Origin of the sequence: Pelomonas sp. Root1444, from assembly GCF_001426885.1 — a bacterium.
Taxonomy (GTDB): Bacteria; Pseudomonadota; Gammaproteobacteria; order Burkholderiales; family Burkholderiaceae_C; genus Pelomonas.
In genome coordinates, this window is the sequence record NZ_LMFP01000003.1 from 55992 (window position 1) to 112291 (window position 56300).

A 56300-nucleotide genomic window follows, 5' to 3' on the forward strand; every position below is an offset into this window, starting at 1 on the left:
ACCGCGCTGGCGCACTCGCCCGCAGCACCAGCCAGACCGCGCTGAGACGCGCCCTCTCCTGCTACTACAGCGGCAACTTTGCAACCGGCTTCGAGCACGGCTACGTGGGCAAGGTCGTCGCCGCAACAAGCCTTCCCAAGCGTTCCGGATCCCCTGCCCGCCACCCGCTTCCGCTGCCTCCAAGGAGCTCTCATGAAACGCAGTGATCAGTTCAATCGACTGGCCACCGCCGCCGCCGCACAGGCGATGGCCATCATGCCGCCCTCCGCTCTCGCGGAAGGGTTCGAGAAGGTAAACAGCAACGTCGATGCCGTGGTTGTCCTCTTGGTATCGATCGCGATTGCAGTCGTGACGATCGCCATCATGTGGGCCGGATTCAAGATCATCTTTCAGGGCGCACGTCTTGCCGACGTGGCCAACATCTTGATCGGCAGCACCCTCATCGGCGGCGCAAGCGCTATCGCTGCGCTGATCGCCGGCTCCTGATCCGCAGAGGCCGCGATGCAAAGCGAAGCGATCTACAAGGGTGCCACTCGCCCGGCCATGAAGATGGGCATCCCCCTTGTCCCGTTGGTGGTGCTGATCGGCGCAGGCATGCTGGTGATGATGTGGGGCGGCGCCCTGCTGAGCTGGTGGGTGGCGCTCGGCGTGGTCCTGGCTATCGTCCCGGCGCTGATCTGGATGCGCTGCGTCACCGCGAAGGACGACCAGCGCTTTCGGCAGATGTTCATCGCCCTGAAGCTGCGGCAGCATGACCGAAACCGCCGGTTCTGGCATGCGCGCAGCTACGCACCTACCCTCTTCCGGGGAGCCCGCGATGCTTGGCACGTCTGACAACAGCGCCTCTGGCAGCGCGTCGAACGCTTCCCGCACCACCCGCCCGCGTGTCGCGCGCCCGCACTTCTGGGCTCAGGCACGCAAGGAGAACCCCCTCGGCGCCTTCATCCCGTTCTCGTCGCTGGTCAGCGCCCATGACGTGATCACGAGGGGCGGTGACTACCTGCGGGTCTGGCGCCTCAATGGTGTGACCTTTGAGAGCGTCGACGAGCACCGCATCGCGGAACGCCATGAGGCGCTATGCAGCCTGCTGCGCAACCTCGCTGGCGGCCAGTGGTCGGTGTGGACACACCGCCTGCACCGCTTCGTCACCGACCGCCTACAGGATCCAGAGCAGCCGGGGTTCGCGCGTGACCTGTCGTGCGCCTACCAAGCCAAGCTTGGGGAGCGGCAAATGATGAGCAACGAGCTCTACCTGACGCTCGTCTACCGACCAAATGCCTCCGGCGTCGCTCGCGCCTTGCAACCTCGCCAGCGCACCCGTACGACCATCGCCGAGGGGCAAGAGGATGCGCTCCGCGTCCTGGATGAGCGTTCCGCGCTCGTATCCCGGGTGTTGCGGGGCTTTGGCCCGCGGCTTCTGGGCACGCGCAAATACAAGGGTCGCACCTACTCCGAAGTGGCCGAGTTCCTGGGCTACCTGGTCAACGGCACCTGGCGGCCCATCCCCTGCACGGCCGGACCGCTCTATCGGATCTTGCCTAACGCCCGTCTGTCCTTTGGCGGGGACAAGCTGGAGCTGCGCCAAGGCGACCGGCGCCGCAGCGCGGCCCTCGTTGACATCAAGGAGTACGCGGACGCTGTGGAGCCCGGCGTGTTGAACGCCCTGCTCTACGAGGACAGCGAGTTCATCGAGACGCAGAGCTTCTCGATCCTGCCAAGGCGCCAAGCCGTGCGAGCCCTTGAACTCCAGCGTGATCAGCTCATTGCGAGTGACGACGTTGTGATCACCCAGATCGCGGACATGGACACGGCACTCAACGAGCTGGGCGACGGTCAGTTCTGCATGGGCGAGTACCACTACACCCTCATGGTGTTTGGCAGCGACGCGACCGATGCCGGTCGTCGTGCCGCCCGGGTGATTGGAGCCGTCGGAGAGTCGTCGAGCCTGCAGATGGCGCCGGTCGACCTGGTCGCCGACGCAGCCTGGTTCGCCCAGATGCCAGGCAATTGGAAATGGCGACCACGGGACGCCAGACTCTCGTCGCGGGCCTTCGCTGCGCTGGCCAGCGCTCACAACTTCGCCAGTGGCAAACGCGATGGCAATCCGTGGGGCGAGGCCCTGGCACTCCTGCGCACGCCGTCGGGCCAGCCGTTTTACCTGAACCTGCACAGCAGTCCTGAAGACCGGGACTCTGAGGACGAGAAGCTCCCGGGCAACACGCTGCTGATCGGCTCCACCGGCGTGGGCAAGACCACACTGGAAATGTTCCTGCTGACGCTCACCCGCAAATGGCAGCCGGCGCCGCGCCTGGTGCTCTTCGACCTGGACCGAGGCTGCGAGATCGCCCTGCGTGCCCTTGGCGGCAGCTACTTCACCCTGGAAGCGGGCAAACCCACCGGTTGCAACCCGCTGCAATGGGAGCCGACACCGTCGCGTGTCCAGTTCTGGGACCGGTTGGTCAGAACCTTGGTCACCACGCCAGCCATGCCCCTCATGCCGGTCGACGAGCGCGCCATCGCCCACGCCGTACAGGCTGTCGCGATGATGCCCAAAGCGCTCAGGCGGCTGTCGGCCGTCCGCCAAAACCTACCGAAGGCCGGCGAGAACAGCCTGTTCGAGCGGCTCGGCCGCTGGTGCGACGGCGGTCCGCTGGGTTGGGTGTTCGACCAAGCGCACGACCGGCTGCAACACCTGAGCGCAGCGCAGGTGATCGGATTCGATACGACCGAGTTTCTGGACCTGCCCGAGGTGCGCACACCGGTCATGATGTACCTCCTGCAAGTCATGCAGGAACTGGTCGACGGCCAGCGCCTGATCTACGTGATCTCCGAGTTCTGGAAGGCGCTCGACCACGAGGTCTTCAGCGAGTTTGCCAAGAAGACGCAGAAAACGATCCGCAAGCAGAACGGCCTGGGCGTTTTTGACACCCAGAGCCCGTCGGATGTGCTGAACCACCCCATCGGCCGCACGATGGTCGAGCAAAGCGTCACCAAGATCTTCCTGGCAAACCCGGAAGCAGTTCGCGAGGAATACATGGACGGCTTCGGGCTGACCGGTGCTGAGTTTGAGATCGTGCGCGGCCTCAGCGCCCAGGGCGGGCGGCGCTTTCTGGTCAAGCAGGGCCACGCCAGCGCCATCTGCGAACTGGACCTGGCCGGCCTGGAAGACTTCATCACCGTTCTGTCGGCCACCACCGACAACGTCGCGCTGCTCGACTCCCTGCGTGAACGGCACGGCAACGATCCGTTTCAATGGCTTCCCGAGCTTCAGAGGCAAGTGAAAGATCACGGCTCCCGTAACCCAAAGAGAGCAGCATGAACCGCCTGACCTACCTGATCAACTCAGTGACGCTTGTGCTGATCGCCGGCGCCGCAGACGCCCAGTTCGTCAAGGGCAACGAGGCCGTCAGGTTCCTGCCGGACGGCACCAAAACGATTGAGACGCCGCCGCTTCCGTCCGCCACGCTTGGAACGCCATGCCCCGCGAAAAACCCAGCTTGCACCGCCAGCGGCTGGCGGATGGTTGAAACGGCCGAAGGCCTTCTGGAGTGCACGGAAATCTATGCGCGTCCGGGAACATGCCGACCTTCAACTTACGGCACCGAGAAACGGCCTCGCCTTTGGATAGTGAAGCTCAAGGGCGCCTGGATGCAATGCGAGCTCCCAGATGTCTTGAGCAAATGCGTCAGCACCAAAGCCCTCCCTAACGCCACCATTCAGTAGATGAGGTGCAGCGATGTTCACATGGGTTGGATCCCAATTTGAGAACGTTCTGGACACCTACTGTCTCGGGGTGGTCTCGAGATTAATGGGAGCGCTGGCGCCGATTGCATTGGCGACCCTAACCCTCTGGGTTGCGCTTTACGGATGGGCAGTTCTTCGGAACGAGGTGTCGGACACCGTGCCGACCTTCATGTGGAAGGCTTTCAAGATTGGGCTTGTACTCGCGCTCTCTTTGGAGTCCGGTCTCTACATCACCAATATCGCTGACACGGCGAACGCGCTTGCAACGGGCGTCGCCACGACATTCCTTCCGTCAACTGCGGGCACAACGATGATCACCAGCCCGTACGCGATTCTTGACGCCTTCAACGACAAGGCTAGTCAGCTGGTCGTCGATCTGCTGAAGGAAGCTGGCATCACGCGCCTGGATCTACTGTTCGCAGCGGTCGTGACCGCCTTTGCAAACGTCGTATTCCTTTGCATCGCACTTTTCGTTGTCACGCTCTCCAAGGTCTTTCTCACCTTCGTGATTGCGATCGGTCCGGTTTTTGTTCTCGCGTTGGCATGGAGGCCCACAGCCCGCTTCTTCGACAGCTGGCTCTCGGTGCTGTTGAACGCGGTCGTACTCACTTGGTTCGCCTTCTTTGCGCTCGGCCTCAGTGCCTATATGGGTGGCACCCTTGTCCAGACGATTCAGGATCAAGGCGGTTTTGTCGGCCCGACGTTCAACCCGGTGGCCGAGTCATTGAAGTACTGCATCGTCATGATTTTGATGTCCATCATCTGCTTCCAGGCCCCCAGCCTTGCTTCCGCGCTCACCGGCGGCGCCGCTATTCAGCAGGGAATTCAGATGATCCAGAACGTCATGATGGTCTCGGGTCTGCGTTCGCGGTCGGGCCCCAGTTCCAGCGGAGCAACCGCTGGCGGCACGGTTCGAGCCGGCACCGGCGTGTCGTACGCCGCCGGCCGAGCGGCGGGAGCGGCGGGAGCGGCTGTGTCCGCCGCGCGCGGCGTCGCGTCCGGTGCGCGGGCCCCTGCACGCGACGGAACCGAGGCCAGTCGAGTTCCTTCCTACAACCTCGCCGCCATGCGCGATCAGTCGTGACCGGCTGATTAATCAGGAGTGAAATCATGAATCTACGTCTCAAACTCACTGCGGCCGCATTGATTGCGTGCGGCTCCAACGGCGCCCAAGCCAGCGGCATCCCGGTGATTGACGTTGCCAACCTGGTACAGACCATCCAGCAGGTGCTCAACGACATCACGGAGATCAACAACCAAGTTCAACTAATCAGCCAGCTTCAGGCGCAATTGAACAGCGTCAACGGCGTGCGCAATCTTGGCAACGTATTCAACAGCCCTGCGTTGATGAACTACGTGCCATCGGAAGCTTTCATACAGCTGAATGCGGTCGCCGCCGCCGGTTATGCAGGCCTCGGCTCCACGGGCAAGTCGTTGCGCGACGCCGCGATGATCTACAACTGCATGGACCTAACGGGCGTCGCGCGCACACGCTGCCAGGCCACGCTTGCTCAGCCTTACGAACACAAGGGCCTGCTCCAGGACGCCATGACAGCGGCGTCCGGACGACTCGCCCAGATCCAGGCGTTGATGGGACAGATCAACGCCACCACCGACCAAAAGTCGGTGCAGGAGATTCAAGCCCGTATCGGCGCGGAGAACGCGCTGCTGGCGCACGAGATGTCGCAACTGCAGATGCTGCAAAGCATGGCTGAGAACGAAGACCGCATCGCCCGCTCGCGAGACAGGGAGCGTCAGTACGAAGGACTGACCCGCGCAGGCAAGGTTGCTTCCTACCTGCACTGACGCGCAAGCCCAAGCGCTTCCATCGACGAGGTACCTCATGAACGCTGACCTGATGCCAGGTAAAGCCACTGCATTGCCTGATCGCTCCCAGGACGATCCCGTCGCCGATCAGCCCATCGCAACATGGTGCGCCAGCAAGGAATGGGAGGTGGACCGGGCGGAGATGCTCGAACGCTCCGAACGGCGAGCCTGGATGGTGGCTGCGGCAGGCATGGCGACCGGACTGATCGGGATCGCTGCGGTCTTTGTCCAAGGGCCGCTACGCCGCATCGTCGAGATTCCCATCGTGGTTGACAAGGTCACGGGAGAAGCGACCGTCCAGCAGCGGCTCAGCGTCGAAACCGTCCCACCCATGGAGGCGCTGGACAAGCACAACCTCGCCGCCTTTGTTCGCGCACGCGAAGGCTACAACTGGATGTTCCTGCAAAGGGACTTCGACCAGGTCGCGCGCATGGCCGTGCCTGCGGTGTTCGGCGACTACGACCGCCAGTTCGAAGGCCCGGATGCCCTGCATAAGAAGCTCGCAGGCGCGGAAGACTGGCGCATCAACATCGTCGGCGTCCGCCTCGCCGCCACAGCACGACGGGGAAACGGAGGCGAGGCTACTGTGACGTACGACAAGGTTGTGCGACATACGGACCGAAGCCTTCCGGAGGTCAAGGCAAGGCACGTCGCCACCGTCGTCTACCAGTACCAACCCAAGGTCCTCGCCAAGGAGAAGGATCGGCTGGAGAACCCCTTCGGGTTTGTCGTCACGGCCTACCGGTCGGATCCGGAGATCAACACGGCGGTCCAGGAGAGCAAACCATGAGGTTCCTGGTCAGCCTCACCGCGGCGCTTGCATTGACGATGGCGGCAAGAACGGGAGCCTCCTCTGTCCCCGGCGATCCGCGCTTGCGTGAGGTCGTCTACGACCCGAAGGCCGTCGTCAGCGTTCCGGTCAAACGCGGGGTCGTGACCTTGGTGGTTCTGGGCGACGACGAAGCTATCACCGAGGTGGCCTCGGGCATGGGTGCGGACTGCGCCAGGGCGGATGCCGTGTGGTGCGTGGCCGCGCAGCCGGGGGGCCGGACCGTCTTCGTCAAGCCCAAGACTTCGGCCGGTGCACCGAACAACCTTGCCGTCGTCACCGACCAGCGGATCCACAACCTGCGCTTCGTCGTCTTGGCCGACGGCGACGCCAAGTCGCCGGTGTACCGCCTCACCGTCAAGCCGCCACAGGCGCCCGATCCGCAGCGTGTCGCCCTGCGGCGTCCCGTCTTGCCAGACCTGCCGCCTCTGCCGGTTGAGCCTGCCCCGGAGCAAGTTGTCGCAGAGCGCCTCCTGGCCAAGCCGAAGGTCAAGAACACACAGTACTCGCTGTCGGAAGGACGCGACTCCCAGGACATCTCGCCGACGCTGGTCTTCGACGACGGTCGGTTCACCTACCTTCGCTTTCCAGGCAACCGCGAGGTACCGGCCGTCTTCCACGTTCTCGGGGACGGCACGGAAACGCTGGTGAACACCCGCATGGAGGACGACCTCCTGGTGGTGGACCGCGTCACCCGACGGCTGATCCTGCGCGCTGGCTCGGCTGTGGTGGGCCTTTGGAATGAGGCGTTTGACCTGGAAGGGCTACCGCCCGCCAACGGCACGACCGTGCCGGGCGTCCAGCGGGTGCTCAAGCCTCGGGGCGCCGCCGCCCAGTCCTCTACGGGAGCAGCGCCATGAGCAAGAACTCGGAGAACCAGCCATTTGATGGTGCAGACGACAACGGCGGGGATCCGCCGGACGACACGCTGAGCCCGCTGCCCGGCGAGTTCGGCATTCCCAACGTCGCTGCGCAACGCCGCATCGAGGTTTCCAAGAAGGGGCTCGTGGCTGTTGCCCTGCTCGCGGGAAGCATTGTCGCCGTCTCGGCGTTCGGCATCCAGCGCTTCGCCGCCAGCGGCAAGAGGGTCGAGAACGAAGACAGCAAGCCGGCGCGCGACAAACCCATTTCTGCTGGCGCCGAACCACGGAGTCTGGAGGTGTCCGCCACACCTGCATCGGCCTCGGAGAATGCTGCGAGGGTCAGAATCCCTGCCATCACCGCCACAGCCGAAGAGATCGGGGAGCCCATCGGCATTCGACGCAGCCGGTCCAGCACGGCTCCCGGCCAGGACAGCAGGGACGACAAGCGCATCTCGCCGGAAGACGCGCCGGTTCTCCTGCTCAGCACCCGCGCGGCAGGTCTGTCAGCCCACGGACGGCCCATCCGAACGCCGGCGACGCCCTCGGTGTCGGGGACGACGGATGACGCCGACTCGGACACAGCGGACGTCTCGAATCCAGCTGATCCCATGGCAGCAACCTCGCGCAATCTGAAGGGGTATCAACGCCAGCTGCAGGGCCTGCTCGACAATCTGACCAAGACGACCGCGATGGCGTCCGGTGGCGCCGCTCCTGCCGCTTCGCCGTTGGTCCCGCCCGCACCGCCGACGTCGCTCGGCGCCGCGGGCTCTTCCGGCCTGTTTGGGGGCCAGTTGCAGAGCTCCGTAACTCCCAAAGCCACAGCCAGGATGCTCGGCAACCGCAGCCTGACCTTGGTCAAAGGCACGGCGTTCTCCTGTGCACTGAAGACACGGGTCATCAGCGCCACCTCGGGGCTGGTGGGATGCCAGGTTCAACGCAACGTCTTCGGCGACGACGGGCGCGTCCTTTTGATCGAGCGGGGCTCTGATCTAGACGGCGAGTACCGAGTCGCCACAGTGCGGTCGGGCATGGTGCGCATCCCCGTGCTCTGGACGCGGTTGCGAACACCCCTGGGCGTCACTATCGACATCGAATCACCGGCTACCGGCAAGCTCGGTGAGTCGGGCATCGACGGTCACGTAGACAACCGCTGGACCGAACGGATCGGTGCGGCAATGCTGCTGTCGCTCATCGACGATTCCGTCAAGCTGGCCATCCAAAGCCAGGCCAATGATCGCCAGGCCGACACCGTCGTGCTGCCGTCCACGACGACGAACACCAGCAAGTTGGCCGAGAAGGTCCTCGACAGCACGATCAACATCCCGCCGCTGATCTATCAGAACCAGGGCGGCATCGTCGGCATCTACGTGGCCCGTGACCTGGACTTCTCCAGCGTCTACGACCTGGTGCCGACGGCCAATCCGAACCGGCACTGAGGCCATGGATGCTCTTGCCTTCGACCTCGACGCCACTGACCAAGGGTGGCGTGGAGACGCCACTTCGGTTGTCGAGTTCTTGCGGCCATTGCGTCAGCACCTAGACGCGCCTGGCGTGCTCGAGGTCTGTGTGAACCAGCCCGGTCAGCTGCACATCGAGACCAACGATGGATGGCAGGTCGCCGCATCACCGGAGATGACGCTGGAGCGCTGCATGTCGCTAGCGACCGCCGTCGCTACCTACTGCGACCAACAGATCAACCAGGAGCGCCCTCTCCTCTCGGCAACGCTGCCGAGCGAGGAGCGGGTTCAGTTCGCTATCCCGCCGGCGGTGTCACGCGGCACCGTCTCAATCACCGTGCGCAAGCCGGCGTCGCTCATCAAGCGGCTGGACGACTTCGAGCGCGAGGGGTTGTTCGGACGAACCTCGGCGGCCGCGACGGGCCAGTCTGCTATCCAGGCAGTCGAGCAAGAACTTCTTACATTGAAGTCGCAGCGGCGTTACGCCGACTTTCTGAGATTGGCTGTGCATCATCGCCAAACCATCGTGGTGAGTGGCAGGACCGGCTCCGGAAAGACGACATTCATGAAGAGCCTGATTGAGGAGGTTTCGAGACAGGAACGCCTCATCACCATCCAGGACACCGCCGAGCTGACGCTGCCCAACCACCCCAACGCCGTCCACCTGTTCTACAGCAAAGATCGCCAAGGCACGGCACGGGTGACGGCGAAATCGTTACTGGAGGCCAGCCTGCGCATGAAACCCGACCGGATCATTCTTGCGGAGGTGCGTGGCGACGAATGCTTCCACTTCGTCCGTCTGGCAGCGTCCGGCCACCCAGGGAGCATCACCAGCGTGCACGCAGGCAGCTGCGCCCTGGCGTATGAGCAGATGTCACTGATGATCCGCGAGACGGGGGCCGGCGGCGGGTTGACGATGGAAGAGATCAAGCGGCTGCTCAACTTGGTGGTTGACGTGGTCATCCAGTTCGACCGTGACGACCGCGGAAGGTTCATCTCCGAGGTCCACTACGCGCCGCGCACTCAGCGCCTGGCTCGCGCGCCCAGCGATCCCGTGAGCACGCCATGAGCACTACGGCAACCTTGTCCGGGTTATCCAACACGATCTGGTCGCCGAGCCGCAAGCTCGCTGCAGCCGTCTTCGCGTTGGTCGCCTGCGCCGCGCTGGTCTGCGCCTCTGTCTACCTCTCGGCCGTGCTCTTCCTGCTGTTCAACAAGGCCAACCCGGCGCAGGCCAAGCTCACCAGCATCGTCCACTACTGGCATCTGTACGCCGACCACCCGTCGCTTCGCAAGAAGCTGCTGATCGCCATGGGCGCTGCCGGTGGCGGACTTCTGATCGTGTTGCCCATCGCGATGGTCGCCGCTACAAGCCAGCGCCGCCCCCTGCATGGTGATGCACGCTTTGCCACGGCGGCCGAAGTCGTGCGCGCCGGGCTGATCGGCGGAGCACGGCCCGGCATCCTGGTCGGCCGGTACGGGGGCCGGTACTTGTCGCTGGCCGGTCAGTTGTCCGTGATGCTGTCGGCCCCGACGCGCAGCGGCAAAGGCGTGGGCGTCGTCATTCCTAACCTGCTGAATTGGCCCGACTCGGTGGTCGTGCTCGACATCAAGGGCGAGAACTTTGACGTCACAGCCGGCTACCGGACGGCGCACGGCCAGGCGGTCTACGCTTTCTCGCCGTTCGACGACAACGCCCGCAGCCACCGCTGGAATCCGCTGACCACCGTGCGATCGAGCCCGCTGCACCGAGTCGGCGATCTCCTGAGCATCGGGCAGGTGTTCTTCCCGAACGATGGCAGCGGCACCTCGTCTGAAGCGTTCTTCAACGACCAGGCGCGCAACCTCTTCCTGGGGCTGGGTTTGCTGATGCTGGAATCGCCAGAACTCCCTCTCACGATTGGCGAGATGCTGAGGCAGTCCTCCGGGAAAGGTCGCTCGCTGCGTGAGCACCTTGTGGACTTGATCGCTGCCCGCATCAAAGAGGAGAGAGCCCTCACCGAGGAATGCACCGATGCGCTGCAGCGACTGCTGTCGAACTCCGACAACACGTTGTCCAGCATCGTCGCCACGTTCGTCGCGCCGCTGACCATCTTTGCAGATGCCATCGTCGATGCCGCCACCAGCGCAGACGACTTCAGGTTGGCAGACGTCCGACGCCGCCCCATGTCGATCTACGTTCGGATCCCCCCGAACCGACTGGCCAGCGCGCGGCCGCTACTTAACCTGTTCTTTTCGCAACTGGTCAACCTCAATACCCAACACTTGCCCGAGCAGGATCCAACCCTGCGCCTTCAGTGCCTGCTGATCAACGACGAATTCACGGCCATGGGGCGGGTCAGCGTCATCACTAATGCCGCCGCGTACCTTGCCGGCTACAACCTGCGCTTGTTGACGGTCGTGCAGGCGATGTCGCAACTGGATGCCGTCTACGGCGACAAGGAAGCACGCACGTTCGCGACCAACCACGGCCTGCAGATCCTCTACGCCCCGCGCGAGCAGCGCGATGCCGACGAGTACAGCGCCATGCTGGGGCACTTCACCGAGCGCGCCACCTCGCGGGGCCGCAGCAGCTCCATCGGCGGCCACGGCCACACGACCGTCAGCCGCAACGACAGCGACCAACGCCGCTCGCTGCTGCTGCCGCAGGAGTTCAAGGAACTTGGCACCGAGCGCCTGGTCGTCATCCTCGAGAACTGCAAGCCCATACTCGCCGAGAAGATCCGCTACTTCAACGAGAAGGCCTTCCAGTCGCGACTGCTTCCCGCGCCGACGGTGCCGTCCATGAAGGTGGAGCTGCACCTGGCTCGCGTTCAGCAACGCTGGCGCCTTGTCGAAGACGACCTCGCACCTGGCGAGCACATCGATATCGACGCCCTTGCGCACGACATGGCTCGGCTCCCAACCGGGTTCGACGGGCCGCCGGACGAAGTCGCAGAAGCCTTGCTGAACTTCTTCACCGCCAGCCGTTCCGGCGAACCCGAGATCGGAGGCGTCGTTGAAGCGGTGCCAGATGAAGACGGCGTGCTGTCCACCGAGCAAGCGCCGAGGCCCATCAGCGCCACGCAGGCACCCCAAGCCCTTCACCTCTAACAGGAGCAAAGCATGCAGGTGACCATCAACCTCACCCCCTTCCTGTTGTCGCTGGCGCTGTTGGCGTCCTGCACCTCTGCGCCCAAGCAGCCGACCGTCGACGAGTCGCGCAAGCGGCCGGTCAATTCCGCGATAGCCGTCGAACTGCAGGTTTGCACGAACGACCTTCAGAACGCCCGCTTGGCCGCGACGGAAACCAGCAGATTGGCCGAGTCGACGGCCGCCACGCTGTCCAGCCTCTGGGCCAGACAACACACCTTGGCCAACATGCAAGCGCCCATGGCGCAGCAACCCCAGGCCAACGCGCTCTACACCGTTCGTTTCGAGTTCGGCAGCGCGCGAGTCGACATCCCGCCCGACACGGCTCGAGCGCTCGTCGACGAAGCCAAATCGGCGCCGCTCGTGATGCTCAGAGGCCGAACCGATGGTGTGATCGATTCCCTTGCGGAGAACCGTATGGCACGCGATAGGGCCGCGGCGGTTCGGGATTTCCTCATCTCAGCCGGTGTGCAGCCATTCCGCATTCGCGCCACCCACCAGGCCATAGGCGATCACATTGCCGACAACAGCGACCCGGCTGGCCGAGCACTGAATCGACGGGTAGAGATCGAGATCTATCGAGCCTCGCCAGACTTCCCGACCGCTGACGCCTCCGCACGTTGATCGGCCCAGGCGCCAAGGAGCCCCTCATGGATGCAGACAGTTCCTCCATCAGCCCGCGGCCACCCCCTCAGGGTGGCACCGTCGAGCCAGCAAAGCGCGCAGCAGGCGCCCCCGAGAAACTCCTGGAGCAACACAACGCACCTGGAGAACGCTATGAACTGCGAGATCCGTTCGCCGATGTCACGTACCGGGCGAACACCATGGCTGAGATGATCGCCAAGGCGGAGCAGTTCGGCAGCAGTCGCTTCACCGCCATCGCGCCCGATGGCCGGCGGACGCCCGTGCTGAAGAGCGGGACGGACTGGCAGCGCAGCAGCGAGATAGCAGGCCTCTTCAAGAGGCCACAGAATTCTCCAGTGGACCGGGATGACGTTCCACAAGGAACTGCAGCACCCAAGATCGGGTCTGGCGCCCCTGCCATGAAACCGGAACCCATGGATGCAACGGCAGTTGCCAAGATCGACGCGGAAGCCGAACGAGCCGCCTTGGTGACCCGCCTTGAAGCAGCCTTGAAGGAGAGGTACATCATCAAGCGAGCCCCGGTCCAGATCGGCCACGTGACCGTCGGTCGAACCGAGTACCGGTTTCGAGGCGACAGCACGCGTGTGGCATTCACAGAGTCGAACCTTCACCTGGCCACCGACACCAACAGTCCGTCTGTCGCGCGCTCCATGGTCGACGTTGCCCAAGCCCGCGACTGGAAAGGCCTGCGCGTTTCGGGCAGCGAGGAATTCCGACGCATGGTCTGGCTCGAGGCCTCGGTGCGCGGGGTCAAGGCCGTCGGATACGAACCAAACGCCGCCGACATGGACATCCTCAAGCGCGAGCGGGAGGCCAGGCTGACCAACCGAATTGAGCCGAACCGCGACGCACCGAGCGGCACAGCGTCCACACCAGCCGAGAAGTCCTCGACACGTGGCGGCGGCCGAAAGGCCCTCGTCGCCGCGATTGAGGCCGTGCTGGTCGCCAAAGGCGTACCCGAAACGCGACGCAACGCTGTCCTGGCCGCCGCCACAGAAAAGCTCGCTGAGCGCGCCAGCCGCGGCCAGTCCCCCAAGGTGAAGGTCTACGACATGACGGCGGCATCGCAGCGACCGGGCACGGCCAGCACGCCAGAGCCGAACAGGGTTCGCGATCGAGCCACGCCGTCGCACGCGCGTTGAATCATGGTGATCGACGCGCCGTCTCCGTCCGTGGCCGTTGAGATTGCCGGGCGTGTGTTCGAAGCCGGTACCCCCGGCTTCGCCGAGGCCGTCGCTGGGGCCTACGCGGCACGTCGGAGACCCAGGTGTCAATGCCGCCCTGCGGGCATCGAAATGTACGTGGCGCGGCTCAACGACGGCTACATCGTCAAGCGCATGCCCCAGACCGGCAACCAGCATGCGCCGGACTGCCCGTCGTTTGAACTGTCCCCTGGACTCTCGGGCCTGGCACAACTACTTGGCACAGCCATCGTCGAGAACCCAGCGACCGGCAATACCACGCTGAGATTGGATTTCCCGCTGTCGAAGAGCCCGGCGCGATCAGCGCATCAGCCAGCTTCCTCGGCGCCCGGCAGCGTATCCACCCCAATGGACCGCCTCTCGTTGCGTGGTTTGCTTCACTACCTATGGGACCAAGCCGAGCTGACCCACTGGCGCCCGTCCTTCGACGGCAAACGATCCTGGGTCACGGTGCGCCGACACTTGCTTCGCGCCGCTGAACAGAAGTTGGCAGGCGGTTACCCGCTTTCAGCGAGGCTCTACGTCCCCGAGGTCTTTGCGCTCGACCAGCTGGAGCCGATCAACGCACGCCGCCGCGCAAGCTGGACGCCAGCCAGACAACAGCCAAGCCGGGCACAGAACCTGATGCTGATCATCGCCGAGGTGAAAGGCATCGTCCCCGGCCGTCGGGGCTACAAGGCGGTGCTCAAGCATGTTCCCGACGTTGCATTTGCGCTCGACGACCCGCTGTACCGCCGTGTTGGCAAGCGCTTCGGGCAGGAGCTCGATCTCTGGAGCGCCTCGGAAGACATCCACATGGTGATGGCAGCGACCTTTGGTCTGACTGCGGCGGGAGTACCGGAGATCGTCAACTTGTGCCTCATGCCCGTCACCAGGCACTGGCTGCCTGTGGAAACCGTGTTTGAGCATCAGCTTGTCCATCGGCTCGTACGCGAGGGCCGTGGATTTCAGAAGACCCTGAGGTATGACCTGGCGCGTAGCGAGAGGATCCCTTGCGTTGCATTGACAGACCGGGGCGAGCCGGTACTGCTCAACGCTGACGGGGAAACGATAGCTCCGACCTGATCTCGAACGAAACTCAACGAGCCTGCCGTCCAGGCGCCGACGCTATATCAAATGAAAGCCTGCGCGCCCCTCTACAACGGCAGAGTGAACCCAGGCCTCGTAGCTGCGCAGCGCGAAGGAAGCAGGCCGCACTCCAGCGCGCGTGAAGGGCGCGATAACTGGCCGCCTATCCGATCGGACAAGCGAGATCGGAGTCACCGCTCGAGTTTCGGAACTGGACCGCCCTTTGACACGTCATGGCGCATCGCCGCCAAGGGCTCACGGCTCACCGAGGCTTCCTGCCCCAGCCGACGACGCGCAGCCTGCTTGAACACCGACGAGCCGCGCACGAAGCTACTGATGCGCTTTGCAAGCGCTCGGTCTTCGTCGACGTCGGACGCTTCTAGCGCCTTCCAGATGTGTCCCCAGCAGAACATCGCATCGGCACTGCCGTCGCGCGACGCATGCGGCTCTGCCTTGGCTGCAGCCGGCTGCGCGCGCAGGCGTCCATCCTCCTTGGCCTTGAGCCGCCACAGCGGCTCATAGTTACGGTTCTCGCCCCGGGTCGCCTGGCGCGTTGCTTCCGCCTCGATGCCCCAGCCGCGCAGCTTCTCTGCGAACGTCTCGCGCCACCGATGAAGATCGGCCTTGCGGGGGTTCAAGCGCTTGCCGGATATGCCCTCCGCCTTAACGCTCAGGTGAACGTGCGGATTGGCTTGGTGCTCGTGCAGGACCATCACGTAACGGTGTCCGGCCAGCTCGGTACGCGCAAACTCGCGCGCCGCTTTCTTCAGCAGCGCGGCGTTCGTGCCGGCCGGCATGGACAGCATGATGTTGAACGCCTCTCGCCGATGGCCGAGATCCCCGATGAACGAGCCGCCATAGCGCCATTGGTCCGCGAGGTCGCACAGCACCTCCTTCCCGGTGCGCGCGACCCCGCGATCGTCCTCTATCGCGAGGCGCCCGTTCTTGCTGATGTACCGAAAGTGCGCCGCGATGGCGGCCATGCCGCGCCCGCCTCCTGTGACCTTGACCATCACCTGCGGCGCCCACCGCACCGTGGCCTCAATGCGCTGGCGGATCACCGCCGCCTTGCGACGTGTCATCGCGTCCAGCCTCGGTGCGGGCAGCGACTTGACGATGTGGTTGGACGGGTAGAACAGGCGTTCACCCCATTGCACGAGTACGCCGTCGACGTACTGGCGCGTCATCGCAGCCTCCTGGCCGGCGCGAGATCGGCGATCAGCACCGACGCCTTCGCCAGGTGCTCTTGCATGTCCATAGCCAATGCCCTCAAGCCGGCGCAATCTGGCGCCAGCCGATCGGCCGCCTCCTGCCGATGCAGCCGCAGGAACGCGTTGAGATCGGCATACATCGCAGCCACCTGGTCGGTGGATGCCCTCAGCGCAGCGACTGCGACCGAGTGATCAGCGGGGAGCGGCGGCGCCGGTGCGCCGTCAAGCAACGAGCAGACGTACCGCCCCTGGGCAACGTCGGCAGCGCGAGCCCGCCAGGCCAACTCCCTCGCATGCACGGGCGACATACGCAGCGTGACCTTGGCGACCTTCTCGCTGGACGCCGCATCAGTGATGCGCGCACCGCACCCCGGGTCATCTGCGTCGAGCATGAGCACAACCGCACGCCTCACCGCAGCCGCAGTTGTGATTCTGTGTTGTGCCGCCCGCGCGTCGACGCGAGATCGCAAACCGCGCAGGTCGACGGTGATGCGGTCCCGACGATAAACGCCCTGCCCGGCCGCTGGCCGGCACGCGGGCTCAAGGTCCGCGCTGGCGCCGAGACCGCCGGGGCGAAACGGCGCGGTTGAGGAGGCCCGCACCGTCGCATCAGCCAGCAACTCCAGCTGCCGCCCGTCGGACGAAGTCGTTGGCGTGGGCATGACGCCGTATCGTGCCCGCCTTCTGAAGTCATGAGTAGTCCATCGCCGCAGCCGTCCATTGGCGTCGCTATGTCTCGGGCAGTCTTGAAACGCACCGCCTCGTCCCCTGCGATCCCGCTAGGCTTAACGATCCGTTTCAACGTTTCCGACGAAGCTCGCCTGAGCCCTTCGTAGCGCTTGCACGCTCAGGCCTCGTCACTACTCGGGCGACAGTCGAACCCGCTGTGGTTGTACGGCATGCAAGAGCGCGGCTCCCGCCATCCATCCGAACCCTTCGCGGGAGCCGGAAGCGCGCCCATCACATTTGCCGCGATTGCATGGCCCTCCGAAGGCAGGGTTGTTGGTTCGATCCCAACCGGGCGCGCCAGATCAAGCCCTTGCAAGTCGCTGACTGTGACTTGTCCCAAAGGTTGGCCAGGTTGGCCAGAGTTAACTTCATTCCACTCCCGGCCAACCTATGCTTCAACGGCAGGCCAATCCAGGTCGGTCTGCCCTACCGAAGCGATCTGACCAGCCAGCAGACCTCAGCCGCTGAGGAAACGACGTAAGAAGACCCGATGCGGGTCACGTTGGCGTCGTCACGACGCAACGGCCCACAAAGGTCCACGGGGGCATTGGCGGTACCGACTGACCCAGGAAGGCCTGAACTTTCTCAGGCGATTTTGGGATGCGCAATCCGCGGCTTCCGAAGGCGTGGCTCGGCGAGCCAGCCAGACGGTGAGCGTCGCTCAGCTGCGCGCGCTGGCAGAGTTGCTCGAGAAGCCCTGAATCGCAACGGGCGTATCGGCTCAATGCGCCCACCGGCATCTCAGGTGGGTGGGGCCCGACGCGCACTGCGTTCCCGCGCAACCCGCGTCCGATATCGCTCGGTCAGGGCTGCCGTGGTCTTGGGCTGACACGCCGCCAAGTGCCGCGCGTCGACCTGCAATTCCTTCGCGACCTGGGCCACCGGCAAGGCCGCCTCGGCGCTCATATGGATATCCAGCTTCTGCTGGGCGGATTCCCAATCGATGCGAGGTTTCCGTCGAGCGGTCCAGACCACGAGGCCATGCCGCGTCGACCGCATCAGCCAATCGGTCTCGCCCTCTCGCTGCAACAGCAGAGAGGGCAGTTCGACTCCGTAGGCAGTGGCCAGTCGCAAGAGCAAATCAATTCCTGGCTGAGCGTGGCCGCCGATCAACGAGCTCACCGTCCCTTTTGAGACGCCCATGAGCCACGCCATCTGGCTCGGGCTGACGTGATGCCCCAGGCCGTGAAGCGAGATCACGATCGCGGCGAAGGCCGGTCGCGGAACATCAACGACTTCGTGCCCGAGCGTTGATGCCAGCAAACCCATCTGCTCCAGCACAGCGGTCTCCTGAGCGGAGGCCATCTCGTCCGGCACCGCGTCGGAAGCTGCATATGGTTGTTTGCAAGAAGCGCATCGGCTCCAGTCCCAACCTTCTACTCTGCAAGCGGGATTTTTCGAGCCGCACGACGGGCACCGCTCCTGGAGCCGTGCGCCGTGGCGCGCACAATGGGACACGCTCGCCAGGCTCCACATCAGTGGCGCGTACGGCGTGTGCCCCTCCCTCGTGTCGGCGAGGCAGGCGATACACCACGCGCGACTCGCACGGAGAACGTGCTGCGCGCGCACGCGCCCGGCCAGCCAACTCAATCCCAGCGATGCAACCTCTGGTTGCCTGACCAAGGTCGCCACCCGATGCACGTAGGCCGCCGCTTGAGGCGTTGGCGCGTCGAGCCTGGGCGGCTGTCCGCGGAGCTCCTTATAGATCGCGGGCCCATGGTTGTTGATGAACTCGTGCATCGTCTGCCATGGGACTGCGTGCGCATCCGCCAACCGCCACAGATAGCTTTCCGCCGATTCGGCATCGGGGGTGCCCAGGCCAATGGGCTGCAGTGGTCCTAAGTAGGGGTCGACATTTGTTGGCATGCACCACACCGGCCTTCACGCGCGATTCGGGTCGGGCACAACCGGATGGAAGTGGCATCGCAGACGTACACCGACCCGGGCGAATTGTGACTTAAACGCGGGTGGCCATGCTAAGCAGCGCCTGGATGAAAGGACGGACGCTACAGGGTTTCCACTTCCTCAGCATTGTGGAGACGGCCCGCACTCTCCCCCATATGAAGGGTTCCGTCATTCGCAGGACGTCAGCACCTCCCCGACGATGCGCCGCTCGCGTCAACGTCCCGGCGTTGCGCATTCGCGCCTCGCAAACGTGATGCCCTCGGGCGCCTTGGTGGCCACGAGCAGCGCGGACTTTTCGAGATACGCTGCTGGCGCCGTCTCTAGCACGCTGCCGCAAAGCGCCCCCGGTCGAAAATCAAGGCCGACTAACGCCGCCTTTAAACCGCGGTCAATCACCGCGTGATGATCTGAACCGAACTGACGGAGGGCAGATCCGCCGAGGCTAACAGCAAGCACTATTCCTATGTTTCGCATGAAGAACAACACGCCATCCCAGTTGAATTCTTCCGGCTTGTAGTCGCGCGGCGGTCGCTTTCCATAGGCCAGTCGATATCCCCAAAAGGCCTTCTTTTTATTCTTAAACGAAGGAATCAGACTGGCAAATATCGCCATGTAAAGCGAGAACGCCCCCAGGAATAGGTTCAACGCCGCCCAGACACAAAGGACACCCGCCACGATTCCAACGTAATAGGCGGGCGTGAGAATGAATACGGCCAAAGACTGAAAGTCAGGGAAATTATTGGGATCGGATTGGGTGAGGTCATGGACCATGTCGCGAGCTTCGTGCGTCGCAAGAATGATCGCCAAGGCGCTGATTGATCCCAGAGCGAGTTTGCCTAAGGTCTGGCTCCACGCAAGTTTCGTCACAGCCCGCAGTTGGAATGGAATGTCCGCAGCAGCTGCGGCAATCAGTAAACCTACAAGCGTGTTTGCTATCCAAGATAAGGACTGCTTATCTTTGAAAAGCATCAGATAGCACATCACCAGAAGTGCGAGCAGGACGACAATTAGTTGAAGCGCTTCGACCGCAGGATGTATGGCCGACACAATACGCGTGGCACGTAAGAAGCGACCGAAACGACGTACTCCTCTAATTTTCACGGCGGGCAGTAGTACCCGTAGCCTGCGAACCAGCGAAATCACCGCAGCCGCTGATATTCCAATGAAAACTAGCGGACCGAGCGCCTCAGGCAGCCATCTTGCAATCGCGTAAAGCGCAAGAGTGAAAAAGATCGCCACTGTGATGCGACCGCTAAAGGTCGACAGAAAACGAGTGTTCCATTTCGAAAGCACGGACGCTGATTGACGCATCAATCGATTCCCTCCAGATGGAAAAGTGACAGCAAATCCAAGTCTTTAAGCCGCAAGCAGCAGCATTTGGTTCCGACCTCTGGGCCGGCAAATGGGTGCGCGCCAGCCCTTAAGATGCGTCTACACGACGCGCCCAGCCGCTGACCACATACCAGGATCCCCATCAAGGACACAGCGATACGTGTTGAAGACGAGTCGTGCGCGATGCGACTGAACTGGGCGCAGTGACGCGCTCGAGTGAGCCAACCTGACAAAGTCCACAGGACGCTAGGGCACCCTAGCCCTGGCCAACAGGCACTGGACGCGACTGGGGTGCCTCAACTTGCTGATGCAGAGACGTAGCGGAGCTGGCCCGGGCCAGCGGCCCTCACGTGTAGCGCAGCGTCCTGACGCGGCCCCGGTTGTCAGTTCAACCGACCACCCCAGCGCCGCGTCCCGAAGTGCGCTGCTGACGTTAAGTTGTCTTCAAGCTGACTTGTGCTGACTGACCATCGCGTCATTCAACGCGTTGACCACCTGAAGCACGTAGTTCTTGTCGCGGCTCTTCAGCGCCTTGACTTCCCCGGACGCAGTGCTGAGCTTCACGAAGTGCCAGGGCCGTCCGAAATAGAACAAGGCGGCTGCCACGAGCAACAGCAATACGCCCGCGCCAATCCCATCCTTGCTCGAGAACGCGACGAACCCCGAGAGCAGCAGCAACAGGGGCAACGCCCAGCTTTGCGGCTTGCTCCATGCGGCTGTGCTGGTGATGTTGCGAACTGCGTAGGTCTGTTCGTCGACCTTGAACCGGGCGTTTGTCACCTGAACGCTGCCGTGTTCGAAAAAGACTTTCTCGTCCATCTTCGCTCCCTTAAAAAGTTATGCGACGAGGGTAGCGCGGGCCGGCCAGGCCGACATCAGGGCATCCCAGAACATCGATTCACGGGTACCGGCGGTCAGCTTTTCGACAGCTGTTAGCCGCCGCTGGCCGCCCCAGTCGTGGCCAGGGCAGCTGTTAGATCGTCAGGCTTCTACGCGCTCACCGCAGGCCTGACAGAACCGTGCGTCCGGGAGATTCTTGGCGCCGCAGTGCCGGCAGAATTTGAACTGGGACGGCGAAGACGTCTCGGCGGTCGGCGCGTCGTTGACCCCGATCAACGAAGCCGTCGAGCCAGGCAAGGCGCTCTGTCCCACCGCGCTGACAAGCGCCCTCTCGGCGTGCGCCAGCGCGTTGATTCTCGACAGGTCTGCCGCGCTCTCCGGCGCGACAAGGCTTGCCCGACTCCGACCGAACTGCTCCAGATGCCCGGCCAGCTCACGTGCTGCGGTATCGGTCGAGAACATCGCCGTGATCTGCCGCCCAGCATCCTTGCCGAACACCACGGACTCCACACGTGCGCGCCAGACGCGAAGCGTCATCGACTCTGTGCGCACGATCTGGTTGTTCGTGTGCATGCGTGCAGTGACCTGATTGCCCGTGCCGACGCTGGCCGTCTGGTACGTGCCCTCGAGCTCGACCCACGTCATGAACGACTGGAAATCGAATCTGCCCCACAGCTGCGCTGATGATCGGAAGCAGAAGCCCGCCACGACCATGAAGATTGACGAAGCGCCAACCAGCTGCAGCGAGAGATCTCGGTTTGCATCGACGCTGCTACGCGCGAAGACGTAGGCGCACACCGCCGCGGCCACCGTCAGCGCGAATGCGTAGAGGTCCAGACTGACCAGAAACCGGTGCCGGCCCGAACTTAGGGCCTGGCCGATTGACGCCGGCACCATGTTCGGCATTGGCATCGGCTGGGTCTCTTCCAGCAACTCGCCGGCGAAGGGACCAGCGTGCAGCTCAGGCTGGATGGTCGGGGTGGTGCGTGCGTAGCGGCGGTTGGGAATCTTCTCGGTCCACTGCTCCTGCATCGTCCGCTCCAGTTCGTCGAGCAGCAGGCTGGGCGGCACGTTGAGGGAGAGGCGAACTTGCTCTGAACTGGTCTGCGTCGCCGGTGGCTCGGCGACTTGCCGCAGCGCGGCACATAGAAGCAGCACGGAAGCCACAGTGCCCGAGACCAGCAGCATGAAAGTCTGGGGCGCCAAAGAGAACTGCAGCTGCGGCAGGCTCTTGCCGAGAATGCTGACCACCGCCGGGCCGATGACCGCGGCGGTGACCAGCAGCACCAGGGTCTTGGTGTTCAGCTGGGCCCGGCGCTCAGAGATGACCGGCTTGAGCAGGAACAGCAGCCCGAACGCGAAATAGGCGGCCGACAGCAGTGGCCGGCTCGACTCGGATCCGAACACACCCCAAGCGACGATGAAGCTCAGGCTAGCCGCGACCATCGCACTGGCATTGAAGAAGGCGCTGCGCGCCTGATCCTGGATGGCGATCGGTGCTGTGATCAGCTTGGGCACCCAGTGATACAGCACGCCGTCAACGGCACCGGATGGCTCGGGATACGTCAGGGCCCCTTCCCGCAGCAGGCGCTTGATGGCGTCAGCGGCGGGCGAAGTGCCGGTCATCGTCGCCTGCAATTCGGGAGCCAGCGAGTGCGGTCGGCCGCGGCCGAAGAAGAATCTCAGCCGCTTTGCGGCCACCCCGAGCGCCAGCAGCCCTGCAAACAGCAACGCCATGCCGATGCTCAATGGAGTCGGGCCCAGCGTCGTGCGCCCCTCCAGCAGGGCAAGCACGCCGAAGGTGACGAGTGTCCCACCGCTCAAGAACAGCAGCAGGTTCTGGACCTTGTACGGGTTCGGCAGCTCAAGCGTCGCGCCGGCCGAGCTGTAGTCGTAGCTCACGGAAATCTCCCTCTGTTCGGTCAGCGCCCCAATGGCGGCCTGACACGTCCTTTCTTGGGGACGTTATCAGCTCAAGAGACTGGCCGCCCTCGGGCTAAACCGCCATCCGATCAGGCACTCCGCGGCGTGCCTGGACGATGTCACGGCTTCTGAGCGGGCTGCTCAGAGCTTGTGCTCTCCGGCACCAACCGCCTTGACCACACCGTTGCGGTCGAAGCGGATGGTCAGGTTCTGTTCGTGCATGGAGTCGCCCGTCATGTTGAGGCCGGGGACGAACGCCTTCCAGCTTTGCTGCACGCGCTGGTAGGTCCACACCTTCTCGCCGTTGGCTTCCAGCGACACGTCCCCAGGCTTGCCCAGCAGGTCCTCCACCTGCTTGGTGGTGGTCTTGCCTGGTTGAATCTGGGCGACCTTGTTCGGGTCGGCGATCGCTTGGGATCCAGTGGCGCACCCCGCCAGTGCGGTGCAGGCGAGGACGAAGGTGAAAGCAGCGGCTGTCTTGGCGAAGGTCAAGCTGAACTCCCTATGGATGTTGATCGAGTGGGCCCGGCGACATGCGCGACAAATTCCTCCGCATTTGCGCACCGGCGCGGAACGATTGTGACTCAAACGCGGGTGACTCATAAGCGGGTGACTTGAACACTCTCGGGGTGTCAACGGCCAAGTCCTGCAGCGAACAGACGTCGATGAGCGCCCGGGAGATCCTTGCGCTCAACATGATTCGCCTGCGAGGTGTGCGCGGGCTGAGTCAGGACGCTCTGGCCCTCGAATGCGGCCTTCACCGGACCTTCGTAGCCCACGTCGAACGGCAGGCGCGCAACATCTCGATCGACAACATCGAGCGCATTGCGGTGGCGTTGAAGGTGTCTGTCGGAGAGCTGATGACCTCCAATCGTTCAAGCGCCCGCGCTTGATGGGCGGCGTGGCTCAAAGCGCCCGCCGAATCTCACGCCTGTACCACGGGACGACAGCGCCTCAGCTTGAGCGCTTCCAACTCGGCATGTCGGGGTATGGAGAGGAGAAGAAACCGGTCAACGGCATTTGGCTCGCGACCAGACAGCAGGGCGCGCAATGGCACGCCACGGCAGTCGCGGGGCGCATTCATGGTCGCGATGCTTTCGTCTACGAGTGCCGGCTCGATCCGGACTGCGTTCTTGCCGACACACGCAGGGATCGGCTGCCGCCGCGCGCCTTTGCGGCGCTTGTTCAAACGCATATGCACTGGCACCGCCGCTTGGCGTACCGATTGGGCGGCTGGTTCCGGCAGAAGCTCACGCCCAGTTCGGCCTGGTTCTTTCACGTAGATACGGCCGCTCGAAGGCTGATGAAGAAGCAAAAGTTGAGCTCGGTCATCGATGCTCGGATCGAGATCTACAAGAGCATCGGCATCAACGCCGTTCTGAATCCGTTGGCCGAGATCTATAGCGAGGACCGGCTGGCCTACTACGACGAAGGCGTCTATGGAACTGTCGTTCTGTTGCTCGATCCATCCAAGACGACGATTGTGAGCTGTCAACACGTTTGATGGCCGCGGCGGCGGGTCCACGAGGGAGACTCAAAACGGCCCGGCAGGTCCGACCTCACCGGCGGGTTTCGGGTTCAGCGAATCTCTTCCAGGTGGCACCCGACAAAGAGTGCGGATGACAACCAAGCCGAGGGTCAGCTCACCGGTCATCGGATCTCTGAACCAGGATTGGTTGACGACTTTGCTCATGTCCCACTCCCAGCTGACACGCTTGCCCTTACGGCAGTCATTTCTAAATGGCGGGGAGACCGAAGTCCTGGTCGCGCTCGTATTTCGCTCCGCGCCGGCGGCTGCAGCACAGGTCGAAGGCTGACGCTTCGGCCAGTACGATGGTCCGATGGATCTCTTCACGCCCGTCGTTCAGGAAGGCCGCTGGCACCGTGTCTTTGAGATGATCCTGCGCGGCGACTACGCTGCCGAGCGGGCTGTCTTCTCGCAGTGGGCCCAGGGCTTCATTGATCGCGACAACAAGTTCGTCAAGGAATTCCAGACCTCGTTCGAGCCCTGCCTTTGGGAGCTGTACCTGTACGCGTCTCTCAAGGAGATGGCGCTGCCGGTCGACTTCTCGCACCATGCGCCCGACTTCGTGGTGCGCGGCCCAGCGCCATTCGCCATGGAGGCCACCATTGCCGCGCCGCCTGCGGGCGGCAAGCCGCCGGTCGGCTGGACGCAGGACGACATCCCGCAGGATCTGAATCAGTTCAACGTCGAGGCGTCCCTGCGCATCTGCAACAGCTTTTCGTCCAAGGTGAAGCGCTACAGGGACTTTTACGCCACGCTCAAGCACGTCGCCGGCAAGCCTTTCGTGGTTGCCATCGGCGCCTACGACCGGCCGCTGTCGCATCTGGCCGCGCTGCGGCCGGTCATCGCCGCGTTCTACGGCCTGTACCACGACGAGGAAGCGACCGCGCGCGATGCAACCGAGGTCGTCAGCTATAACGTCTCCGCCGCACCGAAGAACGAAACCGTCAACATCGATATGGCTCTGTTCTGCGACGACGCCTATCGAGACGTGTCGGCCGTGGTCTACAGCTCGCTGGCCACCTGGGGCAAGGTGCGAGCCGTGGCCGAAAACCCGAACGCCAAGACCTTTTACACGACCTTCCATCCGCAGAAGGGCACGATCCATCCACAGGTTCTCCGGCGGCTCAAGCGGGACTACTCTGAGCATCTGCTCGACGGCATGGTGGTCCTGCACAACCCCTACGCCGACCGCCCACTGCCTGATAAGGCCTTTGACCACCCGCGGGTGGCCCATTTCCGGGTTGACGAGACTGGATTGCTGGTCGAGACGGCGCCAGATGACTTCCTGGTGATGCGCATGCTGCAGTCCATCGTTGAAGTCGACGATCCGTCAGCCGGGCCAACGCAGGAGCAGCGCTGATCGTCGTAGGGCGGACCGTCACGCTGCTGATCCCCCCATACCTCCTGCATCCATCTTGGCATTGAAGCGATTACGACCTACAGGACCAAGGACCGAAGATTCGCCCTCACAGCGCTTGCGATCTCTGCAGGTGGGATACCCAGGAGCTGGCCCAGGTTCTCGCGATGGCTGCAGTGGCGATGGCCTGCGGCGTCAACGCCAATCTGTTGCGCCGCTGGGTGCGCGACTCAGAGACGAAGTCCCTGGACGCTCACTGTGCATGACGGCTTCGGCGTGTGGTGTGCCGCCCGCCGCCTCAATGCCGGCCGATTCACCTGGGCTGCAGCGATGGCAGACACGTTTGCGGCGCTGGCGCTCACCGATGCCCAGTTCGACGCCCTGGTGCTGAGCCTGCCCTGGCAGCGCCTGCCCGATATGCAGCGCATCACCAGGGCATGACCCGGCGGACATGAAGCTCAAGCGCTGGCAACGGACTTGTGCCGATAGCGTCGTGCGGCCGAGCCCGGCACGACGCCGGACATGCTCGGCCTGCGCGACTTCCCGTACGCCTGTCGGATATGCCTACGCGAGCAAGCACCGTGAGCGTGCTGCTACCAACGGTCGGTCGACGTGACGGTCTACGTCCGCGAAGACCTGCGCGGGGGGCACGGCGTCGGCAGCGCTGTACGACCGCCTGTTGCCGCTGCTGGCCGAGTTGGGCTACTGCCACTGCATCCCGACCGACGGCTACATGCGCTTCAGCGCCGGCGCCGCGAACCCCGAACGCCACGAGCACGACTGGAAACCCGGCTACATCGTCATCGGCCTCGAAGTCCTTATTGGTCAAGCACTTCTCGGATCTTGACTGCCAAGTCGTCGAAGGTGAACGGCTTGGTGATGAGCTGAACTCCGGGGTCCAGACGGCCTTGATGAACAATCGCGTTCCGGGCGTACCCCGTGGTGAACAAGACCTTGATGCCGGGGCACATTTCGTTGGCGCGCGCCGCAAGATCCTCACCAGTCATGCCGCCAGGCAGCACGACGTCTGTGAACACCAGGTCGACGCTCGCGAGCCCTAGGACGCCGAGTGCCGATTGCACGTCGACCGCCTCAATGACCACGTATCCGAGCTCTCGCAGGGCGGCGACCGTGTAGGCGCGCACGTCCGCATCGTCTTCGACCACCAAGACGCTCTCCCCGTCAGCGTCTGGGACGAAACTCGCTGTGTCATCCTCATCGGACTCGGCGGCCGCATAAAAGCGCGGCAAGTAGATCTTCACCGTCGTGCCGTTGCCCTCCTCGGAGTACAGCTTGACGTGCCCACTCGACTGCTTGACAAAGCCATACACCTGGCTCAGGCCCAGGCCCGTCCCTTTGCCTTCAGGCTTGGTCGTGAAGAACGGTTCGAATGCCCGGGATAACGTCTGCGCATCCATGCCGATGCCGGAGTCCGTGACGCAGATGACCACGTACTGTCCAGCCTTCACTTCGGCGTGACGCGCCACATAGGCCTCGTCCAGATGCGCGTTCGCAGTCTCGATGGTCAGCTTCCCGCCTGCGGGCATGGCGTCTCGCGCGTTGACGGCCAGATTCACCAACGCACTTTCAAGCTCGCTGGGGTCAGCCTCGACGCTCCATAGCCCGCCCGCCAAAACGGTTTCCAATTCGACGGTCTCGCCCAGCGACCGTCGCAGCAGTTCAGAGATGCCTTGGACGACGACGTTGAGGTCCAGGGCCTTGGGATCGAGGGGCTGCCGCCGGGCGAAGGCCAAAAGTCTTTGCGTCAACGTCGCTGCGCGCTTGGCGCCGGACATCGCCGAAGCCGCCGCGCGCTTGTGGCGTGCCATGCCTTCCGGCAAGGTGCGGGTGAGCATTTCGAGGTTGCCGACGATCACTTGCAGCAGATTGTTGAAATCGTGGGCAATGCCTCCGGTGAGCTGGCCGATGGCTTCCATCTTCTGTGCCTGCCGCAGGGCCTCGCCCTGTTGAACAAGTTCCTCGGTCCTGTGGCGCACCTGCTCTTCTAGTTGCGAGTTCAAGTCCCGAAGGGCAGCTTCTGCGCGCCGGCGCTCGGCAACCTCCCTCTGCGTTTCCTCGTTGAGGCGCACGTTGTCGATGGCGACGGCCGCCTCTCCGGCCAGGCCGTTCATGCTCTGCTCAGACTGTTCAGTGAACACGCCGGGCTGGGAATGACCGAAGAACAGGCCGCCGATCACAGAGCCGGAACGGGAGACGACCGGCACCGCCAGGTAACTCCTGACCGGCAGGTGCCCGGCGGGCATGCCCCGATGCGGCTCGTTGTGGCCATATCTCGGATCGAGCGTGATGTCATCGGAACGCACAATGCCAGCGCCGTCAAAGGTCGGCGCGAAGATCGCGGTATTGCGCGGCATCGGGAACTTGGAAAACGCCTCCGGGGGCACGCCGGAGAGGCTGTAGAGCATGTAGCTCTCGCCGGACTCGTTGACCTGGTTGTAGAAAAAGGCGCCGAACTCGGCGCCAGTGAGCCCAACCCCGGCGTCGGTGACCGTTTGAACCAACGTCTCCAGCTTGGTTTCGCGCGCAAGACTTGCGCCTGCGCGGTTCAGCAGCTCAAGCGCGCGGGTCTGCTCAGCGAGCTTCAGCTCGTCCCGCCGCTGCTCGGTGCGGTCTCGCAAAATCTTGACGAAACCGGCGTCCGGGTCGCCTTCATAGAGCCAACTGGTTTCCCCGATGGCCCAGATCCGTTGTCCGTCCTTGCGAAGGCGCCAACCCTCGGCGCCCGCAGATCCGCTTCGCCGGGCGTCCGCGACCTCCGCGTCCCATGCCGACTGGCCACCTTCTTCGGGGGGGAACACGCGCGCCAGCGACTGTCCCAGCATCTCCGGCTCCGTCCAGCCGAGCATCGCTCGCGCCCCTTCGCTCCACCCGGTGACGAAGCCGGCCGTATCCACCGTGATGATCGCGGTTTGGACCGCGCGGTTCAGAATTCGGCGGTATCGGTCGATGACCGCGTCCTTCCACTCCACCGTTGAGGTTTCCGGTGACAAGCTGAACGTCAGCGGGATCTGGTCGAGCGGCTTGGACATGAGTGGAGGTGTAAACGCGCCATCGGGCGCCGCCTTGCGCTAGCTTGGCAACAAACGGCGGCTAGCATCGTTCAGGCTTGGCGTCCGTCATGTAGGACAACGGCGACAGCTACCGCTCTGGATGATCTAGGGCAGACGATGGCGACATCGCGCTGCCGCGCGGCGGCGCAGTTGCGTCGACACCTGCGACTCGGTGGTGGCCAATCAACGGGAAGCGCCAAGCGCACGGCTGATCAAGCTGAGCACTTCCACTGACGGCTTGACAAAGACGATGCCAATCGCGAACCCGCCTTCCGCGTTGCTGAAAATGCTGTGGACCACCCGGGCCTGTGTCACCAGCTCCACCTTAGACCCGGCGACTGGCAAAAAGCAGCGCAGCGCAAAGGTGGTACCTGGCGCAACGGGGCCATCGGCAACGATCGCCATCCCACTGATGCTGAGGTTCAGGGTGCGGGCTTCCAAGAGAAGCCCTTCTTGGAATAGCAGTTGGGCCTTGGTGCGCAGGACTTGGCGGGAGCCGCTGCGCCGGTCATCTTTCTCAGTGCTCATGAGCTCGTATTCTGCTGCTATCGCCGTCTGCTAACTTGAGCGTCGGTGTGCTGAGGCTTGCAGAAGCCGGGCGTGACTGGCTCCTGAACCCGTAGCGTCTCAGGAACGCGCACGAAAGCCTGGCAAGGAATTCTCCAGCAAAGCTTCCAGGGCCTTCGCCTCAGGGGGCTTGACCAGATGATGGTCGAAGCCCGCCTCCGCGGTACGCTGGCGATCTTCGCGTTGACCCCAGCCGGTCAATGCGGTGATCACTACACGCTCGAGGCCAGGCTCCTGCCGAAGCCGGCGAGCGACTTCATAGCCGTCCATTCCTGGCATGCCGATGTCTAGGAAGATGGCATGCGGCATAAAGGAGCGTGCCTTCGCGAGAGCCGACGGGCCGTCGTGGGCCATCTCTACCGTGTGGCCCTGCAGGCCCAAGAACATGGTCAGGCTCATGGCAGCATCCTCGTTGTCGTCGACCACGAGGAGGCGATGGCCCGACGAGGGCGTCTCGTGCGCCGGCGTTGTTTCCAACATCGAGTCCGGCACAACGACTTGCGAACTCGCGAGCGGCAGCCGTACGGTGAACATGGCACCTTCTCCGATCCCGCCACTCGACGCGGCGATCGTCCCGCCGTGCATTTGCACCAAGTTCTTCGCCAACGTCAAGCCGATACCCAACCCGCCTTGCGCCTTGGTGGAGGCGTGATCCGCTTGCACGAACAGATCGAACACTCGGGGGAGCACGTCCGGTGCAATGCCGATGCCGTTGTCCCGCACCCGCAGTACCACCTCCCCGCCTTCCCTTTCTGCGTCCACCCAGATGCGCCCGCTCGACTCGGTGTACTTGGCGGCATTCGTCAGCAGGTTACCCACGACCTGTGCCATTCGCACCGGGTCCGCGTCCAGCAGCAGCGAGTCCTGGGGAATCGACAGCGCCAGTCGATGGCCCTGGGCACCGATGAGCGGCTGCACCGTCTCGACGGCCCGGGCGATCACGTTGGCAAGCTCGACATACTCCCTGCGAAGCTCAATCTTGCCTCCCATCACGCGCGAGACGTCCAACAGGTCGTCGACGAGACGCACGAGCTGATGAACCTGCCGCTCCATCATGGCCCGGGTCTGCTGAACGGTGCCGGCATCCACGCGCGGCATCTTCAAGATCTCCAGACCGTTGCGGATCGGGGCGAGCGGGTTGCGAAGTTCGTGCGCCAACGTCGCCAAGAACTCATCCTTGCGCCGGTCGGTCTCGCGCAAGGCATCTTCCAAGAGCTTGCGCTCCGTGATGTCGACCAGCACGCCCGGCATGCGCACGGGCCGCCCCGACGCATCGGGCGTGGGCCGCCCGCGGGCCGTCACCCAGCGCACGGAGCCGTCGGCCTGCACGACGCGATAGTCCTCCTCGTACAGCCCATGGCCCGCGACCGCGCGTTCCAGCGCTGTGGTGATCCGCGTGACATCGTCGGGGTGAATGGACTGGAGGTACCGGTCCAGCAAGGCACCGTCAGCTTCTGAGTGCGGAAGGTTGAAAAGTTGCGCCAGGTTCTTGTCTGCGTAGAGCCGGTTGTTCGCAATGTCCCAGGTCCAGGTGGCAATCGCACCGGCCTCCAGGGCTGCATCCAGGCGAGCTCGGGCGTCGGCCAGCGCGGCTTCGGCGTGCCAGCGTTGCGTGATGTCCCTTGTGAAACAGCGCGTGTGAACGAATTGATCGTCCTTCCACCTCACGCTGGAATCGATCAGGACGTGCCTGATCGTTCCGTCCTTGCATCGCAACCTTGCGGGCTGCTCGGTCAGCCTTTCCCCCGCGTTGAGTCTGGCCAGGATGTCGCGGATGACGTCTTTGTCCGCATGAAACTCGGCGATGTGATGGCCGAGATATTCGTCGCGGCTGTAGCCAAGTATCTCCAGCTCAGCGCGGTTGACTCGCAAGACCTTGCCGTCGGAACCCACCCAGTGCAGGCCGACCGTGGCGTTCTCGAAGAACTCCGCAAGCTCTTCCTCGCTGCGCCGCAAGTCGTCCTCGGCGAGCTTGCGCTCGATGAACTGGCCGACGTTGCTGGCGGTGCCCCCCATCATTTCCAGCACGTCGGGGTCCGGCAAGCGCATGCGCTGCGAGAAGAATTCAAAGACGCCCAAGGTCTTGCCTCCGATGACGATCGGACAGGCAAACGCGCTACGCAGGCCGCTGCCCTCGGCCTGCGAAAGCCGCGGAAAGTTGCCATCTGCCGCAAGGTCTGGAATCCACTTCGGTCTGCCGCTATCCCATACCCGTCCCGGCAGGCCGACGCCTTTCTCGAATGTCCAGCCGCATGCCTGCGACGCGAACGTCGCTGCTGGTCGGTCGGGGCGGGCCCAATGGGTTCGGCAATGCAGACGGTCCGTGGCGTCCTCGACCAGCCAGAAGCAGCCGACATCCCACCCGAGGTTGTCGCAGACGGCCCGCAAGACGCGCTCGGCTCCTTGCTGCACGGTGTCCGACTGGCTCAGGCCCTGAGTCACTTCCAGCCGCGCGGTGCGCAGTTGCTCGGCCCGACGGGACACGGCAGCACTACGAAACACCATCACGACGCCGATCATGTTGCCCGCCGCATCCTTGATTGGGGACGCATAGGCGTCGACCGGTGTCTCAGAGCCGTCTTTGGCAATGAGTACCGGACGAGACGCCATGGCGCCCAGCCATTTGCTGGCACTCAGCCTATCCTGCACTCAAACATAACCCCACGATTTGCCTGAATCGAGGGCCACCGGCCGCTGGATTCCGAAGCAAATCCAGTGCGTCCACGCCCCGTCGCTGCGCCGAACATTCGACCAAGCGGCGCAGTAGTGCGCAGCTACCGAAGCGATGCCGGGCGGCATTGCACAGATGGCGGGTCGAACGTGAGCAGAGCTGCACAGATATCGAGTCGGATGTCCCCCTGCCGACCTGAGAACGGCGCTTTGGCGCCTACAGGAAGGCGGCAAGGTGGCTGAGATCCTCCTCGTTCCAAAGCGCGCACCCGGCCGCAGGTCCCGCAAAGCCGGCGCCTACGGCGCGGAAATCCGTCGACTGGCCGCGCTCGGCTACACGCACGACACCATCCGCGAGACGTTGGAGGAAGTCGGGATCCTGGTCAGCAGGAGCACCGTCCAGCGCGAGGCCTCCCGCCCGCCCTGGCCGCCGTCTTCAAGGCGCCCGGTCCAGATCGAAGCCAGCCGACCGCCCGTAGGCGGTGCTGCTGCATCTTCTGGCGCGGATCCCGGCACCCGTGCCGACCACCCTGCACTCGACGGGTCTCTTGAAGCCGGCGCCGTGGCCAGCGCCACCGCCGGCGCGTTGACCTCCGCTGGCAATCGCCCAAGCAGCCGGGACATCGCGGCCGCCTTCTTTGAGACGCACAACGGCAACCCCCTCTTCCGAAAGGACAAACCATGAAGATCGCCGTCATCAACTTCTCGGGGAACGTCGGCAAGACGACCGTGGCCCGACACGTGCTGCTGCCCCGCATCCCTGGCGCCGAAGTGGTTGCCATCGAGAGCATCAACGCCGACGACGGCCAGGGCCAGGCGCTGCGCGGCCGGCAATTCGGCGAGCTGCAGGAGTACCTGCAGATCGCCGACGACGTGATCGTCGACATCGGAGCCAGCAACGTCGAGGAGCTGCTGGCGCTCATGCGGCGCTACCGCGGCAGCCATGAGGATTTCGACTACTTCGTGGTGCCGACCGTGCCCGCATTGAAGCAGCAGATCGACACCATCGCCACGCTCGTGGAGCTCTCCCAGCTGGGCGTGCCGGCCGGCAAGGTGCGGCTGCTGTTCAACATGCTGGATGAGGGCGTCGACCTGGCGCAGCAGTTCGACGCCGTCCTCGCGTTCGTGGCGGCCCATCCAGTCGCGCAGGCCGATCCAGCGTGCAGGTTGGGCGCCAACGAGGTCTATGCACGCGTGAGGAACTCAGGTGGCCAACTCGACGCCCTTGTAGCGGATCAGACCGACTACAAGGCGCTGATCGCCAAGGCGGACAACCAGGCGGAGAAGCTCGCCCTGGCGCACAAGCTCGCCGACCGCCGTCTCGCCAGAGGCGTCTTGCCGGAGCTCGACGCGTGCTTTGCGGCGCTCCGTATGGGCCTGATCGGCGAGTCATTGGGCCGCCAGCCGCAGCGGAAGACGGCATGAACAACGCGCGGGAAGCGCTGATCGTCGAGGCGCTCGGCGAGCTTGCTGTGCTGCTGGACCGCGCCGAGGCCGTTGTCCCGGCCCTCGATGCGGCCGCAAAGGCCGCCGAGCAGGCAAGCGCCGGCTTGGCCGCCCAGGCCGGCGCCCTGGACGCCAGCGTCGCGAACCTCATGGGAAACGCAAAAGCGCAGGCCATCAGGCACGTTGCGCGCCGAACCGACGAGCTGGCGCGGACCGCAGGCGAGGCGCAAACGCGGTCCATGAAGGCTGCCGCACAGCAGCTCTTCCGGGAGGAACTGCTGCCGGCTTTCCAGCGCCTCGCCCGGTCGCTCGACGATCGCGACCGCCAGCACCGCTGGCGGTCCTGGTGGGTACACGCCGCGACCGCTGCAGCGGCGTCAGCCATTACGTGGTGCATCGCGGCCTGTGCGCTGCCATCGCATTGAAGAACGCACGCCCAAACGGCGCCGCTGCCAGCCAGCAAGAACAACACGGATCCATCCCCCAATAGAGGGAGACGAAGGGGGATGCCCGCTGCCTCATCCCCCGGGGCCTCCCCCTTCGGGGCGATATTCCTGGCGCCGTCCAGCACCGAGACTGACGTCATCGAAACCGGAGACCGCCATGCAGATCAAAGCCCATATGCCCACCGAAGAACCCGCGCGCCAGGCGAACTTCAACACCCTGCGCGTCCACTCGGAACGTCTGGCAGCGCTCACCCGGTTCGAGTACGCCAGCGTCGTCGTCCCTCCGGCGGACGAGGACGCCTGGGAGGGTACCGAGATCGACGTGCTGAGGACCGTCCTGTGAGGACCGCACCAGCCATGAAACTCACAGGGGTCCTTGAGCGCCTGCCGCGCTGGTTCGCGGAACAAGCCCACGCCGTCGAGGAGCGCGCCCGCCTGCAACGCGAGTCCGCGGCACGGCGCCAGGAGATGGAGTTCATCTGCGCCGTCGAGGTGAAGGACAGCGGCTGGGACGAATGGGAAGACACCGTCGCCGCGTTCAACGCCAGATGACGGCGCCGGCCATGCAGCAAGCAACGACTTCGCGCGCAAACGACCGCCCGCGCATGGCGACCGGCCTCAGTGATTGGGCATTGCCGCCGGCCCGCCGTTCGGCACGCATGGCTACCGCCTCCAAGTCGCCCGGACCGTTTGCCATGCCGTACAGTAGCGGCGGGCCTAGGCCCCCTGCTTTTCCTCCCTGAGCAGGCGCCCGTTGTGACAGCAACGGCGGTTCACCCCGGCCACGCGCCGGGGTTTTCTTTTTCTGCGGCTCGCCGGCGGGTGGCGAAGTAGACGGTAGAAGGAGAACGGCACGGCGCCAAGGCGACATGCGCAAGCGCATGCCCGCCGGGCAGGTCAGTGATAGTCGTCCTCGAGCTGATGACGTACGGCGAGGACGGTCACCGTCGCAGCGTCCTCGACCTCGAACAGCGCGATGTACCCGGTATGTCCGAACGGGATCACCAACTCGCGCAGGAAGGGACTGCGACCTGCCTTGCGACAGGTAAAAGGCGAGGCCTGCAATGTCTCGATGCCGGCACGCATTGCCAGCAGCGCCTCCTGCGCCAGTTCGAGGTCGCCCCCGTCTCGCGCGAGCTCGCGCTCCAGCACGAAGTCGAACAGGCGCTCGAGGTCCGCCTCGGCTTGCCGCGTCAGGCGGACCTTGAAGGTCACTTGCGCTTCCTGGCCACTTGCGCGCGGGCTGCGTCGAGCTTGCGTTCCAGCTTGGCGAAGATGACGGTCGCCTCCACATAGTCGCCTGAGTCGCGCGCTTGATCCCGTGACCGCAGGCCGCGCTCGATGAACTCCGCCTGCACGCGGCGGCGCTCTACGGTCTGGCGGACCGCCCCTTCGATGAAGCTGGACAGCGTCTCGCCCTCTTCCAGCACGCTCTGCGCAGCATCGCGCAGTTCCGGCTCGACTCGCAGCGAAGGCAAAGAAGCGGTTTTCATGGCGCTGAAGATGTGCGTTGCAATTGCGATGCATTCTACCCCGACCGCCGAGTGGGTGCATAGGCGGGCCGGGCGCCTGCACAGCGCCACTACGGCCCGAACGGACGGCGCCTTTCGTCGAACGCGCCGCGGCGAAATCATCCAAAGCCCAAAAAGACAAGCCCTTCTCTTGGAGGAGGCGACTGCGGAGCCCCATTCGAGATGTTCAGGCCGGCTGGCGAGCGCGAGTGCGCTGGATTCAGACGTGAATCCAGCGCTTGGAGGCAGCTTCAGCCCATCAGACTGCGCATCTCCTCGGCCAGCATCCAGAGCGCGCGGTTCAGGCTGACCCCACGGTCGATGCTGTCCACCGGCCGCGTCCGCAGCCGCCGGCCTTGGGAGCTCCGGCCCACCTGGCCGCCTCGAATGACGTTCTCCTGCACGCGCTGGAAGGTGGCCCACAGGCTGACGCCGGTGTCCTCTGGCCGACGGGCTTCGATCAGTTGAGCCGCTGTCACCGGCGCAGGCAGGTGTCCGCCGCCCTCCTCCACCGCTCGCGCCCCGAAGCGCAATGCCAGCGCCGCCGTCGCGAAAGCGATCTCTTCGGGCCTTTGGAGCCTCAGCGCCTTCATCGCCTGGACATGCTCGCCGATCTCACGGAACGACTCGAGGACGCGAAAGGCTCCCTTGATCACCTCCCCCTGGACGTTGCCCTTGTGCGGAATGCGGATGTCCTGCACCACGTCGCCCACGACCAGGCCGTTGCTGCAGACGAAACGGAGCATGCCGGCGAGCATCTGGTAGGAGCTGGCGCCGTCGTGGCTGTTGATGAGGACGATCTCCTCGGCCTCCGGCGCGCCCTGCGACTGGCTGCTGCTGGCACGCTGGTGGCGCATGCGGACCATGTGCTTGGTGAACTCCGCCTTGCCTTCCACGCGGCTGGCGCCCTGGGCGACCATGAAAGGCTCGAAGCCTTCCTTGCGCAGGCCGCGCAGCACGTCAATGGTCGGGATGTAGGTGTAGCGCTCGGAGCGGCTCGAATGCTTGCCCGCGGCAAAGACGGACGGCGCCGCCGCGCGCATCTGCTCTTCGGTCAGAGGCTCGTCGCTGCGGACAACGCGGGTGGTGCGAACCGCAAAGCGCGCGGCGAGCGTGGGTTGGGTCGAGTACATGATGGACTCCTTCGATCGTTGAATGGCGTCGAAGGGCGGGCAAGGTGCTGCGATGCCCGCCCGCCGGGTTCAGGCGTGGGAGCGGGTCGGCCGCTTACTGCCGCCTGCCTTGGCGGCTGCGCCGTCGACCTTGCGCGCATCGGCGCGGCGCGCCTCTCCTTCGGCACGGTTGTCCAGGTAGTCGATCTCCTCGACCGTGAAGCTCCAGCTGTAGACGGTGTTGCCGTCCCGCTCGTAGTTGCTGTTGCACAGGCGGCCGACGATGTTCACGTGTGAGCCGCGTCCCAGGTAGTTGCCGGCGTTCTCTGCCTGCTGGCCCCACAGCGTCCACTGGATCACGGTGGACTGCTGCTCTCGCGACTCGCCCGAGCCGCGTACGTTGTTGCTGATCGCCGTCAGTGTGGCCTTGGCGATCCGCCCCTCGCGGCCCGCCACGGACTCGAGCTTGACGGCACCTGCCAGATGCGCATTGCGTTGGATGACTTGAACGTTGGCCATGACCTATCTCCTTGCGTGAGGGATCGACCGGGTCCCGGACTGGGCCCTGAATGAAGATCCTTCGCTTGGACTCCTCGCTCCCGCCCACGGGCGGGCGGGGGGTGGGCATGGCCCCTTCCCTCATGGGAAGGGGTTGGGGATGGGTGGGGTTGTCTTCGGCAGCAAAGCAGTGCGCCGGTTTCCCGGCCCACCGTATGAAGATCCCCCTCAAGTCCCCCTCACCCGGGGACGGGGGTTGAGGGGGGTCGCGGTGGGACGACCGACGGCACGCTGCCCTCCCCCGAAAGGCGCCGCAGCAGCCGCAGGCGATGTGACAGCTCGCCTGGCGCAGTGCCTGCAGCGAAGTCGCCTCACACACCTTGAGCAGCGGCGGCCCTGCGACCGGCGTGACACCAAGCAAAGCGACTGGCGCGACGGTCGAGCCGCTGCGAACACTTCAGAGCGGCCCGGCTTCGGGCATGGCGGGTGACCGGGGTGGCGATCTGGCCGGCCCAGCGCGCAGCGCAGCTCGTCAAAACCGGCCAGTTCGCCAAGCGGCCCTTTCACGTCCAGCGTGAAGGAAACAGGCCGCGGTCTCCGGGCACGGGAAGGGCCGCGACGCCTCTCGCGATGCACGCAACCGTTGGCGACGTCCCTCCGGCCAGCCACTCCCCGGACCGGACCCTTGTCGCCAGCGACGGTCCGTCCCGCCAACCTGCAGTCCATCCGCCGCGGGCAGCGATCCATCGCGTCGCACTCGCGCCAGGGTTCGCCGCTGCAGACACTGCAATCACTGACACAGCAATTCACCGGAGCCCACCATGAACACCGTTGCCAACACCTTCGCCATCGCCGTCGCCGCCGTGACCGTCGCCGCAGCCACCGGCATCGTGCTGGCCAATCGCACCGCTACATCCGCGACCGAGATCGTCAAGCTCGAGCGCGTGGTCGTCGTCGGCAAGCGCGCGGATGCCGTGGTCACTGCCAAGTTGCCGCGTGTCGTCATCGAGGTGCACCGCACGACGCCGGTTGAAGTGACGGTGGCTGCAGCCCAGACCGCGGCCTGGCTCGTCTGAATCACCCACCGGGTCAGTCGATCACCCGCCGCTGGCGGGTATTCTTTTGCCGAGAAATCACAGGTACACGGTGCGTGAACGGCGCGTCGATTGAGCCGATGTCGCGCGAGGCAGTTCATCAAAGCCGATCGGCTGGCCAGTTAGACCGTGCGAACGACACACGCCGCGAAGGCGATCGCGGCAAGCCGCAGCAATCAGAATGGTCCCGGCGACTCCGGCGCCTGCCCGGCATTGCGGCACGACCAGCCAACCGCGGCACGCCCAGCGTGGCCAGCAACCTGGGCGAGAGATGTAGAAGGCTGTCATACCAACCTCAGGCCGCATTTTGGTGATCGTGACGTGTCCTTCAGGGCGTTGACCATCAGGTTGAACAGCGGCGGGAAAGCGTCAAAGCTGCGGCTCGACACACAGGATGGCGCACGGCCCGCCTTGGTGCTCGGCCTTCATCGGTGCTCTCCCTTGTGTCCGTGAGTCCATCATCGCTGGTTGAACGCAGCCACCGTGTCCAGCCACTCCCCGAAGTCCGATTCGACCACCTCGACGCCGCACAGGAACTCCATCTCCCTTTGGCTGTCCGCCGCCGCTTGACGGTCGCTGGCCGCCTTGGCCGACTGCATGGCCTGCGCGGTGAACCAGCGGGGCATCCGTTGCAGCATCGCAGCGCTGCGGTTCGAGATGGTGTGCATGATGGGCTCCCTGTTGATGAAGCCAGTCTCGGCGCGACGGTGCGCTCGGACCATCGCCCGTAGGTGGGAACGAAGGGGGATGCCACCCCCGATATCCCCCGCGTATCCCCCAAAAGAGGGAGACGGCGTAGACGCTAGAAGAGGTCCCCCGTGACCGGCCCAGGCGAGTCATCAGCCTTTGGCTTCTTGGACTTCGGCCGGCTGCGCTTGGCGGACAGCTCACGGGCCGTGGGGTCGTCGGCAGCCTCGCGCCACTCCTCGGTGAACATGTCGGGCTCCTGTTCCCACTCGTTGGGCTCCGGCAGGGGCTTCCAGGGGGCCGGCGCGGGTTCTCCCAACAGCAGCTCCGCGGGGAACTGGCGGATGAACGCACCGGCCTCGTCGGTGGAACAGGTCAGCCAGGCTTTGTAGTCCTCCTGGGGCAGGAACACCGGCATGCGCTTCTCTTCGCCCGGTGCGTGCATGCGGCTGTACCAAGGGTGTCCGTCCGCGTTGGTGGTCAGCATGGTGAAGGACAAGATTTCCTCGCCGTGCGGGCCGATCCAGACGCCCCACAGGCCCGCCGCAATCAGCGGGTCGCCGCGGCACCCGAAGTCGCTCAGCCGGGCACCAGGAACGGGGCAGCGTCCGGATGCGATGTCGCAGGCAGCGCCACCCCCGCCGGTTCGGGCATTTCGGCAAGCGAGCCCGCGTGAATGTAGAACCCAGCGAGCGGTCCTTGGGCACCGCAGGGTCCTCGAGGACGTGGCGCACCACCCCTCTTCCGATCACGCAGCGCCTCTACGATCACCCGGATCGGAGGGCGAACAGATGAGCTCAAACCACAACGACGAAAGCGGCTCCGTCGCCATGTACTGGGATTTCGAGAACCTGCACGCAGGGCTCGTCGACGCGAAGTACGGCGACGGCACCTACGCAAAGCAGGACAACCGATTCAAGCCGCAGGAGCCGCTGGTCGACGTCCAGGCCTTGGTCGAGCTCAGCGCCTCGTTCGGGCCGGTGGCCATCAACCGCGCCTATTGCAACTGGCAGTTCTTCGGCCGCTACCGCGACGCCCTGCTGCAGAGCGCCGTCGAGCTGATCCAGCTGTTCCCGCCAGGCGCGGCAGCGAAGAACGGCGCTGACATCAAGCTCTGCCTGGACGCGACCGAAGACATCGCCCGCTTCGCCCACGTCAGAACTATTGTCATCATGGGTGGCGACAGCGACTTCATGCCGGTCGCGCAGAAGATCAAGGCGGCGGGCCGCATCCTCATCGGCATCGGCAACCGCAGGAATACCAACAAGCACTGGGCCAAGAGCTGCCACGAGTTCCGCTACTACGACGCCCTGGTCGGCCCGCCGCCGATGGAAGAGGGACCTGCACCGGCAGGATTGAAGGCCGTCGTGCCACCGCCCCCAGATCCTGCCGTTGACATGCTGCGACGGGCGGTGCGCCTGCTTGCCGAAACCAAAGGCGAACCGTGGGTCAACAAGGGCTCGGTGTGGCACATGATCAAACGCCTCGATCCCACCTTCGACACCCGGGACCACGGGCACGCCAGCTTCGCCGAGATGGTCAAAGCGCTGGATGCCGTCGTCGAAGTCAAAAAGGGCGACTCGGACCACATGCTGCGCCTGCGTTGACATCGGCCCGCGTCCACCGCTGCGAGGACGAGCTTGCGGAAGACACTGTATGCAATTACAGTACCCGCTGGGTTCCAGCCGCTGGAGCCGACAAATTCGGAGTTCCCATGCTGCTGAACCTCAACGAACCTGAAAGCATCGTCGCCTGGTGGAAGGTCTTCCCGGAGCGGCATGACGGCTTTTTGAACTACAAGCTCAGCGTCAGCCCGGAGTTCGCGCCCGCCATCCGCGAGGCCCAACGGCGGATAGCCGCCAGTTCTGAGCTTCGGGACCTTCAGGCCGAATCAGTGCGTCAACGCCGGCAGCATGAGGCACTGTGGGCCGAGCGTGACGACCGTCTCACGGCCCGCCAACTCCACCAAAGGGAACTGGCGACGGCTTAGCCCCATTCGAGGCGCGGCTATAGGCCAGCCTCAACATCGCAGTTGCTGTGCGTTCCTTGACGGCACAGTTTTGGGCTTGTCGGCTTTACGTCGACGAGCCTTTTTTGTGTCCATTGATTGGGCGCGCAGGCACGACTGGTTCGTCTCGTGGAGGAAGACCTCCGTGCCGGTCTTCCTCCGCAGCCAAAGCGTCTTTGAACCAATTCGGACCCCTATCAGCCGTGTGTTCACCGCATGTGCCCCCTCACGAGCACTCAGTCCCACATTCCTCGAACCTTGGCCCCAACGTCCACGACAGGTGCCGCGGACGCTGGCTTCGCATGGCGTGGCTTTGGAGTCGGACCAACGTGCTCGAACAACCGGGCAACCCTTCCAGGGATGAACCTGGTCAAGGTGGCGTAGATGTGCGTGTCACCACTGCGGTGCTGTTGTCGCACGTAGTACCGCTGGGGCGCGATGAGCGACAGATGCTGCTTAGCACGCGTCATCGCCACGTAAAGTAGCCGGCGCTCTTCTTCGACCTCTTCCTCGCTGCCGGTGGCCATGTCAGAAGGTATGCAGCCATCGACCACGTTGAGCACGTGCACGGCCTGCCACTCCTGGCCCTTTGCCGAATGGATGGTGGAGAGGATGAGGTAGTCATCATCGAGCGACGGAACGCCCGATTCATCGCTGCTGGCGTTCGGTGGGTCTAAGGTCAGCTCCGTCAAGAATCGCTCGCGAGTACCGTAGCCCTGGGCGATGCGGCAAATCTGGTCCAGGTCCGCCATCCGAACAGGCGCGTCGTCGTGCAGGCGTTCGAGTTGCGGCTGATACCACCCGACCGCGCGCTCAAGGTCTGCTGGCCACTCGCTGTTCTTCGACAGTTCGACGATGAGGTCGCGGAGCGCGTTCCACTCTTCAGCCGCAGCCGGCGGCGGTTTGAACTCTTGTAATGCGGTACACGGGTCCTGACTCGCTTCGATGGCATCGAGCAGTTTGCGGGCGCTGGCTTGGCCGAAGCCTGCAAGCAGCTGCGAAACGCGAAAGCCAGCGAGCCGGCCTCGCAGATTCTCAGCCCAGCGCAGGACGCTCATCACGTCCTTGACGTGGGTCGATTCCAGGAACTTCAGCCCGCCGAACTTCTTGAAAGGGATGTTCCGCCGAGTCAGTTCCAGCTCCAGCGGCGCGCTGTGGCTGGCCGTCCGAAACAACACGGCCTGCCGGATGAGCTTGATGCCCTCCTCCCGCCGCCTGAGCACGTCGTCAGCAACCCAAATGGCTTGCGCCGCTTCATCCTGTAGCGCCACCAGCCGAGGCAACTCGCTGGAGTCCTTGTCGGACCACAGGGTCTTCGCGTGCCTGTTCTTGGCCATCGCGATGACTGCGTTTGACGCATCGAGGATCGGCTTGGTCGAGCGGTAGTTCTGCTCAAGCGCGACGATGCGCGCGGGCGGGTCAAACTCGTTGGGGAAGTCCAAGATGTTCCGGACCTCGGCCGCTCTGAATGAGTAGATGGCCTGGGCGTCATCGCCCACCACTGTCAGATTTTGGCCGGTCGGTTTGAGCCCGCGAAGGATGGCTGCCTGAAGCTTGTTGGTGTCCTGGTACTCGTCGACCAACACGTGGTCGAAACGCTGCGCAAGATCTGCAGCGATGGCTGGATCGGCTGCCATGTGCGACCAGAACAGCAGGAGGTCGTCGTAGTCCAGGCAGTGCTGCTGATGCTTGGCGTCTGCGTACGACTTGAAGAGCAGTTTCAGCTCGCCCAGCGCGCCGAAGCACCAGGGGTAGAACTGCTGCAGCACCTGGTCAAGACGGAGCTGCGAATTGATGACGCGCGAGTAGATGGCCAGGCAGCTGCCCTTCTGAGGGAAGCGCTCAACCTTCTCCGCCAGCCCGAGCGCCTGACGCTGCATGCCCATCAGGTCTTCGGCATCCGCCCGGTCCAAGATGGTGAAGTTGGGCGCGAGGCCGATGCGATCGGCGTAGTCACGAAGCAACCGTGCACCGACACCGTGGAACGTGCCTGCCCACGGGAACGTCGGCGGTGCCTGGCTCGACGTGTAGCCCAGCACTTTGTGAAGCACGCGGCCGACTCGCTGCTCCATCTCGCCAGCTGCGCGCCGTGAAAAGGTCAGCAGCAGGATGCGGCTTGGGTCGGCGCCCGCTTGAACCAGCCGCGCCACCCGGGACGCAAGCGTTTTGGTCTTGCCTGACCCGGCCCCTGCGATGACCAAAAGGGGGCCCTGGTCGCCGGCCGTCAGCCCGTGCTCGACGGCCTCACGCTGTCGGTCGTTAAGGTCGGCGAAGGGCAGTGGTTCCTGGCGAGGAGATTGAGGTTGCGAGGAGCTGGGCTCTTTCATTCGTTGGCCCGTTGCGGGAGAACTGAAGCGGCGCAGCAGATAGGGCCACGCGCAATGCATCAATATACTGGATGCATCCACAGTAAATGTAACGACGGCAGCCGCCTCATGACCATCCGGATTGGCACCGCCTCCTGGGCCGACAAGAGCCTCATCGACACCGGTCGCTTCTACCCGCCCGACGTCACGACGGCTGAGAGCAGGTTGGGCTACTACGCCACCCAGTTCCCGCTGGTGGAGGTCGACTCGAGCTACTACGCCGTGCCAAGCGTCGACACCGCTCACCTGTGGACGGAGCGAACCCCGGATGGGTTCGTGATGAACGTGAAGGCCTTTCGGCTTTTCACCGGCCACCAGACCTCGCCGGCCGTCTTGCCGTCAGACCTTCGAGATGCGCTACCCAGCGACCTGAAGCTCAAGAGCGTCATCTACTACCGCGACGTCCCTGGCGAACTCGTCAACGAGCTGTGGGCACGTTTCAGGGAAGCATTGCAGCCGCTGCGCGAAGCCGGCCGGCTCGGTTTGGTGCACTTCCAGTTCCCGCCATGGCTCCTTCGTAATCGGGCGGGCCACGCCCACGTCGCCCATTGTGTGGAGCGCATGGCGGGACACACGTTGAGCGTCGAGTTCCGCAGCGACAAATGGTTCGAGGGCCCGCATGCGGCCGAAACCATCGCGTTCCAGCGTGAGCTGGGTGTGGTGCACACCATCGTCGACGAGCCGACGGGCCTCAGCAACATCCCCTCCATCTGGGAGGCGACGCGCGACGACTGCGCCTTGGTGCGCATGCATGGTCGCAACGCCGCGGCGTGGAACGACCGCTCCGGGCACTCCGGCGGTCGGTTCAACTACGACTACGACGATGCGGAACTCGAGGGCCTTGCTCACCAGATCCAACTATTGGACCGGCCGGGTCTCGATGTCCATGTGGTCATGAACAACAACAAGGAAGACCAAGCTCAGCGCAACGGCCGGACGCTCTTCAAGACGATGAAGGACCTGAAAGCCAATGTCGTGGTGCCGACCGCCAGATAGGAAGAGGCCCAGCGCGCTGGCGTTGCGCCTTTGTCGGTTGCCGGTCGAGTTGCACTAGGGAGCTGTTCTGGGAGCCGACGGTCCATATTGAGCCAACTACTGTGGCCCTCGGACGTACAGCGGCTGCCTCGGCGCGTCGGGCCTGCGCCGACGGCTACTCGTCGTTCGGGTGATTTGCCGACTCGGTGTTTTCATCTGAGGCCGGGTCATCGGCTTGGTCTGGGGGTTCGGCTTGAGTTGACTTGCCCGGCCGCCGCGTCTTGGCGTCGGCTTGCCCACCGTCATCGGCGTCAACGGGATAGACGGGTCTGCGCCCGGGCATGGGTTGGATGTGGTCGGTGGCCATTACGTGTCCTTGGACTGTTGCGGTGTCGCTTCGGCTGGCAAACGATGCTCCCAACCGGAGCACTGCACACGGCGTAGGTTGCGCCTTCGTCCGACACACGCGGCACGGTAGCGCGCCTAGGGTTGAGCTTTCCTTCGACGGAGACGCACATGCCTGACGACAAGTCCAAGACCGGCGGCCAGGACCGCAAGCTCATCAGCCTCAGCGAAGCTTACGAAGTCCGCGACTGGTCGAAGAAGTTCGGCGTCACAGCCGACGAACTCAGGGCCGCAGTGAAGGCAGTTGGCAACGACGCTGCGACCGTCGAAGCGCATCTGAAAGGCAAGCGGTGATTCAGCAGCATCCCTACAGGGGCTTGATGATTTTGGCTGAGGCACGGCCCGAAGGCGCTGAGCTCTTCCGACCCGCGTTCGCTGTGGCCGAGCGAGCCGACGCCGAGCCGATGCACAGCGACCTGCTCGACATGACCTGCGAGACCGCTACTGCAGCGTTTGCCAGGGGCCGCGAGGCGGGTGAGATTTGGATAGACGCTCACCAAGACGCTTCGAGCCCTAACGCAGGCAGGTAGAGGCGTCGGGCCATGCGCGTCGCGCGTTGTAGTCCTGCACCCAGGCCTGGATCACGACCCGGGCCTGCGCCAGCGTCTCGAACCAGTGCTCGTTGAGGCACTCGTCGCGGAACTTGCCATTGAAGCTCTCGATGTAGCCGTTCTGCGTCGGCGCGCCCGGCTCGATCAGGATGTGCTTGATGCCATGCCGCAGCGCCCAGCCCAGGAAGGCTCGGCTGGTGAACTCCGGCCCGTTGTCGGTACGCACAGCCTGCGGATATCCCCGGAACCGCGCCGCCCGGTCCAGCAGACGCGTGACGTACTCGCCACCTATGCCGAAGTCCACCGCAATGTCCACGCTAGGGGTCATGCTGGAGCGCCTCGCAAGACCCCAAAGTGGCGTGGGGACGAACGCATGCGGGACTTGCTGGCGAACACGGGGCATCACTTGATCTAACCGGCACGTCGCGTCGCGTTCTGCAGAGCTTCCCTCGTGTGTTGCGTCGACCGGTTGAACCCGCCGTTTTGATCGGGCACTCGACCGGCTGAGGTCAGCGAGCCAGGTGCGAACTCTTCTGCCGAATGCGCCACCCAGAGCCGCCATCGCGGCGCTGGCCAAACCCAGCGTGCCCGGTTTGTGCACGCCCGTCGTCACCCGTTAGGACACGGATACGTCGTCAAGGTAGAAGAAGGCGGGCTCATGGAAGAACGTAAAGCGCAGGTCGGAAGCGGTCCCCGTTGCACTCAGCGCCAAGGTGTACTGCTGATACCCCGTGGCGCCGCCCCGGCGTACTTGAGGCGTGGTCAAGAAAAAGGGCTGCCGAAGCAGCCCCTTGTTCTCGCGGTCCGAAGCGTTTCAGCGCTGGCGGCGACGGCGCGCCGCAAACGCCACGGCGCCGAGTCCGGCGGCCATCAGGGCGTAAGTGCTCGGCTCGGGCACTGCCGGCACGCCGGTGATGTCGCGGTACATGCCGATGGTGTGGTTGTCGGACTCGTATCCGCCGAACGACGGTTCCTCGCGGAACACGATGCGGTCAAAAGTGCCGTCGGTGTCGTAGAAGTTAACAAAAGCGTACGGCTGCGTCGAGTTCATGCCGGCGAACGGACCGTTAGGGTTGCCGAAATAGGTGGCGTTGCCACCGATCGAGGACAGCACCGCCGCCGCACCCAGGGAGCCAACCAATGTTGTTCCGCTGTAGAACTCGACGACGTTGCCCGTGTCGAGTGCCGACAGCCAATAGCCGAAGTAGTTGACCGGCGTGTCGAGCGCGACCGAATAGCCGGCCGACGAGAACGTGACGGCATGGTTGCCGATGCCGTTGGCGCTGCCGTACTGGTTCGCCGGGTCGACACGAAGCGAATTGCTATACGTTCCGGTGATCGTGCTGCCGCCGAAGCTGGAGACGAAACCGCCGGTGCCCGTGGAGCGCGTGTCGAACGTCTCGACTCCAGTGCCACCCGAGAACGTTGTCGTGGTGTTCTTGACGCCCGGCAGCTCGTAGGTCTGGACGAACGTGTCGGCGTGTGCGCCCTGGCTGGCCATCAAGGCGAAGAGGCCGGCAACGGCCATTGCGGAACGGGTGCGAATGAAGATCGTCATGCGGATGTTTGCTTGTATCTCGGCGTCCGCCGAGCTTGTTGTTGGATGTCCGATTGTTCCTGCGGCGGGTGCGCAGGCGCCCCCCTCGAGCCGGGGGCGCTAGCGTGACTGACTGCACACATCCGGCCGCTGTCCAGAGCGGGAGCCTCGTTTCCCAGCACACGGCCTTGTGTCAACCGAGGAGCTCCTCCACCCCGCAGCAACAAGACCTGTCCGGCCAGAGCGCAGCATCGAGCTCCATCAGCCCCTCTGTCTTGGCGTCGGAACGCTTCTGGAATAACAGCTGGCCAGTGATGCCTCGGCGCCGGGACCAGTGACTCCGGCCGATTGCGCAAGCGCGGCAGGATCCGGTCGGCGACGCTTCACAGGCCCAACGCTCAGAACTTCCCGAGCATGTTCACGAACACCCCCCGGCTGCGATAGCTCATGTCGGTGAGGTCGTCGGAGAAGTTCGTGAAGTTGTAGCCCAGGCCGACCTTGAAGTTCTCGTTGACGTGGTAGTAGCCGGCGGTCAGCAAGCCGCTCTTGCGCTCGCCGAGTTCACCGGCGCGCAGCGTGCGCAGCTCCACCAGCCAGTCGTACTGCCGCACCACCTTCCAGTCGACGCGAACGATTGCCAGCTGCGCGCTGCTCTTGAACCACGGCGCGCTGTTGTCGCGGCTGGGGCGGAGTTCGCCGCCGCGCCAGGCCAGCTTGCCGCCGATGGTCCAACGGGCGCTGAGGTCGTAGGTCGCGTCCACCGCCGCGACCTGGCTGCGCTGCTGGTAGTCGATGCCCACGGTGCTCACCGATGTGGCCGTCACGTCGCTTGCCACCACCTGGCCGGGTGAGGACAGGTCGTACAGGTAGGTGTACTTGAGCAGCAGGTTGAGCTTGTCGTTGCTGACCGGCCGGAGTGCGTAGCCCAGCACCGCCTCGGTGTACTTCGCGGCCGCCAGCGCGCTGGTGGCGCTGTTGCTGTCGGCCCAGTTGAGCTTGCCCATCCAGCGCGCGTTCGGGACGTCCTGCACGCTGACCGCGTTCTTCAGCAGCCAGCTGCGCCGCGCATCGGTGGCCGTGCGGTCGCGCCGGTATTCCATGCCGCCCGAGTACTTCACCTTCGCGTTGACGAAGCCGACGGTGAAGCCGACGGCATCGCGGTCGGTCTCACCAGCGTTCTCGGCCTCGATGCGGCCGCTTTCGGCGCTCGCGCCGAAGGTCCAGCGCTCGTCCGGCGCGTACTGCACGCCGTAGGCATGGGTCAGGCCGCTCTGCGCGCCGGTGGTCTGCTTGTGCTCGGTGTAGACGTTCAGCCCGTCGGCGATGCGCGACTTGACGCCGCCCACCAGCGCACCGCCGCGCGCGTTCAGCGTTTCGTCGGTGCGCCCGGTGTCCAGCGCATAGGTCACGTAGACGTTGGAGCGGTCGTTGTACTGGTAGTCCACCCCCGCCTTGCCGGCGGCGCCACCGTCGCCGCCCGAGGCTTCGCCGCGCAGCGACAGCTTGTCGTTGACGCGGTAACGCGCACCCACGCCCAGGCGGTCGTTGTCCTGGCGCGTGCCGGTGTGCTCCAGCGTCTTCTGGCCGAAGCCATAGACGCCCCAGCCCTGGCCGCTCTCATAGTCCGCCTGCACGGCGGCATCGGTCCGTTCGCCGTTCACGACGGGCGAGCCGGGCAGCAGCGGCGAGGTGTTGACGGCATCGGTGCCCTTGCGGTCCTTGCGCAGGCCGGTCGAGAGCGTCCAGCGGTCGTCGACACGCCAGGCCACCTGGGCATCGGCGGCGTCGGTGTTGTAGCCGTTGCGTTCGTCCTTGTGGTCGGCCTTGAGACGCAGCTCGGTGCGCTCGCCCACCGGCACCGTCGCGCTGGCGCCGGCCTGCCGGGTCTCGTTGGAGGCGACCTGGCCCGGCGCGGAGAAGCCGGCCTCGCGCACCAGCGCATAGGCGCCGACGCGACCGCTCTTGGCGAGGTCGAAGTCGGCAAGGTCGGCCTGGCCCTCGACGCGCCAGGCGTTGGCGCCGCGCGGGTCGCCGGCCAGCGTGTTCTGCGAGAAGCCGAAGCCGCCGTCCAGCGACGTGGTGCTGCCGATGCCCGGGCCGTCGCTGCGCGCGGCCTCGATCTTCAGCGTGGTGTTGTCGCTCTTGCGCAGCAGCAGGTCGACGCTGGCCAGGCGTTGGTCGCCGCCGGTCTGGCGCTGCTTGGCGGCCGTAAGCCCCAGGCGCAGGCCGTCGTTCACCCACCAGGCGGTGCGCCCGCCCACGGCCAGCGTGTCGAGGTCGCCGGCCAGCGGCGTGTATTCATAGTCCACCACCAGGTAGGCCGGCTGGCCGCTGAGGCCGCCCGCGCGCACCAGCGTGCCGTTGTCGGCCAGGCTGGCCAGCGGCGAGGTGAGCAGCACGCGCCCTTGCAGGTAGTCGACCTCGTAGTCGCTGCCCGGAATGAGCGCGCGGCGCTGCATCACCAGGCCCGAGTCGCGGTCGCGGATCTCCAGCCACACCTTCTCGGCGCCCCGGCTGATGTCCTGGTGGCGCAGGTAGTACAGCGAGCCACCGGTGCCGCGGAACTCCTCGCGAGCGGCGAGCGTGCCGGGCTCGGCGGCATACACCTCGGCGCGCACGCGGGCGTCGCCAAAGCTGGTGCTCTCGGCGCCGACGAAGCGGCCCTGCAGGCCGTAGAGCCCGCGGTGGACCTGGGCCAGGCTGTTGTCGCTGCCGAGGTTGAGCTTGAAGTTGCCCCACAGCGCATGCGAGCGGCCGTCGTCCACGCGCAGGTAGGCGCGCCCCTGCGTCGGCGCGTCCTCGGTGCTGGTGGAGTCGTCGCCGAAGGTGCCCCAGCTGTCGACCGGGTCGATGCGGCGGAACAGCGAGGTCGGGTCCTTGCGGTCGAGGTTGCGGAACAGATCCTTCAGCGGCCGCTCCTCGGTGTCGACGCTGGCGGTCAGCGTCCAGCGCTCGTCGAGCAGGCCCTTGCCGTAGAAGGCCAGCCGGCCTTCGCTCCAGGTGTCGTTGTTGTAGCGGTTGCGCTCCTGCGTCACCAGCGCGGCGGGGCCGCTGGTGCGGTCGCGGCCGAGCGTGAAGTCGGCCTGGCCGATGAAGAAGAAGTCGCGCTTGGGCAGCTCGAAGTCGCGGCGGTAGATGCGCTCCTTTCCGTCGGCGTCGCTGACGACGATCTCGCCCGTCTGCACGCGGCGCGGCACCAGCTGCTGCATGACGAACTTGCCCTGCGCGTCCACCGGCACGTCGAAGCCCAGCGCCCGCACGCGCTCGCCCGGCGCAATGCCGTCGCCGCTGGCGGTCACGGTGCCGCCGGTGACGGGGATGTTGACGATGGCCAGCCGCGTGCTGCCGTAGGCCGCCAGCAGGCGCTGCTCAGGCGTGGGCTCGTTGCTGCCGCCGGGCGCATGCCGGTCGGCCAGCGCCAGCGGGATGTCGTCGGTCTCGTCGAAGCGGCCCTCGCCGTCCAGCACCCGCACGCGCCAGTACAGCTTTCGGCGCGCCAGCGGCGTCTGCGTCCATTCGGCCGGCACGGTCCACTGCGCGCGCAGTTCGGCGTCCAGCGGCACGGTGGCCACGAGTTGCGGCTGCATCGCGTCGTCGCTGCTGTACAGGCGCAGCTCGGCGCGCGAATGGAACAGCCGGTAGTTGCTGTAGCCGGCAAAGCGCACGGTCTCGCCCGGCACGGCGGTCGCGAGCCAGGCGGTGGCGTTCAGGCGCCGCGGCTGCGCGAGGTTGTCGTATTGCAGGCGCAGGCGGTCGCGCTCCAGGCGCACGTCGATGCAGCGCTGGCGGTCGGCGCTGGCGCTGTCGGTGCCCACCACGGCCTGGCCGTCGATGGTCAGGCGCAGCGGCGCATCGTCGGCGGCGTAGGGCGAGAGCATGTTGCAGGCGCTCGGGTCCACCTGCGTCACGCGCACTTCTTTCTCGACCTTGGCGGGCGTCGTCTCCTGCCAGAACACGCGCACTTCCACGCGCCGGTTGGCCGGCCAGTTGGCGCGGTCTTCCCGGGGCTCGGCCAGCGGCTCGTCGGGGCCGCGCGAGCCGGCCTGGAAGGCGCTCTCGGGCAGGCCCAGCTGGCGGGTCAGGTAACGGCCGACCTGCTGCGCGCGGGCCAGGCCCAGCGCCTGGTTGTCAGGGAAGCGCGGGAGCAGTTCCGGCTTGATGCGCTGCACGTCGGTGTGGCCGACGATCTCAAAGCGCAGGCCCTCGCGGCCGCGCACCTGCGCGACGATCGCGTCCAGCCGCGACTGGTCCTCGGGCTTGAGCAGGTCTTCGCCGGAGTCGAAATGCGGCCGGTGCGATTCCTCGCGCGGCTGCACCTTGCCCGGGATGGTGCGGCTCAGCTCGTCGCGCTGCGCCTTCAGGCCGCGCGGGTCGCCCAGGATCACGGTGAGCTTGGGCAGCTCGCGCTCGCTGGCCGCGGGCAGGTGGTCACGGGTGTCGATCTCGACGGCGCGCTGGTCGGCCAGGCAACGGTCGCTGAAGCGGCCGCGGGCGTCAGCCTGACAGGTGGCAGCACTCGCCGCATCGGCGGCCAGGGCCGGCAGGCCCAGGGCCAGGCAGGCGGTGGCTGCGGCGCCGGCCAGCGCCGCGCGTCGGAAGTTGGGACGGGTCATGCGGAGGTCGCGGCTAGGTTTCGGAGGCAGGGTCGTCATGGCGGGCTCCTGCATCAGCGGTTCGGCAAGGCGGGCATGCGCTCGACCTCGACGTCCAGGTTGAACAAGGCCTTGCCCTGGGCCTGCCCGCGCGCCTTCCAGCGTTCGAGCAGCGCGGCCTTCAATGCCGCGATGCGGGCCTCGCCGAGATCGGCCGCTTCACCCGGCGCCGGCTGGTAGGCCAGGCGCAGGATGGAGGGGCGCTCCACCAGCGCAGCCACGGCCTGGTCCAGGCGCGGCTGGTGCGTCGGTTGCAACGCCACCTGGCCGTCGGTGAAGGCAGCAGCCTTCAGCTCCAGGCGCACCACGCGGTGCACCGTGGCGCCGAAGTTCAGCTTCACGGCCTTGCCGCGCGTGGCGCGCTCGGCCGCCGGGTTCTCGGTGGTCACGCGGTAGCCCGAGGGCAGCGTGCGTTCGTCCGCCTTCAGCACCAGGTTGCTGCCGGTGCCTTCCTTGGGCACGGCCGCGCAGGCGATGTGGTAGCGGCCGTCGGCATCGCTGTTCACCAACAGGCCGTTGACGGTGGCGATGCGCACGTTGGGGATGCCGGGCTCGCCCTCGTCCTGCACGCCGTTGGCGTTCTTGTCGTCGTAGACCTTGCCGATCACGTCGGTGCAGTCCAGCAGCGCGTCGGGCACCACCCGCACCGCCGCGGTGGCGATGTTGGAGAGCACGCGCCCATCGATGCCCTGCGTGGCGACGACGCTGTTGACGTACTGGCCTTCGCCCACGCCCACGCCGACCGCCAGCACCATCGAGACGCGCTTGGTTTCGCCGCGCAGGAACGACTGGTTGGGCAGGGTCAGCTGGCGGCCCACGAGGCCGGGCTTGACCGGCACCACCGGGCCGTTGGGCAGCGTCTGCACCGTCAGCGAGCCTTCCAGGTACTTGAAGCCGGGCGGCAGCGTGTCGGCGAGCGCCACGTTGCCCACGGGGCCGCTGCTGGCGTTGCGCGCGGTGATGACGTAAGGCACCGGCTCTCCCTTCTTCACGGTGAGCTTGGAAGTGGACTTGCGCAGCTCGATGGCCATGCCCGTGCCCTCGCGGTCCAGCGGGATGTGGTTGCTCACCACCGGGCGTGCGCCGCCCGCGCTCATCTGCCAGCTCATGAAGTACGGCGCGGCCGGGCCGGCCACCGGGCGGGGCGCGGCGCTGACGATGCAGGCCTCGCTGCCGCGCGTGGTGCCGGCGTTCCCCGGTGCGGTGCAGTTCACCGCGTCGAGCGGGCCCGCCGCCGCCGGGTAGGCAACGGAAGGCACGTAGCCGGCAGGCGGGGTCACCGCCACCGTGTACAGGCCGGCCGGCGCACCGGGCAGCAGGAAGAACTGGTAATCGCCTTCAGGGCCGGTGGTCAACGCGGCGTTGCCGCCGAGCAGTTGCGTCGCCGCATCGAAGCCGGCGGGGCCGCTGAACGTCACGACGGCGCCCGGCACTGGCGCGGCGCTCAGGCTGTCGAACACCACGCCACCCGGGTCGAGCGGCAGGTCCTGGTTGACGACCGACACGCCGGTCGTCACGGTCAGCGGGATCCAGCCGCGCGGCGCCATGCCAGGCACGGTCGGGAAGGCGCCGTTGGGCGCGTTGAGCACCGGGTCGGTGGGCCAGGTGCCACCGACCAGGTGGCCCTGGGCGTCGCGGAAGCGCAGCTGGTAGTTGCCCGGCACCACGTTGTCGAAGCGGTAGCTGCCGTCGGCGCCGGTGCTGCGGGTGTCCAGCACCTGGGCGCCGGAGTTCGCGCAGGCGGTGCTGCCGTCATTGCAGCTCACCAGCTCCACGGTCCATGCGGCGACGGCGGGTTCACCGCCATCGACGACGCGGTCGTGGTCGCTGTCGCGCCAGGCGCGGCCGCTGACGACCGCCGGTGCGCTGCTCTGCTCGAAGAAGTCGTTGGCGGTGCCGTTGGCGGCGGCCGCGGGCAGCCTGACGTTGATCTGGCGCGCGGCCGGCACGGTGCCGCCCAGCGTGCCGGGTGTCTCGCCGGTGTGGGTGGAGCTGGGCACCGGCGCCTGCACCAGCGTGTAGCCGGCGCCGTTGTCCAGCGGCAGGTCCGCGAAGCTGTAGCGGCCGTCGCGCCCGGTCACCGTGGTGCGGCTGACGGGCTGGCCGGTCGCGTCGGTGCCGGTCAGCGTGACGGTCACGCCGGCCAGCGGCAGGTCGCCCGGCTCGCGCCGGCCATTGCCGTTGACGTCGTTCGACACGCTGCCCGCGAGCGAGGCGCCCTGCTCTCCGAAATCGTAACCGTCGCCGCTGCCGCCTGTATAGACAAGCGAGCCGATGCGGTCGTTGGCCGCCAGCGCGCCGGCGGACGCGCCGTTGAGGCGGCCCACGCTGTCGGCGCCGTCGGCATGGGTGACGGGCTGGGTTTCGGTGATGACATAGCCGGTGGCGTCCGAGGGCAGCACGCCGTCGAACAGGTACTGGCCGTCGGCGCCGGTGGTGGCCGTGAGGCTGACCGGCAGGCCGCCGGCACTGGTGCCGGTGAGCGTGAGCGTCACGCCGGCAATCGGCAGCTCGCCCGCATCGCGCTGGCCGTTGGCGTTGCCATCGACGTAGACGTTGCCGGTGATCTGGCCGCCGCGTTCACCGAAGTCATAGCCGGTGCCGGCCTCTTCCGAGGCGAGCACGATGGCGCCGAAGCGGTCGTTCACGCCGCCGGGGTTGGCGGTGCCGCGGGCGCTGCCGCCGACGCTGCCCAGGCGTTCCGGGCCGTCGCCGGTGCCGGCGGGCTGGGTTTCGTCGAGCTGGTAGCTGCCCGGCAGAAGGCCGGTGGCGCTGAAGCTGCCGTCGGCCGCCGTGGTGAGCGCGGTGGAGACGTTGCGGCCGAGGAAGTCGGTGCCGGTGAGCGTGACGGTCACGCCGGGCAGCGGCGGCTCGCCGGCGTCGCGCTGACCGTTGGCGGGCGCGATGTCGGCGTACACATGCCCGGCCAGCGAGGCCGTGCGCACCGAGGCGAAGTTGTTGTTGCTGGAACTGGAGCCGGGGCTGCCCAGGCGGATGCTCTGCACCAGCGGCGCATCGGAGCCGTTCGGGCCCGCGCTGACGCCGCTGCCGCTGGCGGGCACGCTGCCCGCGACGGAGCCGCTGCCGGTCACCGTGCCCGCACGCGTCAGGCCGGGCAGGAAGCCCGCCGGGCGCGTCTCGGTGACGGTGTAGTTGCCGGGCGCCACGTTGTTGAAGGCGTAGTCGCCGTTGGCATCGGTGGTGGTGGCCACGGACACGGCGTTGCCGTTGTCGTCGGTGCCGGTGAGCGTGATGGCCACGCCGGCGATGCCGGGCTCGCTCGCGACGGCGCCGGGGCTGCCGTCGCCGTTGCGGTCGTAGTAGCTGCGGCCGCGGATCTGGCTGCTGGTGAGTTCGCCGAACAGGTAGTCGCCCACGGCGGCCGGCGTGTTGGTGCCGGCAATGGTCACGCCCTGGATGACGTTGCCGTTAGCCTGCGCGCTGCCGGGGTGGCTGTTGGCATTGGCCTTGCCCGGCGCATACGTGGCCGGCTGTGTCTCGGTGATGGTGTAACCCCCGGCCGCGGACCGCGGCACGTTGAGGAATTCATAACGGCCCGGTTGGCCGGTGATGGGCGTGGCGGTGATGTCCACCGCCGCGCCGGTGCTGGAGGTGCCGGTGAGGCGCAGCGTCACGCCGGTGATGCCGGCGTCGCCCGTGGCGGGCGTGCCGTCGTTGTCGGCGTCCTCGAACACGCGCACGGTCACGCGCGGCATGGTCTCGCCGAAGTTGTAGCCGGTGGCGCTGGTATTGGAGTTCAGCGTGACGGCGCTGATGCGCTCATTGGTGGCGGTGCTGCCGCCGGCGCTGCCGGCCGTCTCGCTGCCGTCGGCCAGGCCGTCGGGTTGCGTCGGCTCGATGACGGTGTAGCTGCCGGGCAGCAGGCCGGCGAAGCTGTAGCTGCCGTCGGCCGCGCCGGTGGCGCTGGTGCTCACCGCGTTGCCGAACATGTCAGAGCCGGTGAGTTGCAGCGTTACGTTGGCGATGCCGGGCTCGCCGGTGGTGAAGGCACCGTTGTAGTCGGCGTCCTGGTACACGCGGCCCGCGATGGACGCGGCGCGCACTTCGCCGAACAGGTTGTTGGTGGCGCTGCCGCCGGTGCCCAGCACGATGCTCTGGATCACGTTGGCGTTGGAGCCGTTGGGGCCGCTGGTGACGCCCGTGCCGCTGCTGGGCACGGTACCCGCGCTGCTGCCGGCGCCGCTGGCGCTGCCGGCACGCGTGATGCCGGGCAGGAAGGCGCCGGGTTGGGTCTCGGTCACCGTGTAGGTCCCGGCGGGCACGGAGAAGCTCCAGTTGCCGCTGGCGTCGCTGGTGGTGGTGCGCGTGACGGCGCCGCCCAGGCTGTCGGTGCCGGTGAGCGTGAACGTCACGCCGGCGATGGCCGGCTCGCCCGCATCGGGCTGGCCGTTCCCGTTGCTGTCTTCATAGACGCGGCCGGACAGCGTCGAGGTCTGCGTGGTGATGCTGCCGCTGCCGAAGTTGTTGCCGGCGTTGGGGTTGGCGCCGCCGTCGGTGTCGCCCGAGCCGGTGGTGACGATGCTGGCCGTGTTGGTCAGCGCCGTGCCGTTGGCCAGGCTGCTGACCAGCTGCACGGGGATGCGCACGGTGGCCGTGCCGCCCGAGGGCATGCTGGCGATGGCGCAGGTGGTGGTGCTGCCGCCGGCGCTGCCGGTGCAGGTGGGCGCGGCGGGCGTAAAACTGCCCGAGGTGACGGTGAGCACCGGCGTGCCGGTGAGCTGCAGGCCTGCGGGCAGCGTGTCGGCGAAGCTGGTGGTCTCGGCCGCCTGCGGGCCGTTGTTGCGGAGCGTGACCAGCCAGTCGAAGCCCTGGCCCTGCGCGACGCTGGCCAGCGGCGTGGTGCTGCCGCTGACGACGGCCGCCTTGCTGACGACCTGCACGTCGGCCTTGAAGCGGAAGGTGGTGGGCTCGGTGGCGGTGTTGTTGGGTTGCGGGTCGAAGGCGTCCTGTGCCGCGTTGGCAAAGCGCACCGAGGCGACGTTGGAGAACGTGCCCTTGTCGGCGCCCTGCAGGCGCACGCGCACCTGCACGGAATTCGTCTCGCCGGTGGCGCCGTTGCCGGTGCCGCCCAGGCTGGCGATGCTGCAGCTG

Annotated in this window: 52 protein-coding genes, 1 tRNA gene and 2 pseudogenes (2 of these 55 cut by a window edge); 31 read left to right on the top strand and 24 right to left on the bottom strand. The window is 65.5% G+C overall.

The genetic code is table 11. The features are described from left to right. The 15 genes in view from ASD35_RS03090 to ASD35_RS26410 are tightly spaced (at most 37 nt apart) and all read left to right on the top strand, a layout consistent with a single transcriptional unit that may run on beyond the window. Window positions 1-206, top strand: partial view of a lytic transglycosylase domain-containing protein gene (locus ASD35_RS03090; RefSeq protein ID WP_082579867.1) — the 3' end only. It extends 325 nt beyond the left edge of the window; the window shows 206 of its 531 coding nt (coding positions 326-531); its start codon lies off the left edge, out of view; the stop codon is at window positions 204-206. After that, window positions 193-486, top strand: coding sequence for a TrbC/VirB2 family protein (locus ASD35_RS03095; protein ID WP_056873459.1), 294 nt, complete (start codon window positions 193-195; stop codon window positions 484-486). Before ASD35_RS03090 ends, ASD35_RS03095 begins: the two co-directional genes overlap by 14 nt. Window positions 487-501: 15 nt before the next feature. After that, window positions 502-834 carry a type IV secretion system protein VirB3 gene (locus tag ASD35_RS03100; protein WP_056873460.1) on the top strand — a complete coding sequence of 111 codons (333 nt, stop codon included), beginning with the start codon at window positions 502-504 and terminating at the stop codon, window positions 832-834. After that, the gene (locus ASD35_RS03105) at window positions 818-3319 is read left to right on the top strand and encodes a VirB4 family type IV secretion/conjugal transfer ATPase (RefSeq protein ID WP_082579868.1); all 2502 of its coding nucleotides are present in this window, start codon (window positions 818-820) and stop codon (window positions 3317-3319) included. The genes ASD35_RS03100 and ASD35_RS03105 overlap by 17 nt, the downstream gene beginning before the upstream one ends. Then, entirely contained in the window at window positions 3316-3723 is a 408-nt protein-coding gene (locus ASD35_RS26405) for a hypothetical protein (RefSeq protein ID WP_082579869.1), read from the top strand. The genes ASD35_RS03105 and ASD35_RS26405 overlap by 4 nt, the downstream gene beginning before the upstream one ends. Window positions 3724-3736: 13 nt before the next feature. After that, complete coding sequence (locus tag ASD35_RS03110; protein WP_056873461.1) at window positions 3737-4828, top strand: type IV secretion system protein; 1092 nt, start codon at window positions 3737-3739, stop codon at window positions 4826-4828. A 26-nt stretch (window positions 4829-4854) separates the two neighbouring features. Beyond that, window positions 4855-5550 (top strand): type IV secretion system protein, encoded by a 696-nt coding sequence (locus ASD35_RS03115; protein WP_056873462.1) that lies wholly within the window; start codon window positions 4855-4857, stop codon window positions 5548-5550. A 37-nt stretch (window positions 5551-5587) separates the two neighbouring features. Beyond that, window positions 5588-6361, top strand: a complete 774-nt coding sequence (locus ASD35_RS03120; RefSeq protein WP_056873463.1) for a virB8 family protein — start codon at window positions 5588-5590, stop codon at window positions 6359-6361. After that, the gene (locus tag ASD35_RS03125; protein ID WP_056873464.1) at window positions 6358-7260 is read left to right on the top strand and encodes a TrbG/VirB9 family P-type conjugative transfer protein; all 903 of its coding nucleotides are present in this window, start codon (window positions 6358-6360) and stop codon (window positions 7258-7260) included. The genes ASD35_RS03120 and ASD35_RS03125 overlap by 4 nt, the downstream gene beginning before the upstream one ends. Continuing rightward, window positions 7257-8699 (top strand): type IV secretion system protein VirB10, encoded by a 1443-nt coding sequence (virB10, locus tag ASD35_RS03130; RefSeq protein ID WP_056873465.1) that lies wholly within the window; start codon window positions 7257-7259, stop codon window positions 8697-8699. The genes ASD35_RS03125 and virB10 overlap by 4 nt, the downstream gene beginning before the upstream one ends. A gap of 4 nt (window positions 8700-8703) precedes the next feature. After that, window positions 8704-9789: a P-type DNA transfer ATPase VirB11 gene (gene virB11 / locus ASD35_RS03135; RefSeq protein ID WP_056873466.1), complete on the top strand. Its 1086-nt coding sequence runs from the start codon at window positions 8704-8706 to the stop codon at window positions 9787-9789. Next, entirely contained in the window at window positions 9786-11813 is a 2028-nt protein-coding gene (locus tag ASD35_RS03140; RefSeq protein WP_056873467.1) for a type IV secretory system conjugative DNA transfer family protein, read from the top strand. Before virB11 ends, ASD35_RS03140 begins: the two co-directional genes overlap by 4 nt. Window positions 11814-11825: 12 nt before the next feature. Continuing rightward, the gene (locus ASD35_RS03145; protein WP_056873468.1) at window positions 11826-12476 is read left to right on the top strand and encodes an OmpA family protein; all 651 of its coding nucleotides are present in this window, start codon (window positions 11826-11828) and stop codon (window positions 12474-12476) included. A 26-nt stretch (window positions 12477-12502) separates the two neighbouring features. After that, on the top strand, window positions 12503-13639 hold the full coding sequence (locus ASD35_RS03150) for an LPD7 domain-containing protein (protein WP_056874566.1): 1137 nt from the start codon (window positions 12503-12505) through the stop codon (window positions 13637-13639). A 3-nt stretch (window positions 13640-13642) separates the two neighbouring features. After that, window positions 13643-14764, top strand: coding sequence for a DUF1173 family protein (locus ASD35_RS26410; protein WP_082579870.1), 1122 nt, complete (start codon window positions 13643-13645; stop codon window positions 14762-14764). Between the two features lie 194 nt (window positions 14765-14958). On the opposite strand, the gene ASD35_RS03160 is transcribed toward ASD35_RS26410, so the two are convergent. Both ASD35_RS03160 and ASD35_RS03165 read right to left on the bottom strand, forming a co-directional pair. Beyond that, complete coding sequence (locus ASD35_RS03160) at window positions 14959-15954, bottom strand: relaxase/mobilization nuclease domain-containing protein (protein ID WP_157275344.1); 996 nt, start codon at window positions 15952-15954, stop codon at window positions 14959-14961. Next, the gene (locus tag ASD35_RS03165; RefSeq protein ID WP_056873470.1) at window positions 15951-16640 is read right to left on the bottom strand and encodes a hypothetical protein; all 690 of its coding nucleotides are present in this window, start codon (window positions 16638-16640) and stop codon (window positions 15951-15953) included. Before ASD35_RS03165 ends, ASD35_RS03160 begins: the two co-directional genes overlap by 4 nt. A gap of 291 nt (window positions 16641-16931) precedes the next feature. Here ASD35_RS03165 and ASD35_RS26975 point away from each other — a divergent pair. Then, window positions 16932-17007: transfer RNA gene (locus ASD35_RS26975), tRNA-Arg, on the top strand. A gap of 441 nt (window positions 17008-17448) precedes the next feature. On the opposite strand, the gene ASD35_RS27895 is transcribed toward ASD35_RS26975, so the two are convergent. From ASD35_RS27895 to bamE, 6 genes and pseudogenes are all read right to left on the bottom strand, one after another. Further along, window positions 17449-17988 carry a helix-turn-helix transcriptional regulator gene (locus ASD35_RS27895; protein ID WP_235538224.1) on the bottom strand — a complete coding sequence of 180 codons (540 nt, stop codon included), beginning with the start codon at window positions 17986-17988 and terminating at the stop codon, window positions 17449-17451. A 156-nt stretch (window positions 17989-18144) separates the two neighbouring features. Then, window positions 18145-18573 (bottom strand): annotated as a pseudogene (locus tag ASD35_RS28490) (TniQ family protein); the annotation flags it as partial. A 252-nt stretch (window positions 18574-18825) separates the two neighbouring features. Then, complete coding sequence (locus ASD35_RS26980; RefSeq protein WP_157275345.1) at window positions 18826-19923, bottom strand: hypothetical protein; 1098 nt, start codon at window positions 19921-19923, stop codon at window positions 18826-18828. Between the two features lie 465 nt (window positions 19924-20388). Continuing rightward, complete coding sequence (locus ASD35_RS03175; RefSeq protein ID WP_056873472.1) at window positions 20389-20763, bottom strand: DUF6232 family protein; 375 nt, start codon at window positions 20761-20763, stop codon at window positions 20389-20391. 162 nt (window positions 20764-20925) lie between these two features. Next, window positions 20926-22686 (bottom strand): zinc ribbon domain-containing protein, encoded by a 1761-nt coding sequence (locus ASD35_RS03180; RefSeq protein WP_056873473.1) that lies wholly within the window; start codon window positions 22684-22686, stop codon window positions 20926-20928. A 162-nt stretch (window positions 22687-22848) separates the two neighbouring features. Further along, window positions 22849-23199, bottom strand: a complete 351-nt coding sequence (gene bamE, locus ASD35_RS03185; protein ID WP_056873474.1) for an outer membrane protein assembly factor BamE — start codon at window positions 23197-23199, stop codon at window positions 22849-22851. Between the two features lie 173 nt (window positions 23200-23372). Here bamE and ASD35_RS03190 point away from each other — a divergent pair, with 173 nt between their 5' ends. Beyond that, window positions 23373-23600, top strand: a complete 228-nt coding sequence (locus ASD35_RS03190) for a helix-turn-helix domain-containing protein (protein WP_056874567.1) — start codon at window positions 23373-23375, stop codon at window positions 23598-23600. A gap of 8 nt (window positions 23601-23608) precedes the next feature. Continuing rightward, window positions 23609-24211, top strand: a complete 603-nt coding sequence (locus ASD35_RS03195) for a hypothetical protein (protein ID WP_157275346.1) — start codon at window positions 23609-23611, stop codon at window positions 24209-24211. A gap of 30 nt (window positions 24212-24241) precedes the next feature. On the opposite strand, the gene ASD35_RS26985 is transcribed toward ASD35_RS03195, so the two are convergent. Beyond that, complete coding sequence (locus tag ASD35_RS26985; RefSeq protein ID WP_157275347.1) at window positions 24242-24400, bottom strand: hypothetical protein; 159 nt, start codon at window positions 24398-24400, stop codon at window positions 24242-24244. 148 nt (window positions 24401-24548) lie between these two features. On the opposite strand from ASD35_RS26985, the gene ASD35_RS03200 reads away from it, so the two are divergent. The 3 genes from ASD35_RS03200 (at window position 24549) to ASD35_RS26990 (ending at window position 26439) form a co-directional block, all read left to right on the top strand. Continuing rightward, a complete protein-coding gene (locus tag ASD35_RS03200; RefSeq protein ID WP_056873476.1) occupies window positions 24549-25595 on the top strand; it encodes a hypothetical protein in 1047 nt (348 codons plus the stop codon). A gap of 255 nt (window positions 25596-25850) precedes the next feature. Further along, window positions 25851-26033 (top strand): IS66 family insertion sequence element accessory protein TnpB, encoded by a 183-nt coding sequence (gene tnpB / locus ASD35_RS27520; RefSeq protein ID WP_162254416.1) that lies wholly within the window; start codon window positions 25851-25853, stop codon window positions 26031-26033. 238 nt (window positions 26034-26271) lie between these two features. Then, window positions 26272-26439, top strand: coding sequence for a hypothetical protein (locus ASD35_RS26990; protein ID WP_157275348.1), 168 nt, complete (start codon window positions 26272-26274; stop codon window positions 26437-26439). On the opposite strand, the gene ASD35_RS03210 is transcribed toward ASD35_RS26990, so the two are convergent. The 3 genes from ASD35_RS03210 to ASD35_RS03220 all read right to left on the bottom strand — a co-directional run bounded on the left by ASD35_RS03210 (window position 26411) and on the right by ASD35_RS03220 (window position 31840). Further along, a complete protein-coding gene (locus tag ASD35_RS03210; protein WP_082579874.1) occupies window positions 26411-28642 on the bottom strand; it encodes an ATP-binding protein in 2232 nt (743 codons plus the stop codon). The genes ASD35_RS26990 and ASD35_RS03210 overlap by 29 nt on opposite strands. A 204-nt stretch (window positions 28643-28846) precedes the next feature. Further along, window positions 28847-29191 (bottom strand): PilZ domain-containing protein, encoded by a 345-nt coding sequence (locus ASD35_RS03215; protein ID WP_056873477.1) that lies wholly within the window; start codon window positions 29189-29191, stop codon window positions 28847-28849. Between the two features lie 99 nt (window positions 29192-29290). Next, window positions 29291-31840: a PAS domain S-box protein gene (locus ASD35_RS03220; protein WP_082579875.1), complete on the bottom strand. Its 2550-nt coding sequence runs from the start codon at window positions 31838-31840 to the stop codon at window positions 29291-29293. 295 nt (window positions 31841-32135) lie between these two features. Here ASD35_RS03220 and ASD35_RS26995 point away from each other — a divergent pair, with 295 nt between their 5' ends. The 5 genes from ASD35_RS26995 (at window position 32136) to ASD35_RS03240 (ending at window position 34344) form a co-directional block, all read left to right on the top strand. Continuing rightward, window positions 32136-32585: a hypothetical protein gene (locus tag ASD35_RS26995; protein WP_157275349.1), complete on the top strand. Its 450-nt coding sequence runs from the start codon at window positions 32136-32138 to the stop codon at window positions 32583-32585. Then, window positions 32582-33325 (top strand): StbB family protein, encoded by a 744-nt coding sequence (stbB, locus tag ASD35_RS03225; protein WP_056873479.1) that lies wholly within the window; start codon window positions 32582-32584, stop codon window positions 33323-33325. Before ASD35_RS26995 ends, stbB begins: the two co-directional genes overlap by 4 nt. Continuing rightward, on the top strand, window positions 33322-33771 hold the full coding sequence (locus ASD35_RS03230; RefSeq protein WP_056873480.1) for a hypothetical protein: 450 nt from the start codon (window positions 33322-33324) through the stop codon (window positions 33769-33771). Before stbB ends, ASD35_RS03230 begins: the two co-directional genes overlap by 4 nt. Before the next feature lie 178 nt (window positions 33772-33949). Continuing rightward, the gene (locus ASD35_RS03235; RefSeq protein WP_056873481.1) at window positions 33950-34135 is read left to right on the top strand and encodes a hypothetical protein; all 186 of its coding nucleotides are present in this window, start codon (window positions 33950-33952) and stop codon (window positions 34133-34135) included. Window positions 34136-34149: 14 nt separating this feature from the next. Next, window positions 34150-34344: a hypothetical protein gene (locus tag ASD35_RS03240; RefSeq protein ID WP_056873482.1), complete on the top strand. Its 195-nt coding sequence runs from the start codon at window positions 34150-34152 to the stop codon at window positions 34342-34344. 345 nt (window positions 34345-34689) lie between these two features. On the opposite strand, the gene ASD35_RS03245 is transcribed toward ASD35_RS03240, so the two are convergent. The 4 genes from ASD35_RS03245 to ASD35_RS03260 form a co-directional block, all read right to left on the bottom strand. Further along, window positions 34690-35007, bottom strand: coding sequence for a type II toxin-antitoxin system RelE/ParE family toxin (locus tag ASD35_RS03245; RefSeq protein ID WP_056873483.1), 318 nt, complete (start codon window positions 35005-35007; stop codon window positions 34690-34692). Further along, window positions 35004-35285: a YlcI/YnfO family protein gene (locus ASD35_RS03250; protein ID WP_056873484.1), complete on the bottom strand. Its 282-nt coding sequence runs from the start codon at window positions 35283-35285 to the stop codon at window positions 35004-35006. The genes ASD35_RS03245 and ASD35_RS03250 overlap by 4 nt, the downstream gene beginning before the upstream one ends. A gap of 269 nt (window positions 35286-35554) precedes the next feature. Further along, window positions 35555-36436 carry a DUF932 domain-containing protein gene (locus ASD35_RS03255; protein ID WP_056873485.1) on the bottom strand — a complete coding sequence of 294 codons (882 nt, stop codon included), beginning with the start codon at window positions 36434-36436 and terminating at the stop codon, window positions 35555-35557. 69 nt (window positions 36437-36505) lie between these two features. Further along, window positions 36506-36934: a single-stranded DNA-binding protein gene (locus tag ASD35_RS03260; protein ID WP_056873486.1), complete on the bottom strand. Its 429-nt coding sequence runs from the start codon at window positions 36932-36934 to the stop codon at window positions 36506-36508. An 800-nt stretch (window positions 36935-37734) separates the two neighbouring features. On the opposite strand from ASD35_RS03260, the gene ASD35_RS03265 reads away from it, so the two are divergent. Then, complete coding sequence (locus ASD35_RS03265; protein WP_056873487.1) at window positions 37735-37989, top strand: hypothetical protein; 255 nt, start codon at window positions 37735-37737, stop codon at window positions 37987-37989. A gap of 476 nt (window positions 37990-38465) precedes the next feature. Here ASD35_RS03265 and ASD35_RS03270 read toward each other — a convergent pair whose 3' ends face one another. Both ASD35_RS03270 and ASD35_RS27900 read right to left on the bottom strand, forming a co-directional pair. After that, window positions 38466-38675 carry a hypothetical protein gene (locus ASD35_RS03270; RefSeq protein ID WP_157275350.1) on the bottom strand — a complete coding sequence of 70 codons (210 nt, stop codon included), beginning with the start codon at window positions 38673-38675 and terminating at the stop codon, window positions 38466-38468. A gap of 134 nt (window positions 38676-38809) precedes the next feature. Continuing rightward, the gene (locus tag ASD35_RS27900) at window positions 38810-39406 is read right to left on the bottom strand and encodes an SOS response-associated peptidase family protein (protein ID WP_082579876.1); all 597 of its coding nucleotides are present in this window, start codon (window positions 39404-39406) and stop codon (window positions 38810-38812) included. A gap of 13 nt (window positions 39407-39419) precedes the next feature. On the opposite strand from ASD35_RS27900, the gene ASD35_RS03280 reads away from it, so the two are divergent. Both ASD35_RS03280 and ASD35_RS03285 read left to right on the top strand, forming a co-directional pair. Next, window positions 39420-40301, top strand: a complete 882-nt coding sequence (locus tag ASD35_RS03280; RefSeq protein WP_235538225.1) for an NYN domain-containing protein — start codon at window positions 39420-39422, stop codon at window positions 40299-40301. Between the two features lie 107 nt (window positions 40302-40408). Further along, on the top strand, window positions 40409-40684 hold the full coding sequence (locus ASD35_RS03285) for a hypothetical protein (RefSeq protein WP_056873491.1): 276 nt from the start codon (window positions 40409-40411) through the stop codon (window positions 40682-40684). Between the two features lie 254 nt (window positions 40685-40938). Here the strand turns inward: ASD35_RS03285 and ASD35_RS03290 are convergent, their stop codons facing one another. Continuing rightward, entirely contained in the window at window positions 40939-43029 is a 2091-nt protein-coding gene (locus ASD35_RS03290) for an ATP-dependent helicase (protein ID WP_056873492.1), read from the bottom strand. A 108-nt stretch (window positions 43030-43137) separates the two neighbouring features. Between ASD35_RS03290 and ASD35_RS03295 the strand changes: the two genes are divergently transcribed. Further along, entirely contained in the window at window positions 43138-44064 is a 927-nt protein-coding gene (locus ASD35_RS03295) for a DUF72 domain-containing protein (RefSeq protein WP_056873493.1), read from the top strand. Between the two features lie 154 nt (window positions 44065-44218). Here the strand turns inward: ASD35_RS03295 and ASD35_RS27000 are convergent, their stop codons facing one another. Next, the gene (locus tag ASD35_RS27000) at window positions 44219-44410 is read right to left on the bottom strand and encodes a hypothetical protein (protein WP_157275351.1); all 192 of its coding nucleotides are present in this window, start codon (window positions 44408-44410) and stop codon (window positions 44219-44221) included. Window positions 44411-44559: 149 nt separating this feature from the next. Here ASD35_RS27000 and ASD35_RS03300 point away from each other — a divergent pair, with 149 nt between their 5' ends. Then, window positions 44560-44742 (top strand): DUF3606 domain-containing protein, encoded by a 183-nt coding sequence (locus tag ASD35_RS03300; RefSeq protein WP_056873494.1) that lies wholly within the window; start codon window positions 44560-44562, stop codon window positions 44740-44742. Window positions 44743-44994: 252 nt separating this feature from the next. Here the strand turns inward: ASD35_RS03300 and ASD35_RS03310 are convergent. From ASD35_RS03310 to ASD35_RS03325, 4 genes and pseudogenes are all read right to left on the bottom strand, one after another. Beyond that, window positions 44995-45315, bottom strand: a pseudogene (locus ASD35_RS03310) (integrase core domain-containing protein); the annotation flags it as partial. A 498-nt stretch (window positions 45316-45813) separates the two neighbouring features. Next, window positions 45814-46557, bottom strand: coding sequence for a PEP-CTERM sorting domain-containing protein (locus ASD35_RS03315; RefSeq protein ID WP_082579877.1), 744 nt, complete (start codon window positions 46555-46557; stop codon window positions 45814-45816). 377 nt (window positions 46558-46934) lie between these two features. Further along, the gene (locus tag ASD35_RS03320) at window positions 46935-51188 is read right to left on the bottom strand and encodes an OmpA family protein (RefSeq protein ID WP_162254417.1); all 4254 of its coding nucleotides are present in this window, start codon (window positions 51186-51188) and stop codon (window positions 46935-46937) included. Window positions 51189-51202: 14 nt separating this feature from the next. After that, a protein-coding gene (locus ASD35_RS03325; RefSeq protein ID WP_082579879.1) for an SdrD B-like domain-containing protein crosses the window boundary here: on the bottom strand, window positions 51203-56300 show its 3' portion. Its footprint extends 2831 nt past the window's final position; the window shows 5098 of its 7929 coding nt (coding positions 2832-7929); the start codon falls outside the window, past its right edge — the gene reads right to left on this strand; its stop codon occupies window positions 51203-51205.

Excerpts from the sequence above, each read along its gene's own strand:
- ASD35_RS03095 (WP_056873459.1), top strand. The coding sequence starts at position 193 with ATGAAACGCAGTGATCAGTTCAATCGACTGGCCACCGCCGCCGCCGCA.
- ASD35_RS03100 (WP_056873460.1), top strand. The coding sequence starts at position 502 with ATGCAAAGCGAAGCGATCTACAAGGGTGCCACTCGCCCGGCCATGAAG.
- ASD35_RS03105 (WP_082579868.1), top strand. The coding sequence starts at position 818 with ATGCTTGGCACGTCTGACAACAGCGCCTCTGGCAGCGCGTCGAACGCT.
- ASD35_RS26405 (WP_082579869.1), top strand. The coding sequence starts at position 3,316 with ATGAACCGCCTGACCTACCTGATCAACTCAGTGACGCTTGTGCTGATC.
- ASD35_RS03110 (WP_056873461.1), top strand. The coding sequence starts at position 3,737 with ATGTTCACATGGGTTGGATCCCAATTTGAGAACGTTCTGGACACCTAC.
- ASD35_RS03115 (WP_056873462.1), top strand. The coding sequence starts at position 4,855 with ATGAATCTACGTCTCAAACTCACTGCGGCCGCATTGATTGCGTGCGGC.
- ASD35_RS03120 (WP_056873463.1), top strand. The coding sequence starts at position 5,588 with ATGAACGCTGACCTGATGCCAGGTAAAGCCACTGCATTGCCTGATCGC.
- ASD35_RS03125 (WP_056873464.1), top strand. The coding sequence starts at position 6,358 with ATGAGGTTCCTGGTCAGCCTCACCGCGGCGCTTGCATTGACGATGGCG.
- virB10 (WP_056873465.1), top strand. The coding sequence starts at position 7,257 with ATGAGCAAGAACTCGGAGAACCAGCCATTTGATGGTGCAGACGACAAC.
- virB11 (WP_056873466.1), top strand. The coding sequence starts at position 8,704 with ATGGATGCTCTTGCCTTCGACCTCGACGCCACTGACCAAGGGTGGCGT.
- ASD35_RS03140 (WP_056873467.1), top strand. The coding sequence starts at position 9,786 with ATGAGCACTACGGCAACCTTGTCCGGGTTATCCAACACGATCTGGTCG.
- ASD35_RS03145 (WP_056873468.1), top strand. The coding sequence starts at position 11,826 with ATGCAGGTGACCATCAACCTCACCCCCTTCCTGTTGTCGCTGGCGCTG.
- ASD35_RS03150 (WP_056874566.1), top strand. The coding sequence starts at position 12,503 with ATGGATGCAGACAGTTCCTCCATCAGCCCGCGGCCACCCCCTCAGGGT.
- ASD35_RS26410 (WP_082579870.1), top strand. The coding sequence starts at position 13,643 with ATGGTGATCGACGCGCCGTCTCCGTCCGTGGCCGTTGAGATTGCCGGG.
- ASD35_RS03160 (WP_157275344.1), bottom strand. The coding sequence starts at position 15,954 with ATGACGCGCCAGTACGTCGACGGCGTACTCGTGCAATGGGGTGAACGC.
- ASD35_RS03165 (WP_056873470.1), bottom strand. The coding sequence starts at position 16,640 with ATGCCCACGCCAACGACTTCGTCCGACGGGCGGCAGCTGGAGTTGCTG.
- ASD35_RS26980 (WP_157275345.1), bottom strand. The coding sequence starts at position 19,923 with ATGCGTCAATCAGCGTCCGTGCTTTCGAAATGGAACACTCGTTTTCTG.
- ASD35_RS03175 (WP_056873472.1), bottom strand. The coding sequence starts at position 20,763 with ATGGACGAGAAAGTCTTTTTCGAACACGGCAGCGTTCAGGTGACAAAC.
- ASD35_RS03190 (WP_056874567.1), top strand. The coding sequence starts at position 23,373 with ATGAGCGCCCGGGAGATCCTTGCGCTCAACATGATTCGCCTGCGAGGT.
- ASD35_RS26985 (WP_157275347.1), bottom strand. The coding sequence starts at position 24,400 with ATGAGCAAAGTCGTCAACCAATCCTGGTTCAGAGATCCGATGACCGGT.
- ASD35_RS03200 (WP_056873476.1), top strand. The coding sequence starts at position 24,549 with ATGGATCTCTTCACGCCCGTCGTTCAGGAAGGCCGCTGGCACCGTGTC.
- ASD35_RS03210 (WP_082579874.1), bottom strand. The coding sequence starts at position 28,642 with ATGTCCAAGCCGCTCGACCAGATCCCGCTGACGTTCAGCTTGTCACCG.
- ASD35_RS03215 (WP_056873477.1), bottom strand. The coding sequence starts at position 29,191 with ATGAGCACTGAGAAAGATGACCGGCGCAGCGGCTCCCGCCAAGTCCTG.
- ASD35_RS03220 (WP_082579875.1), bottom strand. The coding sequence starts at position 31,840 with ATGGCGTCTCGTCCGGTACTCATTGCCAAAGACGGCTCTGAGACACCG.
- stbB (WP_056873479.1), top strand. The coding sequence starts at position 32,582 with ATGAAGATCGCCGTCATCAACTTCTCGGGGAACGTCGGCAAGACGACC.
- ASD35_RS03230 (WP_056873480.1), top strand. The coding sequence starts at position 33,322 with ATGAACAACGCGCGGGAAGCGCTGATCGTCGAGGCGCTCGGCGAGCTT.
- ASD35_RS03235 (WP_056873481.1), top strand. The coding sequence starts at position 33,950 with ATGCAGATCAAAGCCCATATGCCCACCGAAGAACCCGCGCGCCAGGCG.
- ASD35_RS03240 (WP_056873482.1), top strand. The coding sequence starts at position 34,150 with ATGAAACTCACAGGGGTCCTTGAGCGCCTGCCGCGCTGGTTCGCGGAA.
- ASD35_RS03250 (WP_056873484.1), bottom strand. The coding sequence starts at position 35,285 with ATGAAAACCGCTTCTTTGCCTTCGCTGCGAGTCGAGCCGGAACTGCGC.
- ASD35_RS03255 (WP_056873485.1), bottom strand. The coding sequence starts at position 36,436 with ATGTACTCGACCCAACCCACGCTCGCCGCGCGCTTTGCGGTTCGCACC.
- ASD35_RS03260 (WP_056873486.1), bottom strand. The coding sequence starts at position 36,934 with ATGGCCAACGTTCAAGTCATCCAACGCAATGCGCATCTGGCAGGTGCC.
- ASD35_RS03265 (WP_056873487.1), top strand. The coding sequence starts at position 37,735 with ATGAACACCGTTGCCAACACCTTCGCCATCGCCGTCGCCGCCGTGACC.
- ASD35_RS03270 (WP_157275350.1), bottom strand. The coding sequence starts at position 38,675 with ATGCACACCATCTCGAACCGCAGCGCTGCGATGCTGCAACGGATGCCC.
- ASD35_RS03285 (WP_056873491.1), top strand. The coding sequence starts at position 40,409 with ATGCTGCTGAACCTCAACGAACCTGAAAGCATCGTCGCCTGGTGGAAG.
- ASD35_RS03290 (WP_056873492.1), bottom strand. The coding sequence starts at position 43,029 with ATGAAAGAGCCCAGCTCCTCGCAACCTCAATCTCCTCGCCAGGAACCA.
- ASD35_RS03295 (WP_056873493.1), top strand. The coding sequence starts at position 43,138 with ATGACCATCCGGATTGGCACCGCCTCCTGGGCCGACAAGAGCCTCATC.
- ASD35_RS27000 (WP_157275351.1), bottom strand. The coding sequence starts at position 44,410 with ATGGCCACCGACCACATCCAACCCATGCCCGGGCGCAGACCCGTCTAT.
- ASD35_RS03300 (WP_056873494.1), top strand. The coding sequence starts at position 44,560 with ATGCCTGACGACAAGTCCAAGACCGGCGGCCAGGACCGCAAGCTCATC.
- ASD35_RS03315 (WP_082579877.1), bottom strand. The coding sequence starts at position 46,557 with ATGACGATCTTCATTCGCACCCGTTCCGCAATGGCCGTTGCCGGCCTC.
- ASD35_RS03320 (WP_162254417.1), bottom strand. The coding sequence starts at position 51,188 with ATGACGACCCTGCCTCCGAAACCTAGCCGCGACCTCCGCATGACCCGT.